The organism is Mesorhizobium sp. B2-1-1 (genome assembly GCF_006442975.2).
Taxonomy (GTDB): Bacteria; Pseudomonadota; Alphaproteobacteria; order Rhizobiales; family Rhizobiaceae; genus Mesorhizobium.
Genome location: NZ_CP083954.1, coordinates 5,676,111 through 5,723,266, shown reverse-complemented (window position 1 = coordinate 5,723,266; position 47,156 = coordinate 5,676,111). Strand labels below are relative to the sequence as shown.

The 47,156-nt window shown below is 63.4% G+C and carries 40 protein-coding genes (1 of these 40 only partly in view); 24 read left to right on the top strand and 16 right to left on the bottom strand.

The features are described from left to right. Positions 1-920: 920 nt before the first annotated feature. From rpsT to FJ972_RS27695, 4 genes are all read right to left on the bottom strand, one after another. Entirely contained in the window at positions 921-1,187 is a 267-nt protein-coding gene (gene rpsT, locus FJ972_RS27710; RefSeq protein WP_140496747.1) for a 30S ribosomal protein S20, read from the bottom strand. Between the two features lie 207 nt (positions 1,188-1,394). Continuing rightward, positions 1,395-2,168: an enoyl-CoA hydratase gene (locus FJ972_RS27705; RefSeq protein ID WP_140513192.1), complete on the bottom strand. Its 774-nt coding sequence runs from the start codon at positions 2,166-2,168 to the stop codon at positions 1,395-1,397. Positions 2,169-2,209: 41 nt separating this feature from the next. Continuing rightward, positions 2,210-3,100 (bottom strand): bifunctional DNA-formamidopyrimidine glycosylase/DNA-(apurinic or apyrimidinic site) lyase, encoded by an 891-nt coding sequence (gene mutM / locus FJ972_RS27700; protein ID WP_140496743.1) that lies wholly within the window; start codon positions 3,098-3,100, stop codon positions 2,210-2,212. Beyond that, the gene (locus FJ972_RS27695; RefSeq protein WP_140523893.1) at positions 3,093-4,334 is read right to left on the bottom strand and encodes a phosphopentomutase; all 1,242 of its coding nucleotides are present in this window, start codon (positions 4,332-4,334) and stop codon (positions 3,093-3,095) included. Before FJ972_RS27695 ends, mutM begins: the two co-directional genes overlap by 8 nt. A gap of 135 nt (positions 4,335-4,469) precedes the next feature. Between FJ972_RS27695 and FJ972_RS27690 the strand changes: the two genes are divergently transcribed. Then, positions 4,470-5,387, top strand: coding sequence for a phosphate/phosphite/phosphonate ABC transporter substrate-binding protein (locus FJ972_RS27690; protein ID WP_140523896.1), 918 nt, complete (start codon positions 4,470-4,472; stop codon positions 5,385-5,387). Positions 5,388-5,392: 5 nt separating this feature from the next. Here FJ972_RS27690 and FJ972_RS27685 read toward each other — a convergent pair whose 3' ends face one another. The 3 genes from FJ972_RS27685 to FJ972_RS27675 all read right to left on the bottom strand — a co-directional run bounded on the left by FJ972_RS27685 (position 5,393) and on the right by FJ972_RS27675 (position 7,183). Next, positions 5,393-6,013 carry a TadE/TadG family type IV pilus assembly protein gene (locus FJ972_RS27685; RefSeq protein WP_140523898.1) on the bottom strand — a complete coding sequence of 207 codons (621 nt, stop codon included), beginning with the start codon at positions 6,011-6,013 and terminating at the stop codon, positions 5,393-5,395. A gap of 38 nt (positions 6,014-6,051) precedes the next feature. After that, positions 6,052-6,633 (bottom strand): TadE/TadG family type IV pilus assembly protein, encoded by a 582-nt coding sequence (locus tag FJ972_RS27680; RefSeq protein WP_140513202.1) that lies wholly within the window; start codon positions 6,631-6,633, stop codon positions 6,052-6,054. Between the two features lie 127 nt (positions 6,634-6,760). Beyond that, a complete protein-coding gene (locus FJ972_RS27675; RefSeq protein WP_140496732.1) occupies positions 6,761-7,183 on the bottom strand; it encodes a pilus assembly protein N-terminal domain-containing protein in 423 nt (140 codons plus the stop codon). Between the two features lie 320 nt (positions 7,184-7,503). Here FJ972_RS27675 and FJ972_RS27670 point away from each other — a divergent pair, with 320 nt between their 5' ends. From FJ972_RS27670 to FJ972_RS27630, 9 genes are all read left to right on the top strand, one after another. Further along, the gene (locus FJ972_RS27670) at positions 7,504-7,683 is read left to right on the top strand and encodes a Flp family type IVb pilin (protein WP_140496730.1); all 180 of its coding nucleotides are present in this window, start codon (positions 7,504-7,506) and stop codon (positions 7,681-7,683) included. 161 nt (positions 7,684-7,844) lie between these two features. After that, positions 7,845-8,363: a prepilin peptidase gene (locus tag FJ972_RS27665; protein ID WP_140513204.1), complete on the top strand. Its 519-nt coding sequence runs from the start codon at positions 7,845-7,847 to the stop codon at positions 8,361-8,363. 201 nt (positions 8,364-8,564) lie between these two features. Beyond that, complete coding sequence (cpaB, locus tag FJ972_RS27660) at positions 8,565-9,377, top strand: Flp pilus assembly protein CpaB (protein ID WP_140523901.1); 813 nt, start codon at positions 8,565-8,567, stop codon at positions 9,375-9,377. Beyond that, positions 9,374-10,894: a type II and III secretion system protein family protein gene (locus tag FJ972_RS27655; protein WP_140513208.1), complete on the top strand. Its 1,521-nt coding sequence runs from the start codon at positions 9,374-9,376 to the stop codon at positions 10,892-10,894. Before cpaB ends, FJ972_RS27655 begins: the two co-directional genes overlap by 4 nt. 14 nt (positions 10,895-10,908) lie before the next feature. After that, positions 10,909-11,646, top strand: a complete 738-nt coding sequence (locus FJ972_RS27650; RefSeq protein ID WP_140513210.1) for a CpaD family pilus assembly protein — start codon at positions 10,909-10,911, stop codon at positions 11,644-11,646. A gap of 40 nt (positions 11,647-11,686) precedes the next feature. Next, positions 11,687-12,970, top strand: coding sequence for an AAA family ATPase (locus FJ972_RS27645; protein ID WP_404926147.1), 1,284 nt, complete (start codon positions 11,687-11,689; stop codon positions 12,968-12,970). 29 nt (positions 12,971-12,999) lie between these two features. Then, the gene (locus tag FJ972_RS27640; RefSeq protein WP_140496710.1) at positions 13,000-14,508 is read left to right on the top strand and encodes a CpaF family protein; all 1,509 of its coding nucleotides are present in this window, start codon (positions 13,000-13,002) and stop codon (positions 14,506-14,508) included. Between the two features lie 29 nt (positions 14,509-14,537). After that, on the top strand, positions 14,538-15,551 hold the full coding sequence (locus FJ972_RS27635; protein WP_140496708.1) for a type II secretion system F family protein: 1,014 nt from the start codon (positions 14,538-14,540) through the stop codon (positions 15,549-15,551). Positions 15,552-15,560: 9 nt separating this feature from the next. Further along, the gene (locus tag FJ972_RS27630) at positions 15,561-16,577 is read left to right on the top strand and encodes a type II secretion system F family protein (RefSeq protein ID WP_140496706.1); all 1,017 of its coding nucleotides are present in this window, start codon (positions 15,561-15,563) and stop codon (positions 16,575-16,577) included. Positions 16,578-16,659: 82 nt separating this feature from the next. Here FJ972_RS27630 and FJ972_RS27625 read toward each other — a convergent pair whose 3' ends face one another. Next, positions 16,660-17,481, bottom strand: a complete 822-nt coding sequence (locus FJ972_RS27625) for a tetratricopeptide repeat protein (RefSeq protein ID WP_140523904.1) — start codon at positions 17,479-17,481, stop codon at positions 16,660-16,662. 130 nt (positions 17,482-17,611) lie between these two features. Between FJ972_RS27625 and FJ972_RS27620 the strand changes: the two genes are divergently transcribed. From FJ972_RS27620 to pdeM, 5 genes are all read left to right on the top strand, one after another. Continuing rightward, the gene (locus FJ972_RS27620; RefSeq protein ID WP_140523907.1) at positions 17,612-18,976 is read left to right on the top strand and encodes a leucyl aminopeptidase family protein; all 1,365 of its coding nucleotides are present in this window, start codon (positions 17,612-17,614) and stop codon (positions 18,974-18,976) included. A 77-nt stretch (positions 18,977-19,053) separates the two neighbouring features. Beyond that, positions 19,054-19,404, top strand: a complete 351-nt coding sequence (locus FJ972_RS27615; RefSeq protein WP_140513216.1) for a MarR family winged helix-turn-helix transcriptional regulator — start codon at positions 19,054-19,056, stop codon at positions 19,402-19,404. 29 nt (positions 19,405-19,433) lie between these two features. Beyond that, complete coding sequence (locus FJ972_RS27610) at positions 19,434-20,294, top strand: NlpC/P60 family protein (protein WP_140523910.1); 861 nt, start codon at positions 19,434-19,436, stop codon at positions 20,292-20,294. 99 nt (positions 20,295-20,393) lie between these two features. Further along, positions 20,394-22,928: a ligase-associated DNA damage response DEXH box helicase gene (locus FJ972_RS27605; protein WP_140523913.1), complete on the top strand. Its 2,535-nt coding sequence runs from the start codon at positions 20,394-20,396 to the stop codon at positions 22,926-22,928. Next, entirely contained in the window at positions 22,925-23,641 is a 717-nt protein-coding gene (gene pdeM, locus FJ972_RS27600) for a ligase-associated DNA damage response endonuclease PdeM (RefSeq protein WP_140523916.1), read from the top strand. The genes FJ972_RS27605 and pdeM overlap by 4 nt, the downstream gene beginning before the upstream one ends. A gap of 5 nt (positions 23,642-23,646) precedes the next feature. Here pdeM and FJ972_RS27595 read toward each other — a convergent pair whose 3' ends face one another. From FJ972_RS27595 to FJ972_RS27585, 3 genes are read right to left on the bottom strand one after another with little or no spacing between them, the layout of a single operon-like run. Further along, positions 23,647-24,582, bottom strand: a complete 936-nt coding sequence (locus FJ972_RS27595) for a dimethyl sulfoxide reductase anchor subunit family protein (protein ID WP_140523919.1) — start codon at positions 24,580-24,582, stop codon at positions 23,647-23,649. Positions 24,583-24,587: 5 nt separating this feature from the next. After that, positions 24,588-25,322 carry a 4Fe-4S dicluster domain-containing protein gene (locus FJ972_RS27590; RefSeq protein WP_140496689.1) on the bottom strand — a complete coding sequence of 245 codons (735 nt, stop codon included), beginning with the start codon at positions 25,320-25,322 and terminating at the stop codon, positions 24,588-24,590. Next, a complete protein-coding gene (locus FJ972_RS27585; RefSeq protein ID WP_140523922.1) occupies positions 25,319-28,249 on the bottom strand; it encodes a molybdopterin oxidoreductase family protein in 2,931 nt (976 codons plus the stop codon). The genes FJ972_RS27590 and FJ972_RS27585 overlap by 4 nt, the downstream gene beginning before the upstream one ends. Before the next feature lie 277 nt (positions 28,250-28,526). Here FJ972_RS27585 and FJ972_RS27580 point away from each other — a divergent pair, with 277 nt between their 5' ends. Further along, positions 28,527-29,429: a LysR family transcriptional regulator gene (locus tag FJ972_RS27580; protein WP_140496685.1), complete on the top strand. Its 903-nt coding sequence runs from the start codon at positions 28,527-28,529 to the stop codon at positions 29,427-29,429. Between the two features lie 12 nt (positions 29,430-29,441). Here the strand turns inward: FJ972_RS27580 and FJ972_RS27575 are convergent, their stop codons facing one another. From FJ972_RS27575 to FJ972_RS27560, 4 genes are all read right to left on the bottom strand, one after another. Next, positions 29,442-30,698 carry an Hsp70 family protein gene (locus FJ972_RS27575; protein ID WP_140523925.1) on the bottom strand — a complete coding sequence of 419 codons (1,257 nt, stop codon included), beginning with the start codon at positions 30,696-30,698 and terminating at the stop codon, positions 29,442-29,444. Between the two features lie 179 nt (positions 30,699-30,877). Further along, entirely contained in the window at positions 30,878-31,666 is a 789-nt protein-coding gene (locus FJ972_RS27570) for a TIGR02186 family protein (protein ID WP_140523928.1), read from the bottom strand. Beyond that, positions 31,666-32,589, bottom strand: coding sequence for a sulfite exporter TauE/SafE family protein (locus FJ972_RS27565; RefSeq protein ID WP_140496679.1), 924 nt, complete (start codon positions 32,587-32,589; stop codon positions 31,666-31,668). The genes FJ972_RS27570 and FJ972_RS27565 overlap by 1 nt, the downstream gene beginning before the upstream one ends. A gap of 192 nt (positions 32,590-32,781) precedes the next feature. Next, positions 32,782-36,792, bottom strand: coding sequence for a peptidoglycan-binding protein (locus tag FJ972_RS27560; RefSeq protein WP_140523931.1), 4,011 nt, complete (start codon positions 36,790-36,792; stop codon positions 32,782-32,784). 445 nt (positions 36,793-37,237) lie between these two features. Between FJ972_RS27560 and FJ972_RS27555 the strand changes: the two genes are divergently transcribed. The 8 genes from FJ972_RS27555 (at position 37,238) to FJ972_RS27520 (ending at position 46,744) form a co-directional block, all read left to right on the top strand. Continuing rightward, positions 37,238-37,699, top strand: coding sequence for a MerR family transcriptional regulator (locus tag FJ972_RS27555; RefSeq protein WP_140497287.1), 462 nt, complete (start codon positions 37,238-37,240; stop codon positions 37,697-37,699). Positions 37,700-37,959: 260 nt separating this feature from the next. Beyond that, entirely contained in the window at positions 37,960-39,750 is a 1,791-nt protein-coding gene (locus FJ972_RS27550; protein ID WP_140523933.1) for an acyl-CoA dehydrogenase, read from the top strand. 109 nt (positions 39,751-39,859) lie between these two features. Next, positions 39,860-41,029, top strand: a complete 1,170-nt coding sequence (locus FJ972_RS27545; RefSeq protein WP_140523936.1) for an acyl-CoA dehydrogenase family protein — start codon at positions 39,860-39,862, stop codon at positions 41,027-41,029. Between the two features lie 31 nt (positions 41,030-41,060). After that, on the top strand, positions 41,061-42,269 hold the full coding sequence (locus tag FJ972_RS27540) for an acetyl-CoA C-acetyltransferase (protein WP_140523939.1): 1,209 nt from the start codon (positions 41,061-41,063) through the stop codon (positions 42,267-42,269). 14 nt (positions 42,270-42,283) lie between these two features. Then, positions 42,284-44,503, top strand: coding sequence for a 3-hydroxyacyl-CoA dehydrogenase NAD-binding domain-containing protein (locus FJ972_RS27535; protein WP_140523942.1), 2,220 nt, complete (start codon positions 42,284-42,286; stop codon positions 44,501-44,503). 64 nt (positions 44,504-44,567) lie between these two features. Beyond that, positions 44,568-45,113: a thioesterase family protein gene (locus tag FJ972_RS27530; protein WP_140523944.1), complete on the top strand. Its 546-nt coding sequence runs from the start codon at positions 44,568-44,570 to the stop codon at positions 45,111-45,113. A gap of 123 nt (positions 45,114-45,236) precedes the next feature. Then, on the top strand, positions 45,237-45,881 hold the full coding sequence (locus FJ972_RS27525; RefSeq protein ID WP_140496665.1) for a helix-turn-helix transcriptional regulator: 645 nt from the start codon (positions 45,237-45,239) through the stop codon (positions 45,879-45,881). A gap of 11 nt (positions 45,882-45,892) precedes the next feature. Beyond that, positions 45,893-46,744, top strand: coding sequence for a thermonuclease family protein (locus FJ972_RS27520; protein WP_348640298.1), 852 nt, complete (start codon positions 45,893-45,895; stop codon positions 46,742-46,744). Here the strand turns inward: FJ972_RS27520 and FJ972_RS27515 are convergent. Beyond that, positions 46,710-47,156, bottom strand: partial view of a lysine--tRNA ligase gene (locus FJ972_RS27515; protein ID WP_140523947.1) — the final stretch only. Its footprint extends 1,200 nt past the window's final position; only the last 447 of its 1,647 coding nucleotides appear in the window; its start codon lies beyond the right edge, outside the window; the stop codon is at positions 46,710-46,712. The genes FJ972_RS27520 and FJ972_RS27515 overlap by 35 nt on opposite strands.

Here is a 47,156-nt window from a genome sequence, read left to right as displayed (position 1 = left end):
CTCATCAGCTCCGATCAGATTTCCTGAAAATGGGATGTCATTGGTAAGCTCCCTTTCGACGCCGCTCTGCATGATCGAGTTCCTTGTCTCTGTACCTGTTTTTCCGCCGGGGATGCGCCTCCTGCATCCGTGTTCCAGCGACTGCGCTTTGCTGCGACGCCCGCTGCCGCCGCCGGCAGATGAACGTCGCCCATTATCCAGGGAACCGGTGCCGGCCCATGGAAGCCAGTCCGTGTTGGGTATGTCAGGGCAATGCAACACCGTCCGGCGAAAATCGCCGGCGCTGTCGACCTGCCATGTATAGTTACGCCAGTCCCCTACCGTATCGAAAAAGAGCAAACCAACCCTGTCCGCGGACTTGATCCGCGCCACAAACCCCGCCAATTTAAGCTGGCCCATTCAGGCTGGGTCAGGGCCACCCGGCCCATCCCTTTCGATGGACCGACATTACCGAAATCGCTGTGGATAGGGCAAGGCCACGTCTAACGGATTTTTAAGGAATCTGGTTAGGTCCGGCGCGCCGAAGCGCCATGCGGCAGCACTATACTTTGACAAAGCCATTGTGATTCAAACCCTTTTCCGGCGAATATGAAAAAGCCGGGCTGGCGCGAAATTTTGTGAAATAAATCGCTTGACAGCCAGTTGTTCTCCTGGCGCTTCGCCGCGCTGTGGACAACGTGTGGATGACTATCTGTAACTAGCTGGGAAATATTGATTATTTCTGCGGAGGGAGAATTTTTTAGCCGACACTTTTCAAGTATCTGGACCATCAGCCGGCACGCATATGCCGGCAAAGCATTTCGGACCGCAAACTCCGCTTTCGACGCCGTTTCCGAGTATTCTTTTTAAGTGCTTGCCGGCAAACGAAAAAACCCGGCACTATCGGCCGGGTTCTCAGAAGATCAGTCCGGAAAGGGACGTCAGGCCGACAGCACCTTGAGGCGCTGGGCCAGCCGTGAAACCTTGCGGGCCGCGGTGTTCTTGTGGATCACGCCCTTTGTCGCGGCACGCATCAATTCCGGCTCGGCGGCCTTGAACGCCGCCTGCGCGGCGGCCTTGTCGCCGGAGGCGAGCGCCTCCTCGACCTGGCGCACATAAGTGCGGACGCGCGAGCGGCGGTTTTTATTGATCGCCGCGCGGCGGACGATCTTGCGCGTTGCCTTTTTGGCCGAGGATGTATTGGCCATGATGCCTCTCTTCTGATCTGGTCGGCGCATGCGGCATGCCGCAGGGCACAAAAAACAAACGGGCAGCCACAGGGCCGCCTCGGTTGGTGCGGCTTATAGTTCAGCTTTCCCGGCGCGTCAACGCTGGCTGGCGTTCTTTTTGGCTGTCGTCGCGCCGGAGCATTTTTTCAGCCACGCCGAAGCATTTCGCGCCCCGGAGGTGCGCTGTCAGCGATTGGTGAAATTCGGCTTGCGCTTCTCGGCGAAGGCCGCCATGCCTTCCTTCTGGTCGTCGAGCGCAAACAGCGAATGGAACAGTCGACGTTCGAACCGCAGCCCCTCGGCGAGCGTCGTTTCATAGGCTCGGTTGACGGCTTCCTTTGCCATCATCACCGACGGCAGCGAAAAATCGGCGATCCTGGCCGCCGCCTTGACGGCCTCCTCGACAAGCTCGCCGGCAGGCACGACGCGCGAGACCAGCCCGGAACGCTCGGCCTCCGCGGCATCCATCATCCGCCCGGTCAGGCACATGTCCATCGCCTTCGACTTGCCGACGAACCGGGTCAGGCGTTGTGAGCCGCCCATGCCGGGAATGACGCCGAGCGTGATTTCGGGCTGGCCGAATTTTGCCGTGTCGGCGGCGATGATGAAGTCGCACATCATCGCCAGTTCGCAGCCGCCGCCCAGCGCATAGCCCGCCACCGCCGCGATGATCGGCTTGCGCGCCCGGGTCAATTCTTCCCAGCCGACGAAAAAGTCTTTGATGTAGGCATCGACGTAGGAAATCGACTGCATTTCCTTGATGTCGGCGCCTGCGGCGAAGGCCTTCTCGGAACCGGTGACGACCATCGCGCCGATGCCGTCATCTGCCCCGAACACGTTTACCGCGGCCACCAATTCCGCCATGACCTGGGAATTCAGCGCATTGAGCGCCTTCGGCCGGTTCAAGGTGATCAGCCCGACCTTGCCCCTGGTTTCAACGACGATCGTTTCATAGGCCATGGCTTCGGCTCCTCTTCCAGGCAATTGAAGATCGATCTAGCTCACCGCTGACAGGTCCGGCAATAGAAGGTCGAGCGGCCGCTCTGCGTGATGCGCTCGATATGGCCGCCGCAGCCAGGCTTGGAGCAGGGTTCGCCCTCCCGGTCATACACCGCGAAGGAGTGCTGGAAATAGCCCAGCGAACCGTCGGTCTGCATGTAGTCGCGCAGCGACGATCCGCCGGCCGCAATGGCATCTGCGATGACCGAGCGGACCGCCACGGCAAGCCCCCGGCTTTGCTCACCCGCTTTCTTGCCGGCTTTGGCTATCGTGCCCGCCTCGCGCAGCGGCGACAGCCCGGCGCGCCATAGCGCCTCCGAGACATAGATGTTGCCGAGCCCGGCTATCAATCTCTGGTCGAGAAGAGCGGCCTTCAGCGGCGATTTCCGGCCCTTCAGCAGTGAGGCCAGCAGCACTCCGTCAAGCGCATTGCCGGTGGGTTCGACGCCGAGCCCCGCCAGCATCGGATGGGTGTCCGGCGGCCCTTCGCAAAACAGCATGAAGCCGAAGCGACGCGGATCGTTGAAAACCACGCGCGAGCGGGTGCCGTCCCGAGAGGCGACGTCGAAGATGACATGGTCGTGCGTCGAACTCTTCGACCGCTCGTGATGGAACACGCCGGGCATTTCGGCAGCGTCGGCCGTCTCGATGCGAAACGAGCCCGACATGCCGAGATGGCAGATCAGGGCGGGACCGCCTTCGAGATCCATCGTCAGATATTTGGCCCGGCGTCCGAGCGCCGTGATCGTCTTGCCGGTCAGCCGCTCGGCGAATTTTTCGGGGAATGGAAAACGCAGGTCCGGCCGGCGTGCCTCGGCGCGGATGATGCGGGCACCCTCCAGAACCGGCTCCAGCCCGCGCCGGACCGTCTCGACCTCGGGCAATTCAGGCATGGCCGCCCATATCCGGGTAAAAGGAAGTGCCGTAGCGGCCGTGCGCCAACCCGAGATGTTCGGCCACGGTTTCACCAATGTCGCAGAATGTCGTTCTCAGCCCGATGTCGCCGCCCGTCAGACCTGGTCCGATGCCGATCACCGGAATGCGTTCGCGTGTGTGGTCGGTGCCGCGCCAGGTCGGGTCGTTGCCATGGTCGGCCGTCAGGATCAGCAGATCGCCCTGTCGCAATCTCGCGAATGCTTCCGGCAGTCGCCGGTCGAAGGCCTCGAGCGCGGCGGCATAACCTGCAACATCGCGGCGATGGCCGAACTCGGTGTCGAAATCGACGAAATTGGCGAAGACGAGATCGCCGTCGCGGGCCGCATCCATTGCATCAAGCGCCTGGTCGAACATGGCCATGTTGCCCGCGGCCTTGCGCACTTCCGAAATCCCCCGATGGGCAAAGATGTCGCCGATCTTGCCGACGGCGATGACGCGGCTGCCACGCGCCGTCAGCCGGTCGAGCAATGTCGGCTCGGGTGGCGGCACGGCGTAGTCGTGTCGATTGTAGGTCCGCTCGAAAGTGGCTGCCGTCTCGCCGACGAACGGTCGCGCGATCACCCTTCCGATCCTCAACGGATCAACCAGGCGACGCACCACCTTGCAGAATTCGTAGAGCCGCTCCAGGCCGAAATGGACCTCGTGCGCGGCGACTTGCAGGACTGAGTCCACGGAGGTGTAGCAGATTGGCTTGCCCGTGCGGACGTGCTCCTCACCGAACCGTTCGATGATCTCGGTGCCAGGCGCGTGGCAGTTGCCGAGAATGCCCGGCACCTTGCCTTCGCGGATGATGGCCTCGGTCAGTTCGGAGGGAAAGGCCGGGACCGCGTCGGGAAAGTAGCCCCAGTCGAAACGTACCGGCAGGCCGGCTATCTCCCAATGGCCGGATGGCGTGTCCTTGCCGCTCGAAACCTCCTGGGCGGCACCGTGGAAGGCATTGGCGACGAGATCCGTCCCGAAAGAGGCAAAGCCCAGCCCCGTCGCGGTCTCGGCAGCCTTGCCAAGTCCGAGCGACGCCATGTTGGGAACAAACAACGGTCCCTGGCGAAGTCCTTCACGATCGGCGCGGCCTTCCGCACAGGCCTCGGTGATATGGGCGAAGGTGTTGGCACCGGCATCGCCGTAGCGTTCGGCGTCGGCGGCGCCGCCTATGCCGAAGGAATCCAGGACGAAGAGGAAAGCACGCGCCATGAGAACATTGTTGCCGGTTTGAGCATCCAGACATAGGGTTCCACGGCGGCATTGGCAATTCGGAAACCAAACGGCAACCGCTCGGCGCGATAGTCCGGAACCAATTCACTGACGGATCGCAGGACCGGGTCTCCCATGAAAGCTGCCCTGAAGGCATGCGCCGCTCTCATGATCGCGCAAGGCGCGGTCTGGTCCGGCTCGGCGCGCGCCGACTGGCGTGACGATATCGGCACGTTTCGCATCGGCATCGTCGCCGAACCCGGCGCCGCCAACACCGTTCCAGGCCTGGCGCGGTTGACCGAGGCCTTTACCAACGCGCTGGGCATGAAGGTGGAGTTCGTCGTTGCCCGTGACTATGCCGCGCTGATCGATGCGCAGGCCAATGCCCGCATCGAATATGCCGTCTACTCGGCGACCGCCTATGCAACGGCGTCAAGACGCTGCGAGTGCGTCGAACCGCTCGTGGCTCCGGTCGATTCCGATGGCGCGGTCGGCATCCGCGCCGTGCTGCTGACGAAGGATGGCAAGGTGCCCAGCCTGGCCGCGATGGAAACCCACCGGATCGCCATGCCGCCGGCGGACAGCATTGGTTCTCTTTTGCCATTGGCCGGACTGGCCGCCGAGCACGTCAAGATCGCAGAGGATGCATCGTTTCTGGTTCGCGCCGATTCCGCCTCGGCCGCGGAAGGAATGCTGGTCGATGGCCAGGCCGATGCCTTGTTCGGCTGGGCGACGGCGGCGGCCGACGGCGAGCCAAGACTATCGGGCACGCAGGCAAGGCTCGAAGCCGCCGGGCTTTCGGCGACCGCCCTTCAAGTCGCATGGACGTCGGGTTTGCTGAGATACGGTCCTCACGCGGTGCGTAGCGATCTCGACCCGGAAGCCAAGCGCCGGTTGGCGGTTTTCCTGACCAATCTCAAATCGACGACGCCCGACATCTACGACCTGCTGGAATCGAGGCATTCCGGCGGTTTCGCCACCGTGGTTCCCAAGGATTACGAGATGGCGCACGCCATCGTGCGTCTGGTGTCGGACGGTGGCGTGCGGCGATAGGGTCGTCAGCAGTCGCCGCAGGGGATCGTCAGGCTTCTGCGCGGACGCAGATAATAGGTCTCGCCCATCGATATGTTGTTGAAGACCGTCGTCAATCCGGCCGTCTGTGAGCTGTCTGCGGACCAGGTGATGATCGGTTTGTAACCAAGTTTGCTTTCGACACGAATGAGAAAGGTGCCTGCGACCCTGAGCGTTGCCGGAACCGTAGTGGTTGCGGGCAGGGCGGTGCCGATACTGTAAGCACCATTGACCACCTTGCGCGACCACACCACGTTCACCCTGGGCGGCGTGTCGGTTGTGACCTGTATTGCCGTGATGGTGATATCCGGCTTCGAGCGATTGTACGGCTGCAAGGTGGAGGTGCCGATCTTCATGATGGCATCCAGATCCGCCTTGACGATGGTCGGCTGCTGCGTGACCAGATCCGCGACCATGCTGCCGATGCGGCTGACCTTCTTGCTGGTCTCGATGGCCTGCGAAGCCTCCATGGTGATGAAATACATGATCAGCAGGATTGGCACGATGAGAGCGAACTCGACCGCCGCGATGCCACGGCGATCGCGTATGAAACCGACCCACTTCCCCCAGCGTCCTGCAATTTCTGGATGTGCCCCCGCACGCATCATGCCCGTCCCTTTTTCTTGGCTTTGCTTTCGCCGCGAACTCAGTTGTCGAATGGCTCGTTCTGCCAGGTCACCGATGCAAAATGCAGTGTCTTGTTACCGCCCATCGACTGAGCCAGAAGATCGGTCATGACGGGCCATTTGTAGAAGACCCGCAGCATGTTCTTCGATTCTGCCAGGCCCGGCGTGGTCGCGAAGGGCTGCGAGTTGGCGCCTTGCATCAAGATGATCTCGCCATTCTCGATCTTGAAGCTGGCCGTGGCCGCGTCGGCGAACGTGGTATATGCGCGAAGGTCCACGTCCAGCTGATTTGGGCAATCCTGCGAGACGATGATCTTCAGTTTGTCGCAGATCATGGTCTTCAACTTGTCCCCGGCGACGTCGGCCGGTCTCAACTGCCCGGTGCGCAATTTGCGCGCGATGTCGTCGGTGATGTTGGCCATAACTTCCTGGCCGGCAAATGAGATGCAGCTTTCCAGGATGGCGAAGACAAGAACCGCGAACGGCAATGCGAGCAGCGCGAATTCCAGTGCCGTACTGCCGCGGCGGTCGCCGGCGAAGCGTGCGAAAAGCCGTGCCCGTCTTGCCTTGCGGTCGCTTGTCGAGACGAATTCGATGCTCATGCTCTGATCCTGCCCATCCCCAGACGGTCTCGGCAGGTGTACTAGTGCAAACCAGTTGAAGTCCGGTTTGAATGATCGTTAAAGTCGCCGCGGGCGCCTTAACCACCCGCTAACCTGGACCGCGTGCCTACCGGCTGACGCTCATCTCGGCTTCTGAGGATTTTTCGGCTTCGCTCTTGTAGGAGCTTTCGCAATAGGGCGTGCAGGACATGGTCTGAACTTCAGCGCGCCGGTAGATGCGCACCGACGAGGCCGCCTGCCGCACGACGGTGATCTGTTCATCGATGATCGGGCTGCCATCCTGGTCGAGGACGACGAGGTTGGTGACGCCGAAGCCCTTGCCAGTCAGCACGATCGTCGAGGCGTCCTGCACGGACGCGTCGGCGATTGCCGGGTTGCCGACCACGATCGTGTCGGCGGGGCGCGACAGTTTGACGATCTTGGCCTGGTTCATGGTGACCTCGATGCCGGTGTCGGCCCTGGCGGGCATGACAAAGCTCACGGCGGCAAGAAGCACGGCAATCAGGATCGACGATTTCGGCTCGGCCATTGACGCGCTCCAGGCGGGCGGACTGTTCAACGGAACATGAACGAGATTGGTGAACCAACGGTTAAGCAGGCCCGGGCGCCATATGCCGCGATCGTCATACGCGCCGCGGAGCTGTTTCTTTTGCGGCTGCTTGCCTGGGAATTGCGCCTCGGCCGGCGCTTAGCCCATAGTTAACCACGCAATATGTTCCAACCGGGAAAGGAATCGGTAAGGCTGTTTATTAAGTCGATCGAAAGAGCTTCTCCCTAGATTGGCAGCATCCGATCAACCATCACAGAAGTTGACGGAAGTGCTGTAACACGTGGAGTAGGAGCTCTCGAATGTCTAATCTCATTGCACGTTTCGTAAAGGACGAATCCGGCGCGACCGCTATCGAATATGGTCTGATCGCCGCCCTCATCGCGCTCGCCATCATCGTCGGCGCCGGCGCGCTTGGCAACGCCATCAACGCCAAGTTCGAAGCTATCGGAACGTCCCTGAACAACGTCCCGACGCCCTGAACGACGTCAAGTATATTGAGCGCTCGGATTGCGTTCTGGACAAGGGCCGCCACCTGGCGGCCCTTGTTCTATTCAATGTCTTTTTGCCCTGGGCCTCATCAATCGTTAATCGAACATGCTTAGATTGAGTGCGGCTTAATCCGATAATAGGCATAGCGCCGATGCTTGAAGCCCTGATCTTCGTCGTCTTCCCGTTCTGCATGCTGTTCGCCGCGATCTCCGACATGCTGTCGATGACGATCGCCAATCGCGTGCCGGTGCTGCTCGTCGTCGTCTTCGCGCTGGTTGCGCCGCTGACCGGCATGGAATGGGCGGCCTATGGCTGGCATTTCGCCGCCGGCGCGCTGGTTCTTGCCGCAACGTTCGGCCTCTTTGCAATGGGCGGCATGGGCGGCGGTGATGCCAAGCTGCTGGCCGCGACCGCCGTGTGGATGGGACTCAACATCCAGCTCGTCGAGTATCTCGTGGTCTCGACCTTCATAGGCGGCTTGCTGACGCTTGCCATTCTCGTCTACCGGAAGTCGCCGCTTGCGGTTTTTACCGGCCGCAATCCGTTCCTGCGTCACTTCGCGGACGAGACGACCGGGGTTCCCTACGGCATCGCGCTCGGTTTGGGCGGATTGCTGACCTACCCGGATTCGCCCCTGATGGTCTGGGCGCTGGCCAGGCTGGCGGCCTGACCTTACCGATCATTCCTTGGCTGTGTTGCGGCTGGCTCCGCGGAGCGGGGCTGGCTGTTTGTCCGTGGCTGCGCAATACAGCTAATTTATGTAAACCTTAAATTAATCACGATCGTAAGCATTACATTAACCTTGTTTTGACGATTGCCGCTGCAAAGTCCGGCCTGGCTAGGTGGTTTGCCAAGGCGAGGGTTCGGACAGATGCCAGCATCCCGATTGATTATTCTGAGCGTGGCGGTCGCCGCGGCGGGTGGTGCTGGCTATGTCGCGAAGAACATGGTCGCCGCGCCGCCACCGCAGATCGTCGAGTCCGGTCCAGCGGCTCCCGCCGTGGCATTGCAGGACGTGCTTGTCCTGTCGGGTGATGTCACCATGGGCAGCCAGCTCGAGAACAACATTGCCTGGCAATCCTGGCCGGTCGACGGCATCAACGCCAATTTCATCACCAAGGCCACTGCTCCCGACGCCCTGGAGAAACTGAAGGGGTCCATAGCCCGTGTGCCGATGTACGCGGGCGAGCCGGTGCGGCGTTCCAAGCTGATCGGCGAGGGGCAAAGCTTCATGTCGTCGATCCTGCCTTCCGGCATGCGGGCGGTCGCCACGACGATATCGGCCGACACCTCTGCCGGCGGCTTCATCCTTCCGAATGATTTCGTCGACGTCATCATGACCCGCCGGGCCGATGCCAACAGCGGCGGCTCCGGCTTCAACACCGAAACCATCCTCAAGAACATCCGCGTCCTGGCGATCGACCAGACCATCCAGGAGGACGAGGAAGGCAAGAAGACCAGGGTGGGCCAGACCGCCACGCTGGAACTGACGCCCAAGCAGGCGGAGATCATCACCGTCGCCCAGCAGATGGCGGATCGCCTGACGCTCGCGCTGCGCGCGATCACGGACACCCAGGAAAAGAATTTGGATGAGGCCGACTATCTCGTTTCCGGCAATGGCCGCAAGGGAACGGTCAGGCTGATCAAGTCGGGCGAAGTTTCCGAAGTGGGGGCAAGGAAATGAGGCTAAGCGGTAAACTGCCGGCGATCATGGCAGCGGCTTTCGGCCTGCTGCTCATTGGGACAAACGTGCAGAGCGTTGTCGAGGCCAAGAGTGCACAGGTTTCGGCTTCGGCGGCCACCCAGCGCGTCAAGCTCGGCCTCAACAAGTCGGTTGTCATCGACCTGCCGAGTGATGCCTACGACATTCTTGTCGCCAATCCGACCGTCGCCGATGCGGTGACCCGCACCGCGAGGCGCATCTACCTGTTCGGCAAGGCGGTTGGCGAGACCAACATCTTTGTGTTCGGGCCGAATGGCGAACAGATCGTCAGCCTCGATCTGGCCGTCGAACGCGACGTCGCAGGCCTGGAGGATTATATCAAGCGCTTCATCCCGACATCGTCCATCAAGGTCGAACTGCTGAACGACAACGTCGTCCTGACGGGAACCGTCGACACGCCGCTGGACGCCAAACGCGCCGTCGACCTGGCAACGATCTTCGTCTCGGGCGGTGAAGCGACGACGGGACAATATTCGCAGACCGCGGCCGGCGGCTCGGCCCAGAGTGGTGTCGACATCAACAATCCGGACCAGGAACGCCGCGTCTCGAAAATCGTCAATCTTTTGCAGATCATCGGCGACGACCAGGTCACGCTCAAGGTGACGGTCGCCGAAGTCAGCCGCTCCGTGATGAAGCAGCTTGGCGTCAACATGGTGGGCAGCGGCGGTAGCAACGGCATCAGCTATGACGCGATGAGCACCCCGGCATACGGGCTTGGGAAACCGCTGTCGCAATTCTCGGGAGCTTCGATCGGCACCTCGGCGCTTCAGGCGTATCTAAACGCAATGGAGCAAGGTGGCGTCATGAAGACGCTGGCGGAGCCGACCCTCACCGCCGTGTCGGGTGAGAAGGCGACATTCAGGGTCGGTGGCGAGTTCAATCTCATCACCAGCCGTACGAACAATGTTTCAGACGAGAACAAGACAGGGCAGGTCACATACACCAACGACAAACTCGAATACGGCATCGGCCTGGAGTTCCAACCGGTTGTGCTGTCGGCCGGTCGGATCAGCCTCAAGGTCCGGACGTCCGTGTCGGAGCCTACTGCCGAAGGCGCCACCACGCTGGAAGCTGCAGGCAGGTTGCCCGGAACCACGTTGTTGTCCATCCGCAAGAGACTTGCCGACACGACCGTCGAATTGCCGTCAGGTGGTTCGATGATGATCGCCGGCCTCGTCCGCGATGACGTCAGGCAGGCTGTCGCCGGCCTGCCCGGGCTGACAAAGATCCCGGTGCTCGGCACACTGTTCCGAAGCAGAGACTTCGTGCGCAACGAGACCGAACTGGTGATCATCATCACGCCCTATCTGGTGAAACCGGTGGCACGAAACGACCTCGCCAAACCTGACGACAATTTCAACGCCGCCAGCGATGGCGCCGGTATGTTCCTGGGCCGAGTCAATCGTGTCTACGGCACAATGCAGACGGACAAGCCCAGCGGCCGTTATCACGGCGTCGTCGGCTTCATCTACAAGTGAACGGGGAAGCGGACATGTCTCAGTCAGCATTGCAGGCAAGGACCATCGCCATGACCACGCGCTCCGGCCGTTCGGGAATTCTCCGGCGCGCCATTCCTGCCCTGGCGGTGGCGATGGCGGCATTGCTGGCCGGCTGCGCCCAGCGCGACAGTGTCACCGTCGGCGCCATTCCAGACGACTACCGCACCAACCATCCGATCGTGATCGCCGAGAAGAACCAAAAGATAGATCTACCTGTCGGTGCAGGTGACCGCGGCATGACCGGCTCGCAGCGCGATACGCTCCTGGGTTTCCTCGACGGCTATGACAAGAGTGCTGCCCCGACGCTGACGATCCAGGTTCCGAGCGGCTCGGCCAACGAGGTCGCCGCCGCCGCAGCAGCGCGCGATTTCGCCCGGCTCGCGATTGCCGCGGGCGTCAAGCGCAACCGGATCGTGGTCGTCTCCTATCAGGCTGCCTCGAGTGAGACATCCGCCCCGATCCGGGTCGCCTATATCGCCGTGAAGGCCCAGACCGACAAATGCGGACGATGGCCAGATGACCTGCTGGAGACGTCTGAGAACAAACACTATGCCGATTTCGGCTGCTCCTATCAAAACAATCTCGCCGCCCAGATGGCCAATCCGGCCGACCTGATCGGGCCGCGCAAGCAGACCACCATCGACGCGGAAAATCGTGGCGCGGTGATCGACGTCTACCGCAGCAGGGGTATTTCGGACGAGTTCCTCGGCAATTCTGAAGTGACATACTGAGCCGCGCCCTAAGGAAAAGAGAAGTCACGGAAAGATGACCATGAGCAATCTTGCCTATGACACCCCCGTGGACGGCGGTGAGACCTCGCCGCAGGACATCGCCGCGATGCAGGCGCTGCGGCCGGTTCCCCGCATCTCGATCCAGGCATTCTGCGAGACCGAGGGTGTCGCCAATCCGGTCGAGCGCGCCGGCGAGGACCGCCGCATGACCAAGGCCCATCTCAAGGTCCATATGGGCGGCGTCCCCACGGCCATCGAATTCTACCAGTCGGCGCCGACGCCGAACCTGATCCTGCTGGAGTCGCGCAGCGAACCCAAACAGCTGCTGGAACAGCTCGCGCAGCTCTCGGAATATTGCGACCCGTCTTCCAAAGTGGTGGTAATCGGCCACTACAACGATGTCGGCCTCTATCGCGAGCTCATCCGCTCCGGCATTTCCGAATATGTCATCGCGCCGGTGTCGATGGCCGACATCGTCAGCGTCATATCGTCGATCTTTGTGGATCCGGAAGCCGAGCCGCTCGGCCGCTCGATCGCCTTCGTCGGCGCCAAGGGTGGCGTCGGCTCTTCCACCATCGCCCATAACGTGGCTTGGGCGATGTCCTCCCTGTTCAAATCCGAGGTGGTCGTCGCAGACCTCGACCTCGCTTTCGGCACGGCCAACATCAATTTCGACCAGGATCCCGCGCAAGGCATCGCCGAAGCGGTGTTTTCGCCCGAGCGCATCGATGAAGTCTATCTCGACCGGCTGCTGACCCAGTGCGCCGAACACCTTTCGCTGCTCGCCGCGCCCTCGACGCTCGAACGCGTCTATGATTTCGATCCCGACGCCTTTACGCAGCTTGTCGACACCGCGCAGCGCACCGTGCCGCTCCTGGTGCTCGACGTTCCCCATGTCTGGACGGGTTGGACCAAGAACACCCTGATCAAGGCCGATGAAATCGTCATCACGGCGACGCCGGAACTGGCCAATTTGCGCAATACCAAGAATTTGGTCGACATGCTCAAACGGCTTCGTCCCAACGACTCGCCGCCCAAACTCATCATCAATCAGGCCGGCGTGCCCAAACGTCCGGAGATTTCCCCGTCCGATTTCGCCGAGCCGCTCGGCCTGGCCGCGATGGCGATCATCGGCTTTGACCCGCTGCTGTTCGGCAATGCCGCCAACAACGGACGTATGCTTGGTGAAATGGACGCCAAGAACCCGGTTGTCGCCACGATCAACGAAATTGCCCATGTGCTGACCGGTCGCAGCGAAATCCGGGTGAAGAAAAAAGCGGGTCTCGGAAATCTGCTCGGCAAGCTTTCGCGCAACAAGAAATGATGCTTCTTCAGTGGAATCGGTAGTCGATCATGTTTGGTAAGAGAGGCAGCGACGACGGCAACCGGTTCAAGCCGGAATTCCGCCAGCCGGCACCGGCGCCGACCGCGCCAGCCGTCGCGGATTCGGCCGATACGGCGGTTCTTGCGAGGCCGGCGGCCGCACCTGCGTCGAGCGCTCCTGTTGCACCGCCGGCCCGCCGCGCGGTCGAGGCGCCGCCGATAGCTCCGGAGCCGAAGCGGGCGGCGCGCGAAAAGAGCGAAACCTATTACGACACCAAGAGCCAGGTCTTCGCCGCCCTGATCGACACGATCGACCTGTCGCAACTCGCCAAGCTCGATCCCGAAAGCGCGCGCGAGGAAATCCGCGACATCGTCAACGACATCATCGCGATCAAGAATTTCGCGATGTCGATCGCCGAACAGGAAGAACTGCTCGAGGATATCTGCAACGACGTGCTTGGCTATGGGCCGCTCGAGCCATTGCTCGCCCGCGACGACATCGCCGACATCATGGTCAACGGCTCCAAGAACGTCTACATCGAAGTCAACGGCAAGGTCGAACAGACCGGCATTCGTTTTCGTGACAACCAGCAGCTTCTCAACATCTGCCAGCGCATCGTCAGCCAGGTCGGCCGCCGCGTCGATGAATCCAGCCCGATCTGCGATGCGCGTCTTCCCGACGGCTCCCGCGTCAACGTCATCGCGCCGCCGCTCGCCATCGACGGCACCGCGCTCACCATCCGCAAATTCAAGAAGGACAAGCTGACGCTCGATCAGCTGGTGAAGTTCGGCGCCATCTCGCCGCAAGGAGCCGAGGTTCTCAAGATCATCGGCCGTGTTCGCTGCAACATCGTCATCTCCGGCGGCACCGGCTCGGGCAAGACGACGCTGCTCAACTGCCTGACCAACTACATCGATCGCGAGGAACGCGTCATCACCTGCGAGGACTCGGCCGAACTGCAACTACAGCAGCCGCATGTTGTCCGTCTGGAAACCCGCCCGCCCAACCTCGAAGGGGAAGGCGAGGTGACGATGCGGGATCTGGTCAAGAACTGCCTGCGCATGCGGCCCGAGCGCATCATCGTCGGCGAAGTGCGCGGACCCGAAGTGTTCGACCTTCTGCAGGCGATGAACACCGGCCATGACGGCTCGATGGGAACGATCCACTCGAACAGCCCGCGCGAATGCCTGAATCGTATCGAATCCATGATCGCAATGGGCGGTTTTTCGCTGCCGCAGAAGACCGTGCGCGAAATCGTCGTCGGCTCCATCGACGTGATTATCCAGGCGGCACGCCTGCGCGACGGGTCGCGCCGCATCACTCACATCACCGAGGTGATCGGAATGGAAGGCGACGTCATCATCACGCAGGACATCGTCCTCTACAACATCAAGGGCGAGGACGCGAATGGGCGGCTGCTGGGAGAGCATGTATCGACCGGCATCGGTCGCCCCCATTTCTGGGACCGCGCCCGTTACTATGGCGAGGAGCAGCGCCTCGCAATAGCGCTTGAGGCGATGGAGAAACGCGCTGACTGACGCTGCTGCAGGCGTAAGGGTTCTGATCGATGTTTGGAATTGACGGCACCGTATTGGCGTTTGTCGTGCTCGCCGGCTTCAGCGCCGGCGCGGTCGCCTATGCATTCCTGTTCACCCGGATCAGCAACGAAAAGCAGGCCGGTAAGCGGCTGGAAACGATCAAGACCGCGGAGACGGATCGCTCCGTCGTCAAGGCCTCGCGCGATCGCGTGGCGGAGGCGGCCAAAAGACGCAAGTCGGTCCAGGATTCCTTGAAGGAACTCGACGAGAAGCAGAAATCCAAGGACAGCGCGGTCAAGAAACCGCCGCTGAAGGCCCAACTGCGCCAAGCCGGCCTGAAGGTTTCCATCGAACGCTTCTATATCTATTCCGCCATTTGCGGCCTTGCCCTGACGATCATCGCCTTCGTGGTGGGGGCGCCGCTTTTTGTTTTGCCTGGCGTGCTGCTGGCCGGTGCGCTCGGCCTGCCGCGCTGGTTCGTCTCATTTCGCCGCGCGCGGCGGGTCAAGGCATTCCTCAACGAATTTCCCAACGCGCTCGACATCATCGTGCGCGCGGTCAAATCCGGCCTGCCGCTGAACGATGCGGTGCGCCTGATCGCCAATGAATCTCCCGAGCCCGTCAAGGCCGAGTTTCGCCGCATCGTCGATTCGCAGCAGATGGGCCTGTCGATCCCGGATGCCACCTTGCGCATGCCCGAAACCATGCCATGCACCGAGGCGAGCTTTTTCGGCATCGTCATTCAGATCCAGTCGCAGGCCGGCGGCAATCTCTCCGAGGCGCTGGGCAATCTTTCGCGCGTGCTTCGCGACCGCAAGAAGATGAAGGCCAAGGTCCAGGCGCTGTCGATGGAAGCCAAGGCGTCCGCCGCCATCATCGGCGCGCTGCCTTTCATCGTCGCGTTTCTCGTCTATCTCTCCAGCCCCAACTACCTGATGCCGCTGTTCACCACGAGCATCGGTAACCTGATCCTGGGGGTTTCGGCCGTCTGGATGTCGATCGGCATCTTCGTGATGCGCAAGATGATGAACTTCGAAGTCTAGGGCCGCGGCATGACCGAACAAGTCGTCAAATCACTGACGGATCCCGGCCTCCTGATCGCGCTGCTGGTCGGCATTGCCGTGTTCGCGACGGTCTTCACCTTGCTGCCGGCATTTGGCGGAAACCAGCTCAAGGCGCGCATGAAGTCGGTCGCGCTGGAACGCGACGAATTGCGCGCCAAGCAGCGCGCGCGGCTTGCAAGCGAGGCGGATCGCCGCCGCAAGGGCCTGCGCGAAGAACAGTCGATCGGCATGCGCAACATCGTCGACAGGCTCGACCTGCGGCGCGCCCTCGCCGACGAGGGTACCTTGCAGAAGCTCAAGGTTGCCGGTTTCCGTGGACAGAACCCGCTGACGCGGTTTCTCTTCTTCCGCCTCGTGCTTCCGTTTGTCGGCTTCGCACTGGGCGTGATCTACATATTCGTGCTCGGAGGACTGCCGCAGCAGCCATTGTTCATCCGGCTGTTCGTCTGCGTCCTCGTTGCCTATGGCGGCTTCTACGCACCGGTCGTCTATGTCAACAACCGCGCCACCAAGCGCAAGCAATCGATCCAGATGGCATGGCCGGACGCGCTTGACCTGATGCTGATTTGCGTCGAATCTGGCATGTCGGTGGAAGCGGCATTGCGCAAGGTCGCCGACGAGATCGGCGCCCAATCGGTGGCCCTTGCGGAAGAATTCATCCTGACGAACGCCGAGCTCTCTTATCTGCAGGAGCGCAAGCAGGCCTATGAGAACCTCGCCAGCCGCACCGGCCTGGAATCCGTCAAGTCGGTGTCGCAGGCACTCGTCCAGGCCGAGCGTTACGGCACCCCTGTGGCGCATGCGTTGCGCGTGCTCGCGGGTGAAAGCCGGGACCAACGCATGAACGCTGCCGAGAAGAAGGCCGCCGCCTTGCCGCCCAAGCTCACCGTGCCGATGATCCTGTTTTTCCTGCCGGTGCTGTTCGCCATCATCCTCGGCCCTGCCGGCATCCAGGTCAGCCAGCGCGGCATCTTCGGCCAGGCGCACGAAACCAGCAGCCAGTAGGTGAATCTGACCGATCCAAAGAAAAACCGCGCGGCTGACGCAGCGCGGTTCTCTTATGCAGGGTTCGGTGGCCGCGTGCCGCTCAGTTGGTTGCGGCTTTCGCCTTGTCCTGATCCTTGAGCTGGCTCCAGGCATTTTGCTGAGCCAGCATCTGCCTGAGATAAGCGACATTGGCCTGCGCCTGTTCGGGTGACAGCTCCTGCGAGGCGATCTTCTCGGCTTCGTCGAAGCGGCCCTGCAGGCCGACGACCAGCGCCAGGTTCTGGCGCACGCGGCTGTCGGCATTCGGCTGCTGTGCGGCCGAGCGCATATAGGTTTCGGCGGTGCGCAGGTCGCCTCCCAGCACATAGGACATGCCAAGGTTGGAAAGCACCGAAGGTTCGTTCGGCTTGAGCTCCAGCGCCTTGCGGTAGAGCTGGCGCGCGTCGTCCTTCTGGCTGAGCTGGTCGAGAATGGCCGCTTCCGCCGACACCAGCCTCCAGTCGGGATATTCCGGCGTCTGCGCCCGGCGCACGGCATCAAGCGCCGCCTCGAACTGGCCGTTGGCGGCCAGCGCCTTGCCGTAGGCGGCAAGCACGTCGCGATCCTTGGGATAGGCGATCGCCAGCTTGCGCATCACGGCAAGCGACTGGTCGGCATCGCCATCCATCTGCAGCGCCGCAGCGAAGTTGGTCGCTATCCGCTTATCGTTGGGATTCCTGGAATAGGACTGGCCAAGCGCTGCCGTCGCATTGTGCAATTCTCCCGCCGACATCGTCTCCAGCGGCTTGCCGCTGGTGCGTCCGATCGAGCCTGTGCTGATCTTGTCGGTTCCGCAGCCGGCAACGCCTGCGGCCAGCGCGAGCATGAAGGCCGTGGTGATGAGCCGCTTTCCGCTGGCGTTCATCGTGCGGTTCGTCGACATCGGCACCCTGGGCCTCCATTCGTGCGCGTGGCCATTGCGTGACCATCTTCCCTCTCGAAGAAATATTCTGTTAACCCTAACGGACAGTTAAGAAGCGCCGAATCGACGGACGTCGGCAGGAGAACATCGAATGTCAGTGGAACTGGTCGAGAACAAGCTGAACAACCCGCTTCCTGTCCATCTGGTGGCTAAGGACGGTCTGGAGACGGCCGGTCTGACGTCATCAGCCGTGGCGTGGGCCAGGGCCAACGGCTTCTCCGGCGAAGCGGGCAGGACGCTCATCGTGCCTGCGGAAAACGGCGCGCTCGGCGGTGCCTTGTTCGGCATTGGCGACGGCGAGGGCGCGCTGGCCGTCGGCGCGCTGGCGAAAAGCCTGGCGGAGGGCGACTGGCATTTCGCCTCCGCGCCGGCCGAGCCGGAGCTGGCGGCGATCGCGCTGGCCCTCGGCGGCTATGTCTTTACCCGCTATGGCAAGAAACCGGGCAAGGCGCTGCGCTTCGAATTGCCGGCCGGCGTAGAGGCAAAACGCGTTCGCCGCATCGTCGAAGGCGTCTTCCTGACGCGCGATCTTGTCAACACGCCGACCAGCGACATGGGGCCGGACGAGCTGGAGAAGGCGGTTCGAGCCCTGGCCGAAATTCACAAGGCCGAGGTGTCGGTCATCAAGGGCGACGATCTCATCAAGCAGAATTTCCCGATGATCCATGCCGTCGGCCGGGCTTCGTCCAGCGCACCGCGTCTTATCGACATGGGCTGGGGGCCAAGGAGCGCGCCGAAAGTGACGTTAGTCGGCAAGGGCGTCTGTTTCGACACTGGCGGCCTCGATATCAAGCCGTCGTCCGGCATGCTGTTGATGAAGAAGGACATGGGGGGCGCCGCCAATGTGCTGGGTCTGGCCTCGATGATCATGGCCTCCGGATTGAACGTGCGGCTGCGCGTGCTGATCCCGGCCGTCGAGAATTCGATCGCCGGCAACGCCTTCAGGCCTGGCGACGTGTTGGCGAGCCGCAAGGGCATGTCAGTCGAGATTGGCAACACCGATGCCGAGGGAAGACTGGTTCTGGGCGATGCGCTGGCGCTGGCCGACGAGGAGGAGCCGCAATTGCTTGTCGACATGGCGACGCTCACCGGGGCTGCTCGTGTCGCGCTAGGTCCGGACCTGCCGCCCTTCTACACCAGCGACGAGGCACTAGCCTCGGAACTGACGACAGCCTCGCTGGCGGTCGAGGATCCGCTGTGGCGCATGCCGCTGTGGCGGCCCTATGATGCGAAGCTGTCGTCGAAGATCGCCGACATCAACAATGTCACCACGGATGGGTTCGCCGGTTCCATCACCGCGGCGCTGTTTCTCAAGCGCTTTGTCGAGAAGACGCCAAGCTGGGCGCATTTCGACATATTCGCCTGGAACCCCGCCGATCGTCCGCACGGACCTGCCGGCGGCGAGGCGCAAGGCATCCGGGCACTGGAGCGCGTCATCTCGAAGCGTTTTGGCTGAGGTGGCGGCGACTTTCAGGGCCGGCAGGTTGCCGAAACTGAAACGGAACCGAAACAATTTGCCGTCATTCTCGTGCGATGTCGATTTCGATGCGCCCGAGCCAGGCCTTGCGATTGTGGCAGCAAGTGATGCTGTCGCAGGTGCGCGACGACGCGCCCGACCTCACCATGCGCCAGACGGCTATCCTGTTCACCATCTATCTCGATCCGCCGCCGCACACGGTGCGCGGGCTGGCGGCCCGTCTCAACGTCACCAAACCGGTCATCACCCGCGCGTTGGATACAATGGGTGCGCTCAAACTGGTGTCGCGCCATCGCGACGAGCTCGACAAGCGCAACGTGCTGATCAAGCGCACGGTCGAAGGCGCCCTCTTTGTCGAGCGCTTCGGCGATGGTATCATCGCCAAGGCACAAGAGCTGCCCATCTGACGATCAGCCGCTTCAATGGATAAACTGATTTGACCGCCAGGGATGCCCGCCTCCACGCCTTTCGGCCCGATCTTGCCGATGCGAGATTGAAAGGAGAGGTCGCTGCCGACCGCTTTGTCGCCGGCCGGCCGGCGCGGATTTCGATCCCGGTTGCCGATATCCGCAAGGCTCCGCGTCCAGACGCTGGTGTCAACACGCAAGCCCTGTTCGGCGATGACGTGCTCGTTTTCGAGGACAGAGAGGGCTGGGCCTGGATCCAGGCCGAACGGGACGGTTATGTCGGCTATGTCGCCGACGCCATGTTGGGCGGGCGGGATCATGCGCTCACCCATATCGTCTCCGTGCCCCGAACTTTCCTCTATCCCGGCCCGGATCTGCGCCTTCCGATCGCGGGACAGCTGTCGATGGGGTCCACCGTCACGGTGACCGGGTCCGCCGAAACGCGCGGCACCCACTATGCCGTCCTGCCCTCCGGTGAGGCAATCATAGCGGGTCACCTGCGGCCGCTCAGTAATGTGGCCGCCGACTATGTTTCGGTGGCCGAGACGTTCCTTGGCACCCCTTATCTCTGGGGCGGTGTCTCCGGCTTCGGCATCGATTGCTCCGGCCTCGTGCAACTGGCGATGCGCATGGCCGGCGCCGATGTCCTGCGCGATTCCGACATGCAGGCGCAGAGCATCGGCGAGCCGCTCGATCCGGGCCCCGATTATTCCGGCCTGCGCCGCGGCGATCTCGTTTTCTGGAAAGGCCATGTCGCCATCATGACCGATGCCGAGACCATGATCCACGCCAACGGCCACACCATGCTGGTATCGCGCGAAGGTCTGAAGGAAGCCGTCGCCCGCATCGGCTATCTCTACGGCGGGCCGACGGAGTTCCGGCGGCCATAGCGCCGATCCTCCCTTCTTCCGGGGGAGAGAAAAACTGCTCGATCACCTTTTGTTCCGATTGTTCTTGGCGTTCGCACGCCGTCGCGCTACCTCTGACGCGTGACACAGAAGCCGCGCCTTGCCGACCAGAATGCCGCCGTTGTCCTGCCCGAGCCATTCCTGAGATGGTTTGGCGAGAAAGGCTGGTCGCCGCGCGCCCACCAGATCGAATTGCTGGCGAGGGCTCAAGCAGGGCAGTCGGTGCTGCTGATTGCACCGACCGGCGCCGGCAAGACGCTGGCCGGGTTCCTGCCTTCGCTGACCGAACTGGCCGTCAGGGCCAGGCGAAAACCGGGACAGGCCCGCCGCGGCATCCACACGCTCTACATCTCGCCGCTGAAGGCGCTGGCTGTCGACATCGAGCGCAACCTCGGCAAACCGGTGGAGGAGATCGGGCTCTCCCTCACCATCGAGACCCGCACCGGCGACACGCCGGCGCACAAGCGCCAGCGGCAGAAGCTGGTGCCGCCCGACATCCTGCTCACCACGCCCGAGCAGCTTGCGCTGCTGATCGCGGCACCCGATGCCAGGCGTTTCTTCGAAGACCTGCGCTATGTCGTGCTCGACGAGTTGCATTCGCTGGTGATTTCGAAGCGCGGTCATCTCCTAGCGCTTGGTCTGGCGCGGCTGCGCCAGTTCATGCCCGAGGTTCAGACCATCGGACTTTCCGCCACGGTGGCCGAACCGGACGAATTGCGCCGCTGGCTGGTCGGCCAGAATCCACCCGGCGATATGGCCGAACTGATCGTCGTTACCGGCGGCGCAAAGCCCGAAATATCCATCCTTGACTCGGAAGAGCGCGTGCCCTGGGCCGGACATTCGGCCCGCTACGCGACGCCCGAGATCTACCGCGAGATCAAGCGCCACAAGACGACCCTGCTGTTCGTCAATACGCGCAGCCAGGCGGAGTTGCTGTTCCAGGAATTGTGGCGCGTCAACGAAGATACCTTGCCGATCGCGCTGCATCACGGATCGCTCGATGTCGCGCAGCGGCGGCGGGTCGAGAAGGCGATGGGCGACAATGCGCTGCGCGCCATCGTCGCCACCTCGACGCTCGACCTCGGCATCGACTGGGGCGACGTCGACCTCGTCGTGCATGTCGGCGCACCCAAGGGAGCGAGCCGGCTGGCACAGCGCATCGGCCGCGCCAACCACCGCATGGACGAACCGTCCAAAGCCATCCTCATCCCGGCCAACCGCTTCGAGGTGCTCGAATGCCGGGCAGCGCTGGACGCCAACTATCTCGGCGCGCAGGATACGCCTCCACTGGTCGATGGCGGGCTCGACGTGCTGGCGCAACATGTCCTTGGCTGCGCCTGCGGCGCACCGTTCCGCGCGGATGATCTTTACGAGGAGGTGCGGTCGGCGGCCCCCTATGCCGGCCTCGATCGGCCGACATTCGACCGCGTCGTCGATTTCGTCGCCACGGGTGGCTACGCCTTGAAGAGCTATGAGCGATACGCCCGCATCCGCCTCAACAAGGAGGGATTGTGGCGGGTATCCAATCCGCGCGTGGCCCAGCAATACAGGCTGAACGTCGGCACTATCATCGAGGTGCCGGCGCTCAACGTGCGTTATGTCCAGGCCGGCAGCAAGGGTTCCGTGTCGCGCGGCGGCAGGGTTTTAGGCAAGATCGAGGAGGCTTTCCTCGAGACGCTGACGCATGGCGACACCTTCATGTTCGCCGGCAAAGTTCTTCGCTTCGAAGGCATTCGCGAGAATGAGTGCTTCGTCTCGAACGCGCCCGGCAGCGATGCGAAGGTGCCTTACTATGGCGGCGGCAAGTTCCCGCTTTCGACCTATCTCGCCGAACAGGTCCGCGCCATGCTGGACGATCCGCAGCGGTGGAAGAAACTGCCCGAGCAGGTGGCCGACTGGCTGCGCTTCCAGGTCGACAAATCGGTGCTGCCCAAACGCGATGACCTGCTGATCGAGACCTTTCCGCGCGGCAACCGCCACTATCTGGTCGCCTACCCCTTCGAGGGCAGGCTGGCCCACCAGACGCTCGGCATGCTGCTTACCCGCCGTCTGGACAGGACGGGCGCCAGGCCGCTTGGCTTCGTCGCCACCGACTATGCCTTGGCCATTTGGTCGCTGGGCGACATGGGGGCGATGTTCAAAGCCGGAAAACCCTCGCTCGGCGCGCTTTTCGATGAGGACATGCTTGGCGACGATCTCGAGGCCTGGCTGGCAGACAGCTGGCTTCTCAAGCGCACTTTTCGCAATTGCGCGCTGATTTCAGGGCTGATCGAAAAGCGTCATCCCGGCAAGGAGAAGAGTGGCCGTCAGGTGACTGTCTCGACAGACCTTATTTATGACGTCCTGCGCAGCCATGAGCCGGATCACATATTGCTCCAGGCGACGCGCGCGGACGCGGCGGCGGGCCTGCTCGATGTCAGCAGACTTGCGGACATGCTCTCGCGCATTCAAGGTCGAATCATGCATAAGAACCTCGAACAGATATCGCCGCTCGCCGTGCCGATCATGCTCGAGATCGGCAAGATGCCGGTGCACGGCGAAGCCGATGAAACGCTGCTGATGGATGCGGCCACGCTGGTTGAGGAAGCCATGGGGCCGGAGATGGCTGAGGAATGAATTTTTCGCTGGCGCGTGCATCGTTGCTCGCCGACGCCGATCTGGTCGGCATCGCCGGCGAACGTGCGGTCTGCGATCCGCGCGGCGTGCTCTACTTTCCCGAGCTCAAGCTTCTGGCCGTTTCCGATCTGCATCTGGAAAAAGGCTCATCGCTGGCAAGGCGCGGCATGCTGCTCCCGCCCTATGACACCGGCGCGACCTTGCTGCGATTGCAGGCCGTCATCTCAGACTACCAGCCGGCAATCGTCATCAGCCTGGGCGATTCCTTCCATGATGGCGGCGGCGCCGAGCGCATGCATCGAAGTTTCCGCGAACGGCTGGAGGCGCTGATGGCGGGCCGCGACTGGTTCTGGGTGGCCGGCAACCATGACCCGGAGGCGCCGGCCGACCTGCCGGGCGATACGGTGCGCGAACTCGCCATCGGCTCGTTGCTGTTCCGGCACGAGCCGTCGAAGCTGCGCGTCGAGGGCGAGATATCGGGCCATCTCCATCCCTGCGCCCGCATCGTCCAGCAGGGCCGTTCGGTGCGGCGGCGCTGCTTCGCCGGCGATGGCGGCCGCATGATCATGCCCGCCTTCGGCGCCTATACCGGCTCACTCAACGTGCTCGACCGCGCCTATGCCGGCCTGTTCCGCCTGGAATCGCTGATGGCGTATATGCTCGGCACGGACCGCATCTTTGCGATTTCAGGCTCGATGCTGCGACCCGGCTGAAGCCGCTATTTCCCGTAGTAGAGAGTGACCGTGTGCTTCGCTTCGGCGAAGAACAGCCAACGTTCGACCAGCATGCCGACAAACTGTGCGACCGCGGCGAACACCGATGCGAGCGCCGCGAAAGGTGACGGCAAGGCGAAGGCCGTAATCAGCAGCAAGGCGGGCAGCGCGAAACCCAGGAGCTGGGTGATCCGCCGCAGCTTTGCGCTGTGCTTGCGCGCGATGCGAAAACCCATTTCCTTGAGCAAATAATTTTCCTCGGTATGCGGCCATTCCAGCGATCTAACCGTCCCCCCGGCAAGCCCGGTTGCGGTGTTGGCGTTGGTGGGGATTTCCAATTGGTCGTTGTACCGCCAGGTCGCAAGCTTCCAGGCCCAACCGAGCAGGGTCAGCAGTACGCAGGCTGCCAGAAGCATTTTGGAACCGACGGCAAAGCCTTGGCATAGCGCGGCCAGAAGCACACTGCCGCTCATAGCCGAGAAAATGAGATAGCCGGGCAAGGTGTAAGGGCTGTGCCACTGAGCGATGGGTTTCAGCGAGGCATAGATCATGCCGGTCATGCAGACGGTGATGACGGCGCCGATCGTTGCCAGAAGTCCGGCGGCGGCGACCCAGCCATCGGTGCGGCCAAGAATGACCCAGCCAATGCCGAACAGTCCGGCCGGGACGAAGGTGGCGACCGAGGCGACGCCTTCGCGCGACAGCCAGGAACTGCGCCATTGCGAGAACGCACGCCAGGCGCGTTCGGGGCGGCCGAGATGTCCGGTCGAGGACAACAGGCCGGCGGTGATCAGCCCGAGCGCCAGTCCCATGCCGATGAAGCCCAGCCAGAAATCGGGTGCGATGACGCCAAGTGGCGCCAGCACGCCGAGCAGCGCCAGCAGGCCGTAGCCGGCGCCGGCGGCGGTGGTGAAGAAGACGACCGAGAAGGCTGGATGCATGGGGTTTAGTTCGAGAGCATGCGGTCGACCCAGCCGAGGAACCCACCCTCGGCCCTCACCGGCTCCAGGGTTGGCGCAGAAATCTTTGCGGCGCGTTCGGTATGCGCGCGCGGCGGCAGGTATTTGTTGGTCGGGCGGTAGCCGAGTTCCGGCATCAGGTCGACGCCGCCACGCTCCTCAACCAGTTGCGACACCGCCGAGGCGGGGTCGCCGAGATCGCCGAAATGCCGTGCGCTGGTCGGACAGGCCGCGACGCAGGCCGGCACGCGGTCCTCCTCGGCCAGATTGTCATTGTAGATGCGGTCGACGCAGAGCGTGCATTTCTTCATCACGCCGACATCGGTGTCGAATTCGCGCGCGCCATAGGGGCAGGCCCAACTGCATAGCTTGCAGCCGATGCACTTGTCCTCATCGACCAGCACGATGCCGTCCGAGGCTCGTTTGTAGGAGGCGCCGGTCGGACACACAGTGACGCAGGCCGGCGTCTCGCAATGCAGGCACGAGCGCGGGAAGTTCACCGTGCGGCCGCCCATCGCGGTGGTGTGCTCGTAGCTGTGCACGCGATTGAACCAGACGCCGTCGACATGGCCGCCATAGGGGTCGATGTCGGTCAGCGGCGCCATGTGGCCGCCGGTGTTCCATTCCTTGCAGGCGGTGACGCAGGCCTGACAACCGACGCAGGTGTCGAGGTCTATGACCAGGCCTAGTTTTTTGCCCGTGTGGGCGGGGACGCAGGTCATTTGGCGGCTTCCCTGTTCATGCGGAATTCGGCGCCAAAGCGAAGTGTGTCCGGCGATGGCTGGAATTGCGGCGGCTGGTGGAAACGCTCGAATTGCGGCTCGGTGAAACCGGCTTCCTCCGCCGCGCATTTGACGATGCGCACCTTGAGATCGAACCATGCCGCCTGGCCGGTCACCGGATCGGAATTCGAATACCGCCTGCCGTTGGTGTCTGCCGTGGTCTGGTCGCCGATGATGTGGTTGAGCAGGAAGCCGCGATTGCTCTCGGCGGCATCGTCCTTCAGCCCCCAGCTGCCGCGCCTTTTGCCGATGGCGTTCCAGGTCCAGACCGTGCTTTCGTTCACGCCCTCGACCAGCTTGATCTGTCCCTTGACCTTGCCATTGATGCTTTCGATCCACACCCAGTCGTCGTCGGCAAGGCCGAGACCTGCGGCGGTCCTCTCATGCACGAACAGCCGGTTTTGGCTGGTGATCTGCCTCAGCCACGCATTCTGCGAACCCCAGGAATGGTACATGTGCATCGGCCGCTGCGTCAGCGCATGCAACGGATATTTCTGCTGGTCGACGGCCGCTTCCTCGAACGGCACGTACCAGAAGGGTAGCGGGTCCATGTAGGTCTCGATGCGCTGGCGTTCGCTCTCGGGCGGCACGGCCCGACCATGGCCGCGCGCGGCAAGACGAAAGCGCTGCAAGGGTTCGGAATAGAGCTGGAAGACGACTGGTTCGGCCTTCGGGATGAAGCCCATCTGCACCGCGAAATCGAGATAGGACCGGTTGGCCATCTTGTAGTAGCGCTGGTCCTCAGCGAAATCGTGGTGCCAGAAGCCGCCATTGTCGATGTAGCGCTGCAACTGGTCCGGGTTTGGCTCGCCCTTGCCGGTCGAATTGCCGTCCTTGCCGCGCCAGCCGGCAAGCGGGCCGATACCGGGCGTGCGCTCGTGATTGACGATGTAGTCGGCATAGTCGGCATATTTGGCCGCCCCGTCTTCTCTGACGAAACCCGGCAGGCCGAGGCGCGCGCCGAGCTCGATCAGCACCGATTGGAACGGGCGCACGTCCCGGTCCGGCTCGACCACGGGATGGCGTATAGCATCGCCCGGTCCGTCGGCATGGCTGATCGGCCGGTCGAGCAGGCTGATGCAGTCGTGCCGTTCGAGATAGGTTGTGTCGGGCAGCACGAGGTCAGCGAACGGCACGGTCTCGGAATAATAGGCGTCGGAATAGATGATGAAAGGGATCTTGTAATTGCCCGCCTCGTCGAGGTCGGTCAGCATACGAATCGTCTCGACGGTGTTCATCGAGGAATTCCAGGCCATGTTCGACATGTACATCATCAGCGTGTCGATCTTGTATGGATCGCCGGCCCAGGCGTTGCGGATGACGGTGTGCATCAAGCCGTGCGCAGCGAGCGGCGCCTCCCAGGAATAGGCCTTGTCTATGCGGATCGGCACGCCTGTCTCATCGACCAGAAGGTCGTCAGGCCCGCAGACGAAGCCGAGCGGCATGCCGTCCAGTGGCGTCATCGGCCGGACGTTCTTGCCGGCAGGCTTCGGTCCTGGCGGCGCGCAACGCGGATAAGGCGGTTTGAAGCGGAAGCCGCCCGGGACGTCCACCGTTCCGAGCAGCACCTGCAGCAGGTGAATGGCGCGGCAAGAATGAAAACCGTTGGAATGGGCTGAGATGCCGCGCATCGCGTGCATCGACACGGGCCGTCCCCTAATCGTCTCGTGGCGGCGGCCGGCCCAGTCGGTCCACGCCACCGGCAGTTCGATCGTCTGCTCAAAGGCGACATGAGCGAGCTCGGCGGCGATCCTGCGGATCGTATCGGCGGCAATGCCGCAGCGCTCCGCGACCGCATCGGGCGAATAGCTCTCATTGAGGTATCGATCGGCGATCAGCTGGAACACCGGAACGCAGCGACGACCGTCGACGGTGAAGCTGCCGGTCAATGCCGGTTTGGCGCTGGCGTCGGTGGCGCGGACAGGCACCTTCGCCACCCTGTCCCAGGCGAGCGGGTTGCCGGCGCCATCGCGGACAAACAGCCCGTCATCGGCCGCACCCGGATCCTGGATGACGAGCACATGGGCGTTGGTGTAGCGCAGGAGATAGTCGAGATCGACGCGGCCTGCCTTCAAGAGCTCGTGGATGAGGGCGAACACGAACAGGCCGTCGGTGCCCGGCCGGATGCCGATCCAGTCGTCGGCGATGGCGTTGTAGCCAGTGCGACATGGGTTGATCGACACCACCTTGGCGCCGCGCGCCTTCAGCTTGCCGAGGCCGATCTTGATCGGGTTGGAATCATGGTCCTCGGCGACGCCGAAAAGCATGAAATACCGGGTATTGTCCCAGTCGGGTTCGCCGAACTCCCAGAACGAGCCGCCGATCGTATAAAGCCCGCCTGCGGCCATGTTCACCGAACAGAAACCGCCATGCGCGGCGAAGTTCGGCGTGCCGAACTGGCTTGCCCACCAGCCGGTCAGGGATTGCGATTGGTCGCGGCCGGTAAAGAAGGCGAGTTTCTTCGGGTCGCTGCGGCGGATGGACGAAAGCCGCTCCGCGGCGATCGTCAGCGCTTCTTCCCACTCGATCTCGCGGAATTCTCCCGAGCCGCGCGAGCCGGTGCGCAGCAGCGGCTTTTTCAGCCGGGCAGGGCTGTAATGCTGCATGATGCCGGAGCTGCCCTTACCGCAGATCACGCCGCGATTGACCGGATGATCCTTGTTGCCGTTGATGTAGCGGACCTTGCCGTCCTTGATGTGCACGTCGATGCCGCAGCGGCAGGCGCACATATAGCATGTGGTCTTGGCGATGCGGTCGGAGACGGCGGGCGAGGTGTCGACGCCATCGTTCTCGTCGGGTGCGTTCGTGTCGGCGAGCGGGCGTTGGGACGGGGCGGAATTCGCGCCGCGCAGAGATCCTTGGGTCATGATCCCCGAGCGCTTCTGCGGTTCGCGGCTTTGGCCCTGGTTTTCGGCCCGGGACCGCGCATGTAATGCTCTTCCGGAGGATAGCGATCGCCGGCCAGCCGCCGCCGCAGGCCGCGGGTCCAGTGCGCGAACAGGGACTTGAACCGCCCGATCATTTCATTCTCTGTCAATCGGTAGCGAATTTTTTCTAACTTCGATTGAAAACTTAGAATAAGCCTATCAACCCGTCTAATCAGTTGTTCTTGTAAATTCGATCGATATTGGTTCTTAATGCCTTATGACACTTGACCAGTTGCGGATATTTGTCGCCGTCGCCGAGCGCGGCCACATGACCAAGGCGGCGGAGCTGCTGGGCATCTCCCAATCGGCCGCGTCGGCCGCCATCCGCGCGCTTGAGGAGCAGCACGGCGTCCATCTGTTCAACCGCGTCGGCCGCAACATCGAGCTTGCCCAGACCGGTCACCGGTTCCTGCCAGAAGCCAAGGCCGTACTGGAACGAGCCGCCGCCGCACGCAATGTGCTGGAACATGTCTCGCAGACGGTTGCCGGCAGCCTCTCCATCGCCGCCAGCCTGACGATCGCCAGCTATTGGCTGCCGCGCCGGCTGGCGTCCTTCCACGAAGCCTATCCTGCGGTCAGGCTGAGCGTCAGCATAGGCAACACCAGGCAGGTCGAAGCCAGCGTGCTGGATGGAACCGCCGATCTCGGCTTGGTCGAGGGGCGCACCGAGTCCGACATATTGCGCCGCGCCAAGGTCGATATCGACCGGTTGATGCTGGTGGTTGCCGGTTCTCATCCCGAGATCGCCGAAATCGCGCCGGGCCGCCCCGACATAAAAGGGCTGCGCTGGATCATCCGCGAGGGCGGTTCCGGCACGCGGGAGGTGCTGGAGGATCTGGCGCGCCGCGAAGGGATTTCGCTTGACGACCTGCAGATATTTCTGGTGCTGCCGAGCAACGAGGCGGTTCGCCAGGCGGTCGAGGCCGGTGCCGGCGCCACCATCATTTCGGAGCTCGTCGTCGGACGCGCCGTCGCCGAAGGCAGCCTGCGGTCCGTGCCGCTCGAACTGCCGAAACGCGACTTCGCCATGATTACACATCGCGACCGCCAGGCAAGCTTGGCCCAGATGGCGCTCAAGGCGCATTTGGGGGCCGACGAGAAGGCGTCCGCGCGTTCGTGAATTGTCCGGATATCAGCCGAACTTGCGCTGCGCGTCCAGCGCAAGGCCAAGTCCGACCGAGCCGAACATGTCGCCCTCGATGACCGAAGCCTGAGGCACCAGCGACAGGATTTTTTGTCTCGCCAGCGGGATCGCGGTAGATCCTCCGGTCAGGAACACGGCGGTGATGTCGGACGACTTGACCCCGGCGTCGCCGATGGTCTGGCCGACCGTGGCGGCAACGCGCTCGATGTCCCTGGCGATCGTGGCGTCCAGCGCCTTTCGGGTGATCTCGGCGGCGAACTGGACTTCCGGCAGCCTCACCTCGACATCGGCCGAGACCTTGTCGGTCAGCTCGATCTTGGCCCTTTCGACAAGAGCGGCCAGCGCGTGCCCGTACCGGTGCTCGACGATCTGGATGAAGCGGTCGACGAGATCGGCGCGCTCGGCCTCGTAGCGGATCTGGCGCAGATGCGTCATCGCCTTGGCCGTGTAGACCAGGTTGATGCGTTGCCATGTGGCAAGATCGATGAAGTAGCTGGCCGGCAGGTTGCGCTTGCCGTCCTTGGTCGGGCTGAGGTAGCCGAGTTCCGGCATCACATGCGCGATGCTGAGCAATCGGTCGAAGTCGGTGCCGCCGATATGGATGCCGCGGCTGGCCAGGATATCGTCCTTGCGGTCAAGCGAGCGGGCACGCTGCGGCGAGACCCTTACGATCGAGAAGTCCGACGTGCCGCCACCCATGTCGATGATCAGCGCCAGTTCCTCGCGCGTCACCTTCTGCTCGTAGTCGAGGGCCGCCGCGATCGGTTCGAACTGGAAGGCGATATGCTTGAAGCCCTGGGCGCGGGCGGCTCCTTCGAGCTCGCTTTGTGCCCTGGCATCGGCCTCGGCGTCGTCGTCGACGAACTGCACCGGCCGGCCGAGTACCACGCTCTCGACGGCGCCGCCGGCATCGTCCTCCAGTCTTTTTCGCAGATGGCCGAGGAACAGGCCGACGATCTCCATGAAGCCGATCGATCGCGCCTTGATGCGCGTCTTTTCCTGCGCGAGCGCGCTGCCGAGCACGCTCTTCAGCGAGCGCATCAGCCGACCTTCGACGCTGTCGGTGTAATTGGCGATTGCGTGGCGGCCGAAACAGGTACGGTTGTCCTCGAAGTTGAAGAACACGGCGCTTGGCAGCGTGACCTCGCCGCCTTCCAGCGCGACGAGGTGCGGCTGGCCGCTCCTGACCACGCCCACGGTGGAGTTGGAAGTGCCAAAATCGATGCCGGCGAATGCTGGTCGCATCGCAGCCTCCTGTCATCTCTGCTAAAGCAGCGGTTCGGCGCCGTCTGTGAAGCGTGCGCTCTCTGTCGTCCGGGGTGATCGGACCGCTCTGCCGAATTGAATTGTGCGTGTTGCCCGGTAGACCGGGAGGTGGCGGTCTATAGCATGATCCGGGAAAGGAAAACCCCTTTGTAGCCGCTTTAGTCCTTGCGGAAGATCAACCTTCCGAGCCAGCCCGTCACCATGGCCAGCGATATGGCGAAGACGCCGTAGAGGAAGGAATAGTCGTGGGCGACACGGAAGATCGACTGTTCGAAACCGGATTTGCGGATCTCGAGCTGGGCCGAGCTCTCCTTGATGAACAGGCCGCTCTTGAACAGGAACGCGCGCGCCTTGTGGGTGCCGACCGGAACGTTCGGCGCCAGCCGCACCGTGGCGCGGAACAGGTTCTGTGACAGGAACTGCACGCCGCCGACATTCTCGCTGTAGAGACCGGTCGCGGCCTTGCGTTCGCGCAACGCCGCGGTGAATTCCTCGATCGTGGCCGGGCTGTCGCCGGCATCGGCCGGCTGCATGTAGAGATTGGAGGCGCCGAGCGACAATTGCCTGTAGCTGTTCGGCTCGGTGATGTCCTGCAACGGCCGCGTCGTCGCCACCGAATAGGACACCGGCACGTTTTCGAAGGTCTCGGATTCCAGGTTGACCCAGACGCCGAGCACCCGGTCCTTGCGGCGCACCACCACCGGCTTGGGTGGACCTTCGAGCACGACGATGATGTCGTAGCGGCCTTGGCGCGCCACCAGCGGATCGGGATTTTCCAGCGAGCCGAAAATGGTCAGATCGGCGCCGGAAAAGCCGGCAGTGATCGAGACTTTGTCGGTGGAAAGGCCGATCTGGACGCTTTCGGTCGGCGGCGTCTGCGCCTTCGCGGGTGCGGCGGCGATCAATGACAGAAGAGCCGCGGTTGCGAGCGCTTTCAGGCCATTCATCAGTTGAAGCCCGCGCCGGACAGCGAATAAAGGTTGGGCGGCGTGACGAAGAGGTCGATGGCAAGCCTTATCGCCACCGCCAGCACCAGCATCGCCAGCAGCGCTCTCAACTGCTCGCCGCGCAGCCGCTGGCCGGCCTTGGCGCCATATTGCGCGCCGGCGACACCACCGGCCATCAAAAGAAAGGCCAGCATCACGTCGACCGTCTGGTTGGTGGTGGCGTGGACCAGAGTGGTGTAGGCCGAGGTAAAGATGATCTGGAACAGCGAGGTGCCGATGACGACGTTGGTCGGCACTTTCAGGAGATAGATCAGAGCCGGCACCATGATGAAGCCGCCGCCGACACCCATGATAGACGACAGGAAGCCGATGGCCGCGCCCAGCCCAAGCACGGGGATGACGCTGACAAACAGCTTCGAGGCCCTGAATCGCATCTTCAGCGGCAGGCGGTGGATCCAGTTGTGCTGGCCGGATTTCTTCAGCACCGGTGCCGCGCCGCTGCGCGTGGCGCGCAGCGCATTGATGCTTTCGACCAGCATCAGCCCGCCGACGGTGCCCAGAAGCACGACATAGAGCAGCGAGATGAACAGGTCGAGCTGTCCCAGCCTGCGCAGGAAAGCGAAGACGTAGATGCCGCCGGTGGAACCGACGATGCCGCCGGCAAGCAGCACCCCGCCGAGCTTGAAGTCGAGCGTGCCGCGCTTCATATGCGACAGCGCGCCGGAGAAGGATGAGGCGATGACCTGGTTGGCGCCGGTCGCCACCGCGATTGCCGGTGGGATGTTGTAGAAGATCAGGAGCGGCGTGATGAGAAAACCGCCGCCGACGCCGAACATGCCCGACAGAAAGCCCACCGCAGCGCCCATGGCCAGCAGCACGAAGACGTTGACGGAAATTTCCGCAATCGGGAGATAGATGCCCACCCGTCGGTCTCGATCAGTTTGCCAGTCGGCGAATACCGCCGTTGCGGATAGTATCGCACCGAAAAGCCAATTTTTCCTTGCGCCGAAGCGGCGGCGGGGTCAAACCCCGCCGCCGCGCCGAAACAAAAAACATCTCAAGCAGTTAACAGGCAAATGTGTGGCAGGGGCGTCGCGGATACGACGCTCCTGCCGCTATTTGCGCGCCAGCAACGCCTTGACCAGCTTTTCGTCGACCGCACCGGTCGCAGGCAGCTTGTTGTCGGTCTGGAACGCGACGATCGCGTTCTTGGTCTTCGCGCCCATCACGCCGTCGGCGCCGCCGGCGTCGTAGCCGTTCTTGTTGAGGATGAGCTGGATGTTCTTGACCGCCTTCTTCATATCGATGCTGGCCGTGGTCTGCGGTGTGCCATCTTGCCAGGATTCGGGAATGTCGGCCGAATTGGCGGCCTGATCGAGCGGCTTGGCCTTCCACAGTTCGGTGGCGGCGCGGGCGCGCTCGAGTTGCTCGGGACGCAGCGCGTTGGCGATCTCGTCGCGCTTGGCGGCAGCGTCCTTGTCGCCGGTCTTGGCGACGAGCGCGAACCATTTGTAGGACTCCTCCAGGTTCTGCTTCATGCCGACGCCCTTGGCGGCGAGGATGCCGAGATTGAACTGGCTGTCCTTCACGCCGAGATCGGCGGCCTCCTGGAACCAGTGCGCGGCCGATTCATTGTCGGTCACGCCGTCCGCGGCCATGGCGAACAGCACTGCCAGATTGTGCATTGCGCTGGCGTTGCCCTGCTCGGCGGCGAGCTGGTACCAGGTCTTCGACTTCTTGATGTCGCGCGGGACGCCGATGCCCTTCTCGTAGAAATTGCCGATGCGATACTCGGCCGGAGCGAAGCCGAGTTCCGCGGACTTTTCATACCATTTGGCCGCGGCCGCCATGTCTTCCTTGACGCCGCGCGCCTCGGAATAGCGCGAGCCGATCTCGAACAGCGCCTTGGCGTCGCCGGTGGCTGCGGCGTCGCGCAGGGCGACCGGGCCTGCATCGGCGGGAATGTCGAATTTGGCCGGGGCCGCGGGAGCGCCGGCGGGCACGACGGCGCCGGTGCTGTCATTGGCCATGGCCGGTGCAGCCACTGTCGGTTGGATACCGCTGTCCGTCGTTTGCGTTCCGCCGGCAGCAGCGGAAGGTGCCGGAGAAGAAGGAGCCGCTGCGACGGGACCGGCGGAAATGGGTTCTGCCGAAGCCATCGCGTCGGAGCCTGCCGCACCCGCGCCGGCAGGCATGACGGGAGCTATCGCCGCCGGAGCCGGTTCCGCCGTCGGGCCGGCGTTCGTCGGCCCATCGCCGTCCGACGGGATGGCGAGCGCGGTCTGCGCCACCACGTCGTCCTTGACCGCCGGAGCGGAGGGCTCGGCCTGCCTGACCTCACGGGCCGGTTCGCTGTTCGCTGCCGCCAACTGGGTTTCCGGCTTGGGCGGGCTCGCGGCGTCGACGGATGCGGTTTGCAGCGGCTGCGAGGCAACGGCCGGCGCGTCATTGCTTGCCACCTGGGCGGGATCGGCGAGGAACGCCTTGCCAAGCTGCAAGCCGGCAAGCGCCAGCATGATCGCGGCGGCCGCCATCAAAATCGGCTTGCGCCGCGCCTTGAGCAGGTCGCCGATCCTGAGCGCCTTCACCGGTCCCTTCATCGTCGACTGGCGCTTCAAGGCGTCGGCCTCGGCGGCTGCGGCCTGCGCCGCGCGGCGGGCAGCCGCGATGAAGTCCGATTTCGCGGCATCGCTGTCGCTGAGCTTTGCCGGTTGCCCGCGCTCGTCGCGCACGCGCTTCATGATGGCGTTGAGGTCGGGCGCGCCGGAGCCGGGCTCCAGTGGCCGGTTGGCCATTTTCGGGTCGAGCGGCTCGTCGAGATCGACGCTCGGGATTTCCGGGCCCGGCACCGAGCCCGCCAGCGGCGGAACGTCTGCTTCCTTCTTGCCCTTGAAGGCGCGCGCCAAGCCGCCCAGCATCGATTTGCGGCGGCCGGTCGGCTCGCCCTTCCCGGCGATCGGATCGGAACCAAGCGCGGCCATGGCGGCGGCGGCGGCCGCCTCCGCGGGCGAGCGCGCACCCGGCCCGCGTGGCGAAGCAGGCTGGCTGCGCATGATCGCGGCGGCGCGGCCGTCGAGATCGGCCATGTCCCCTGTCAACGGCATGGGCTCGTCGATATCCATCGACGGAGCGTCCACGGCCATCTTGCCGGCTCGCGCACGGCGCTTGCCGATCGCTTCGTCCGGGCGTGCGTCCAGGAGCTCGCTCATCGCCTCGGACGGTTCGCCTGGTTCCAGCGAACCCAGCCTGTCGACGATCTTGAGCAGCGTGTCGTGGATGGCCTCGAACGTTCTCGAGTTACGCTCGTCGGAACGGCGTGTCAGCGTCTCGAGCGTCTTCAGGTCCTGGGCAAGGCCGGAAACCGCCGACGTGTCGGCGCCCGAGCCGGCCAGCGAGCGCACCGCGTTCTCGGCCGCCTCGCGCGCCGCGCCAAGGATGGAGTCGCGCGTTCCCGCCAGCGCCTTCTCGATTTCATTGAGGCGTGGGCTGATGTCCTCGAACTCCGGCAGCGGTGCGCTGGGCCTGGACAGGTGGGCGGACAGGCTGGCGACTTGCGCCTCCAGGCTGCGGATCAGCGCCGGATCGATGCCGGCGACTTGCGCGGCGGACGAGTCCAGGCGGCTCGAAATGTCTTCGAGCCGGCTTTCCAGGCCACGGATCGCGGCTTCGCCGGCGGGGTCGGGAATGCGTGTTTCCATGCGCTTGGCGAGCGCCATGAAGCGGGCATCGATGGCTTCCATGATGCCGGCGCCGTCGACTTGCGGCATGCGCCGGTCGAGCCGGTCGGCAACCTCGTCCAGTCGGCGCTCAAGGTCGCGGAACAGCATGTTGCCCTGTTCGATGGCGTCGCCCTGGCGCCGTTCCATCATCGACGACAGCACGTCGAAGCGTTGCTCAAGCCCGTGGAAGATATAGTCGGCGTCGGGCATGACCGGCGCCCGGTCGATCTTGTCGGCGATGAGCGCGATCTGCTTGGCCAGCCGTTCCATCGCCTGCTCGGGCAGGGCGGCGCGGCCGGCGAGTTCGTCGACCCGGCTTGACAGCGTGTTCAGCCGGTCGACGACGGCGTTGCCGGGGTGGTCCTGCGCCACTTCCTCGATCTGCCGGGCGAGCGAATCGATCCGTTTCTCGATGCGCTCGAAGGCTTCATGGTCGAGCGTATTGGCCTGTGCCGCGACGGTCGAGGCGACGATGGCGCGGGAGATCTCGTCCAGCCGCTCGTCGATCATGGCCAGCGTGCTGCCGCCGCGATTGTCCTGCTGGCTGGCGAAATGATCCACGGCGCTGGCCAGCGTGCGGACCTTTTCCTCCAGCGAGCGCAGGGATAGCGATTCCGGCAGGTTGTTGACGGCGTTGCTGATCTGCTCCAGCCGATCGGTCAGGCCCGAAATGGCGGGGTCCGGTGAGCGGTTGCGCTGGTCGGCGTCGACGCGGTCCTCGAAGGCTGTCCAGCGACGATCGAAATCGTCCCAGCGGCGGTCGACCTTCTGCACGCTCTCCTCGCGCGCCAGCGTGTCGAGCGCGGCTTTGACCTGTTCGAGTTCGAGCCGCAGCATGTTGACGCTTCTGTCGTCGCTTTTTTCCGACAGCGTCTTGATGGCGCCGGAAAGCCGCTCGAATTCGAGGCCGAGTTCGGCGCTGCCCTTGCCCGAAGCGCCTGACTTGGCGTTTGCCAGCAGTGCGCGGTCGATGTCCTTGCGCAGCGCCTCGAATTCGCTCTGCAGCCCGGCAGTCATCTGGTGGCGCAATTCCTCGCGCATGCCGCGCAGCTCGCCGGCGATCTTGCCGACCATGGCAACGCTGTCTTCCTGGCCGCGGATGCGGTCGATATCGCGGGCAAGGTTCTGGTAGTTCTGGCCGACGGCCGGCGCCGGCATCGGGGCCTCCGGATGCGGCGCGGGCTGCGGATCCTGATACCAGCGCGGCCGAGCCGAAGGCTGTGCTGCGGGATAGCGCGGTTCGGCGCCATATTGGCGGGGATCGGGACGTGCCATCGTATCCTCGCGCGTCCTCTCCAGCCGCTGTTCAAGCGTCTCCAGCGAGCGGTTCAACTGCTCGAGCGTGGTCTGAGGCCTGCGCTGCCTGCCGGCGTTGAGTGTGTCGAGGTAGGACCGCTTGCTGTTCATCGGTGCGTCCGTCTTTCAGATTGGCCGGTTTGCGACCAGCTCCCCAAATCCTCGCCGGAACGAAGGCGACCGCACACGGTGGAAGACAAGCTTCCCGGGGTTCACCCGCGCTCCGAAAAACCGTGAAAAAATCGATACAGGATAAACACGGGTAGCCGACATGCGCACAATTCGCCCAACGTGGTAAACAACGCGTTAACCAAGCTTAAGAAGTTGCGACGAAGTTCGCGGTGAACCGGCCGCTGCGGCATAAAGCGCCGCCCGCACAACGCCCTTGCGTCATGAGAAGGCTATCGGTATAGAATTGACGTAAACGTAAAAGGCGCATCAAGCGTGCTGTTTGCGATTTGTTTGTCGAAACCACGGCTGGAAGCACGCCCCCGCTTTCAGTCAGGCATCGCTTGGTCCAGGACCGCGACGCCACAGACGGGGAAAGCCAGTGACCATGAAGCTTATCTCGGCCGGCGAGACCGCGGCCAATACCAACACTATATCCGTTGACTCGGGCGAGGACCTCGTCCGCATCGGCGAAATGGCCAAGAAATACGGCGTGACGCTGCGCACGCTGCGTTTCTACGAAGACAAGGGCCTGCTCAACCCGCAGCGCGACGGTTCAACCCGCCTCTACACGCGCCGCGACAGGGTTCGGCTGAAACTGATCCTGCTCGGCCGCAAGGTCGGGTTCTCGTTGCGCGACGTCAAGCAGATGATGGATCTCTATGATCCCACCGGCTCCAACACCAAGCAGTTGCGGCTGGCATTGGACAAGTCGGAGAAGCAGCTTGCCCGCCTCCAGAAGCAGCGGACGCTTATCGATGACGCCATCAGCGAGTTGAGCACGTCCATGGCTGCCGTCCGGCAGATGCTGGTCGAGCGCTCGGCGCCGCAGGCGAGCGTCGCCGGCTGATTTGGCCCGCCGCCTTGCGGCGCAACATCCATGATCGAAAAAAGCCGTGTGGCGAGTGCCACGCGGCTTTTTTCATTGAGGGTTCCACCACATGCACTGCATCGCCTCCGGTTTGCTGCAGTGCAGGAGAAATTTTGTCGCATCGGCTGAATTGACGTTTACGCAAACGTCAATTTTTGTTATCTCCCGCTGAACACGGGTCCGCATGCCGCCTGACAGAATTCAGGGGTTCGGATCAGGTTCGCAGGGTGGAGAAGAGCATGCCGATCTACAGGGCGCCGGTGCAGGATACGCTGTTCGTGCTCAACGAGGTGCTGGGCTACCAGCGCTATTCCAATCTCCCCGGCTTTTCCGATGCAACGCCCGACGTGCTGGAGGCGATCCTCGTCGAGGGCGCCAAGCTCGCGGAAAACGTCATGCATCCGCTCAACCGTGTCGGCGACATGGAAGGCTGTGTGCGCCATGACGATGGCTCGGTGACGACGCCGAGGGGCTTCAAGGAAGCCTTCGATCAGTATCGCGAGGGCGGCTGGATGGGGCTGGCGGCGCCCGTCGAGTTCGGCGGCCAGGGCCTGCCCTATGCCGTGCATACCGCCGTGGCCGAGTATATGGTGTCGGCCAATATGTCGCTGATGATGTATCCGGGCCTGACGCAGGGCGCGATCGCGGCGATCATCACCCATGGCACCGACGAGCAGAAAGCCAAATGGCTGCCGAAGATGGTCGAGGGCGCCTGGACCGGCACCATGAACCTGACCGAGCCGCATTGCGGTACCGATCTGGGCCTGCTGCGCACCAAGGCCGTGCCGAATGGCGACGGCACTTACAAGATCTCGGGCCAGAAGATATTCATCTCGGCCGGCGAGCACGACATGGCGGACAACATCGTCCACCTGGTGCTGGCCCGCATCGAGGGAGCGCCCGAAGGGGTGAAGGGCATCTCGCTGTTCATCGTGCCGAAGCTCAAGCTCGATGCTTCTGGCAATCCCGATGAGAGGAACACCGTCTCCTGCGGTTCGATCGAGGAGAAGATGGGCATCCACGGCAATTCGACCTGCGTCATGAATTATGACGAGGCGCAAGGCACGCTGCTGGGCGAGGCCAATGGCGGCCTCAAGGCGATGTTCACGATGATGAACGAGGCGCGGCTCGGCGTCGGCCTGCAGGGGCTTTCGCTGTCGGAGATTGCCTACCAGAATGCCGTCGCCTACGCCAAGGACCGCTTGCAGGGCCGCTCGCTGTCGGGACCGAAGGCGCCGGACAAGAAGGCCGATCCGATCATCGTCCATCCCGACATCCGCCGCAGCCTGATGACCATGAGGGCCTTCAACGAGGCCGGCCGTGCGCTGGCGCTGTGGACGGCGATCAAGTCGGACATCGCCCATCGCTCCGCCGACGACAAGGACCGCCAGGCGGCCGACGACTACACCGGGCTGATGACGCCGGTGGTCAAGGGCGTGCTCACCGACAAGGGCTTCGATCACGCCGTGATGGCGCAGCAGGTGTTCGGCGGCCATGGCTACATCGAAGAGCACGGCATGAGCCAGTTCGTGCGCGATGCCCGCATCGCCATGATCTATGAAGGCGCCAACGGCATCCAGGCGCTCGACCTCGTCGGCCGCAAGCTGGGTCTGAACGGCGGCCGCGCGGTGCAGTTGTTCTTCAAGGAAGTCGGCGAGTTCTGCGAAGAGAACCGCGCCGACGAGAAGATGGCCCCCTTCACCAAGGCATTGAAGAAGAGCCTCAACGATCTTCAGGCGGCGACCATGTGGCTGCTGCAGAACGGCATGGCCAAGCCCGACAATGCCGGCGCCGCCTCGACCGACTACATGCATCTCTTCGGCCTCGTGGCGCTCGGCTATATGTGGGCGCAGATGGCCAGGGCCGCCCAAGGCAAGGCGGGCGCCAACGGCGCGTCGTCCTTCTACGACAACAAGCTGGTGACGGCGCGCTTCTTCATGGAGCGGATCATGCCGGAAACCGCGACGCGTCTCGCCCGCATCTCCAGTGGCGCCGATACGTTGATGGCACTGCCGGCGGAAGCGTTCTAGAAATGGTCCCTCTATCTTGAGGGAGGGCGGCCCAAAGGGCCGGCAGGGGTCGCCGCGACAGTGCGCGGATCTCAATTTCGATGGCAGACCTTGGGAGGAAGATCATCGCATGACCAACCCAGCCGAAATCCTTGGCCTGCCGAAGCCCGCCTGGGCGGCGGACGAGGTCGGCATGCTCTACGACATGGCGCACCGCTTCATGTCCGAAGAGATCGCGCCGCGTTACGACGAGTTTGAGAAGAACGAAATGGTCGACTGCGAGAGCTGGCTGAAGGCCGGTGCCGCCGGCCTGCTCTGCGCCTCCATGCCGGAGGAATATGGCGGATCGGGCGGCACCTTCGCCCATGAGAGCGCCATCATCGAGGCCATCGGCCATGTCGGCGTCGACGGCTTCGGCATCGGTCTGCACAATTCGATCGTCGCCCCCTACATCCTCCACTACGGCTCGGAGGAGCAAAAGAAGAAATGGCTGCCGAAGCTCGCCACCGGCGAACTGATCGGCGCCATCGCCATGACGGAGCCCGGCGCCGGCTCCGACCTGCAAGGCGTCAAGACGCGGGCCGAGAGGGACGGCAACCAATACAAGATCAATGGCTCCAAGACCTTCATCACCAATGGCCAGCTCGCCAATTTCATCATCCTCGTCACCAAGACCGATCCGGCCAAGGGCGCCAAGGGGACTTCGCTGATCGTCGTCGAGACCGACGAGGTCGACGGCTTCGAGCGCGGCCGCAACCTCGACAAGATCGGCTTGAAGGCCAATGACACGTCCGAACTGTTCTTCAACGATGCGCGTGTGCCGACCTCCAACCTGCTCGGCCACGAGGAGGGACAAGGCTTCATCCAGCTCATGCAGCAATTGCCGCAGGAGCGTTTGCAGATCGGCACCGGCGCGATTGCCATGGTCGAGCGCGCGCTGGCGCTGACCATCGAATACGTCAAGGAGCGCAAGGCGTTCGGCAAGGCGGTCATCGATTTCCAGAACACCCAGTTCAAGCTGGCCGAACTGAAGACCGAGGCCACGATCGGCCGCGTCTTCTACAATGATTGCGTGGCGCGCCACATCGATGGCGGTCTCGATCCGGTGACGGCGTCGATGGCCAAGTACTGGCTTTCCGACCTGCAGGGCAAAGTCGTCGACGAATGCCTTCAATTGCATGGCGGCTATGGCTACATGAATGAATATCCGATCGCCCGCATGTTCCGCGACGCCCGCGTCCAGCGCATCTATGGCGGCACCAACGAGATCATGAAATTGCTGATCGGCCGCTCGCTCTGAGCATCGATCGGCAAACCCAAGGAGCAGGAAAATGGCCGAAGCTTACGTCTATGACGCCGTTCGCACGCCGCGCGGCAGGGGCAAGAAGGATGGCTCGCTGCACGAAGTGCCGGCAGTGCGGCTCGCCGCCAGGACGCTGGAGGCGCTGCGCGACCGCAACGGGCTCGACACTGCAACTGTCGACGACATCATCTTCGGTTGTGTCGACCCGGTCGGCGAGGCGGGGTCGGTCATTCCGCGCGCCGCGGCCTTCGAGGCCGGCTACGCGACCTCGGCGCCCGGCATGCAGATCTCGCGCTTCTGCGCCTCCGGCCTCGACGCCATCAATTTCGGCGCCGCCAAGATAGCCCAGGGCGCCGATGAGATCGTCATTGCCGGCGGTGTCGAATCGATGTCGCGCGTCGGCATGGGCGCCTCGGGTGGCGCCTGGTTCATGGACCCTTCGGTCGGCCTGCCCGGCTGGTTCGTGCCGCAAGGTATTTCGGCCGACCTGATCGCCACAAAATACGGCTTCAGCCGGGATGATGTCGACGCCTACGCCGTCGAGAGCCAGAAGCGCGCGGCAAAATCCTGGGCCGATGGCCGCTTCAGGAATTCGGTGATCCCGATCAAGGACCAGAATGGTCTCACCATCCTCGACCATGACGAGCATATGCGCCCATCGACCGACATGCAGTCGCTGGCCTCGCTCAATCCCTCCTTCGTCATGCCCGGCGAAATGGGCGGCTTCGACGCCGTCGCGGTGCAGAAGCATCCGGAAGTGGAGGAGGTCAATCACGTCCACCATGCCGGCAATTCGTCGGGCATCGTCGATGGCGCGGCCGCCGTGCTGCTCGGTTCGAAGAAGGCCGGCAAGGCCATGGGCCTGAAACCGCGCGCGCGCATCCGCGCCTTCGCCAACATCGGCTCCGAGCCGGTGCTGATGTTGACCGGCCCCGTTGACGTCACCGAGAAGCTGTTGAAGCGCGCCAAGATGAAGCTGTCGGACATCGATCTGTTCGAGCTCAACGAGGCCTTCGCCTCCGTGGTGCTGCGCTACATGCAGGCCTTCGATATCGAGCACGACAGGATCAACGTCAATGGCGGCGCCATCGCCATGGGCCATCCGCTGGGCGCCACCGGCGCGATGATCTTCGGCACCGTGCTGGACGAGCTCGAGCGCCGCGATTTGAACACCGCGCTGGTGACGCTGTGCATCGGCGCCGGCATGGGCACCGCAACCATCATCGAACGCGTCTGACGGGGAGAGAAACGATGAGCTACACCAATTTCACCCTCGACATCGACGCCGACGGCATTGCGCTGGTCACCTGGAACATGCCGGACCGCTCGATGAACGTCTTCACCGAGGAGGTGATGCGCGAGCTGAACGCCATTGTCGACAGGGTGGCGGGCGACGCCGCCATCAAGGGCGCGGTCATCACCTCCGGCAAGGATACGTTCTCAGGCGGCGCCGACATCACCATGCTCCAGAAGATGCTGACGACCTTCGCGGCTGAAAAGGGCAAGGATCTCGAAAAGGCGACCAGGGCGCTGTTCGAAAACGCCGGCACCATGACCGGTCTGTTCCGGAAGCTGGAAACATCGGGCAAGCCGTGGGTTTCAGCAATCAACGGCACCTGCATGGGCGGTGCATTCGAAATGTCGCTGGCCTGCCATGGCCGCGTCGCCGCCGATTCCGACAAGGTGAAGATGGCGCTCCCCGAGGTGAAGATCGGTATTTTCCCGGGCGCCGGCGGCACCCAGCGGGTGCCGCGTCTCACCGACCAGCAGCAGGCGCTGCAAATGCTGACCTCCGGCCAGAACCTGTCGCCGCAGAAGGCGAAGGCGATGGGCCTGATCCACGAGGTCGCCGAGCCGGCCAAGCTGGTCGAGACTGCGAAGGCCATGATCAGGAACGGCCTCAAGCCGGTAGCGCCGTGGGACGAGAAGGGATTCAAGCTGCCCGGCGGCCCGGTCTATTCGGCGGCGGGCGCTAATCTGTGGCCGCCGGCCATCGCCATCCTGCGCCGCGAGACCTATGGCAATTATCCGGCCGCCGCGGCGATCCTGAAATGCGTCTATGAGGGCCTGTTGGTGCCGTTCGACACCGCCCTCAGGATCGAACAGCGCTATTTCACGGAGATCATGCAGACCAAGGAAGCGGCGGCGATGATCCGCTCGCTGTTCGTATCGTTGCAGGAACTCAACAAGGGCGCGCGCCGCCCGGCCGGCGTGCCGGAAACCAGGTTCAAGAAGATCGGTATTCTCGGCGCGGGCTTCATGGGCGCCGGTATCGCCTATGTCACGGCCAAAGCCGGCATCCCGGTGGTGCTGCTCGACCGCGACATGGAGTCCGCCGAGAAGGGCAAGGCCCATTCGGATGGTCTGATCTCGGATCAGGTGAAGAAGGGGCGTGCCAAGCCCGAGGACAAGGACAGGCTCCTGTCGCTGATCACGCCGACATCGGACTATGCCGACCTTGCCGGCTGCGATCTCGTGGTCGAGGCGGTGTTCGAGGATTCCGCGGTGAAGAAAAGCGCCACCGAACAGGCGGAAGCGGTGCTGAAGTCGTCGGCGATCTTCGCGTCGAACACCTCGACCATTCCGATCACCGCCCTGGCCAAGAATTCGGCGCGGCCGAAGAATTTCATCGGCATCCATTTCTTCTCGCCGGTCGACAGGATGATGCTGGTCGAAATCATCCTTGGCAAGAAGACCGGTGACAAGGCGCTGGCCACCGCGATCGACTTCGTGCGCGCCATCAAGAAAACGCCGATCGTCGTCAACGATACGCGCGGTTTCTACGTCAACCGCTGCGTCCTGCGCTATATGTCGGAAGCCTACAAGATGTTGATCGAGGGCGTTCCGGCACCGATGATCGAGAACGCCGCCAAGGCCGCCGGCATGCCGGTCGGCCCGCTGGCGCTGACCGACGAGACGGCCATCGACCTCGCCCAGAAGATCATGAAGCAGACCATCAGGGATCTCGGCGACAAGGCGATCGACCCGAAGCAGATGGCGCTGATCAACACCATGGTCGACGACCACGGCCGCTTCGGCCGCAAGAACGGCAAGGGCTTCTACGACTATCCGGCCAAGCCGGCCAAGAAGAAGCTGTGGCCGGGCCTTAAGGAGCTCTATCCGCAGCTCAAGCCGGAGAAGGTCGACTATGCGGAATTGCAGCAGCGCCTGCTGGTCACCATCGCGTTGGAAGCGGCCCGGGTGATGGAGGAGGGCATCGTCACCGATCCGCGCGAGGCCGATGTCGGCTCGATCCTGGCCTTCGGCTTCGCGCCCTATACGGGCGGCGCGCTGTCCTACATCGACGGCATCGGCGCCGGGCAGTTCGTCAAGATCGCAAAGGGCTTGCAGAAGAAATACGGCGCCGAGTTCAAGGTGCCCAGGCTGCTGCTCGACATGGCCGAAAAGGGCGAGACTTTTTACCAGCGCTTCGACCCCTACGCGAAGGGCGACGTGAAGCAGGCGGCCTGAGCGTGGTCGGAATCAAAGGTGCCGCGGCGTCCCTTGCGCGTCCGAAAAGACGCGCCGCGCCGTAATGTATGTCTGGGGGCGCCTTGCGCGTATGATGGCCACGGCGGGCAGCCGTGGCTCCTACCAGATGGGTGATGAAAGCCGATTGGCCTTTCGCTGCCTGCCGACGGACATCGATTTTAACCGCCATCTCAACAATGCCCGCTATATGATGCTGGCGGACCTTGGCCGCATCGATATCTTCATCCGCGCCGGCCTCATCACTCTGGCGAGAACGAATGGCTGGGCGCCGATGATCGGCGGGCTGCAATCGGCCTATGTGCGTGAGATCAAACTGTGGCGGCGTTTCGAAGTGGTGTCTTCGATCGAGACCTGGGAAGGCAGCCAGGTCATCGGCAAGCACCGTTTCGTCCTCGACAATGGCGAGACCGCCGCATTGATCATGACGACAGCCGGCGTCTACGACCGCGCCGCCCGGCGCTTTCTCGATATTGACGAGGTCGTCGCCGCGCTTGGCCGCTCCGCCCAGCCGCGTCCGCCCAGCGAAGCCGAGCGGGCGTTCATGGCCTCGCACCGGAACCTGCGCGGGCAGGCCAAGCGGATCGGTTGACCCGGAAACCGGAATTGGCGCGGCCAGCAGGAAGATGTAGTGCCATGGCACAACCGGTGGACAAACCTTCATTCGAAGACTAGAAAGGAAAGGCATTTTTTCCTTTTTGCAAGGAGAGCGGAATTGCTCTCGCATGACCGTGTTTGGGCCGCCATCGACGCTCTGGCCGAGCGGTATTCGCTCTCGGCTTCCGGCCTGGCGAAGCGGGCCGGCCTTGATTCGACTGCCTTCAACAAGTCGAAGCGACTGTCGTCGGACGGCAGGCCGCGCTGGCCCTCGACCGAATCGCTGGCCAAGATCATCGAGGCGACGGGCGCTTCGCTCGACGAATTCACCGGGCTGATAGAAGGTCGGGCCGGCCACGGCGCGATGCCCGCCCGCGGGCGTGCCGTTCCGTTGCTCGGCTTTGCCCAGGCCGGCGCCGGCGGGTTTTTCGACGATGCCGGCTTCCCGGCCGGTCAAGGCTGGGATCTGGTGGAACTGCCGGCGCAATCGACCGAGAGTTCCTATGCGCTTCAGGTGCAAGGCGATTCAATGCTGCCGCTCTACCGCAATGGCGACGTGCTCATCGTCGAGCCGGCAGCCCTCATCCGCAAGGGCGATCGCGTCGTCGTCAAGACGACGGGCGGCGAGGTGATGGCCAAGGTGCTCGATCGCCAGACCGCTAGGTCGATCGCACTGGTTTCGCTCAATCCCGATCATCCGGACCGCGACATTCCCATGCGCGAGGTTGAATGGGTGGCGCGGATCGTCTGGGCAAGCCAATAGGGTGCGGGCTGGTGCGGCTTCCTCATCTTGTCCTTGCGGTTCTGATGGTCCCTGGAATGGCCGCGCTGGTAGTCGCCGGCGGCCGCGCGCTGAAGAGCGGCGAAGCTGCCGTCGCGGTGGAACAGATCGATCCGAGCGCCGATACGGTCTCTCAGCCAGGCACCGACGGCGTGCCGGAGGAGCCGGCCACATCGGCCATTGCCGCTCCGCCGCCCCCCGCCGCTAGCCCGCACTCGCGTGCGATCGATCCCCAAGTCGTGGCGCCGCCGGAGCTTCCCAGCAAGGAGCTGGAGCGGGTGGAGCCGCGCGCGCCGTTGAGCAAGCTGGCGCTGGCCATGCCGCCCAAGCCGAAAATGCCGGACGACTGGAAAGGGACGAAGCTGTTCCAGCCGGTCGCGCCCGCCGCCGGACTGATCGAGGCGAAGGGCTATTCTGTCGCGGTTTCCGGCGTCGACATTGTCGGGCAGGACGAGACCTGCACCTCGGACGGTAAATCCTGGCCCTGCGGCGTCCGCGCGCGCACGGCGTTCCGCGCCTTCCTGCGCGGCCGGGCGGTGGTCTGCGCCGTGCCGCCGGAAGGCGGCCGCGACCTGATCGCCGCCGACTGCCGGATCGGCAAGCAGGATGTCGGCCGATGGCTGGTCGAGAACGGCTGGGCGCGCGCCGCCAAAGGCGGCCCTTACGTCGAAGTCGGGGAAAAAGCGCGCAGCGAAAGGAAAGGCATTTTCGGATCGGCGCCAAGCCTTTCAGGCGTGCCTTCGATGCCGGCCGCGCGCGCCCCGGCGCCGCAAGCGCCGGGCTCGATCTTGGAAGAGGTCGGCGGCATTCTCAAGCCAGCTGACCAGCCAACGCCTTCTGAATGAGCCCGCGCGTCTCGGCGATGCCGTAGAGTGCCGCGAACGAGCCGAAGCGCGGTCCGCGCTCCTGCCCGATCAGCACCTGGTAGATCATCTGGAAGAAGGCGCCCGAAACGCCCGGACCACCTTCGGGGCTCTTCTTGGAATGATCCTGATAGCGTTCCACCTTGCGGGCGACGTTGAGCGCGGCGTTCTGGATCGCCTCGCCGTCCGAGCCCGCCGGCAGGGCGCCAAGCGCCTGATCCAACGCTTCCAGCGCCTCCCGCTCGACGTCGTCGGGCGCGCGGAAGGTCTTCGTCGGCTTCACGAAATCGTCGAAATAGCGGATCGCATAACCCGTCAGCCTGTCGAGCTCAGGGTGGGTCGCCGGCGTCACGCCCCGGACATGGCGCGAGATGAAGCCCCACAGCACGTCCTT

What these genes read in the sequence shown, in the direction of transcription:
- FJ972_RS27575 (WP_140523925.1), bottom strand. Translation starts at nt 30,698, where the DNA reads ATGCGACCAGCATTCGCCGGCATCGATTTTGGCACTTCCAACTCCACC.
- FJ972_RS27535 (WP_140523942.1), top strand. Translation starts at nt 42,284, where the DNA reads ATGAGCTACACCAATTTCACCCTCGACATCGACGCCGACGGCATTGCG.
- FJ972_RS27645 (WP_404926147.1), top strand. Translation starts at nt 11,687, where the DNA reads ATGAGCAATCTTGCCTATGACACCCCCGTGGACGGCGGTGAGACCTCG.
- FJ972_RS27590 (WP_140496689.1), bottom strand. Translation starts at nt 25,322, where the DNA reads ATGACCTGCGTCCCCGCCCACACGGGCAAAAAACTAGGCCTGGTCATA.
- FJ972_RS27595 (WP_140523919.1), bottom strand. Translation starts at nt 24,582, where the DNA reads ATGCATCCAGCCTTCTCGGTCGTCTTCTTCACCACCGCCGCCGGCGCC.
- FJ972_RS27675 (WP_140496732.1), bottom strand. Translation starts at nt 7,183, where the DNA reads ATGGCCGAGCCGAAATCGTCGATCCTGATTGCCGTGCTTCTTGCCGCC.
- FJ972_RS27585 (WP_140523922.1), bottom strand. Translation starts at nt 28,249, where the DNA reads ATGACCCAAGGATCTCTGCGCGGCGCGAATTCCGCCCCGTCCCAACGC.
- FJ972_RS27640 (WP_140496710.1), top strand. Translation starts at nt 13,000, where the DNA reads ATGTTTGGTAAGAGAGGCAGCGACGACGGCAACCGGTTCAAGCCGGAA.
- FJ972_RS27550 (WP_140523933.1), top strand. Translation starts at nt 37,960, where the DNA reads ATGCCGATCTACAGGGCGCCGGTGCAGGATACGCTGTTCGTGCTCAAC.
- FJ972_RS27670 (WP_140496730.1), top strand. Translation starts at nt 7,504, where the DNA reads ATGTCTAATCTCATTGCACGTTTCGTAAAGGACGAATCCGGCGCGACC.
- FJ972_RS27655 (WP_140513208.1), top strand. Translation starts at nt 9,374, where the DNA reads ATGAGGCTAAGCGGTAAACTGCCGGCGATCATGGCAGCGGCTTTCGGC.
- FJ972_RS27620 (WP_140523907.1), top strand. Translation starts at nt 17,612, where the DNA reads ATGTCAGTGGAACTGGTCGAGAACAAGCTGAACAACCCGCTTCCTGTC.
- FJ972_RS27570 (WP_140523928.1), bottom strand. Translation starts at nt 31,666, where the DNA reads ATGAATGGCCTGAAAGCGCTCGCAACCGCGGCTCTTCTGTCATTGATC.
- FJ972_RS27625 (WP_140523904.1), bottom strand. Translation starts at nt 17,481, where the DNA reads ATGTCGACGAACCGCACGATGAACGCCAGCGGAAAGCGGCTCATCACC.
- FJ972_RS27540 (WP_140523939.1), top strand. Translation starts at nt 41,061, where the DNA reads ATGGCCGAAGCTTACGTCTATGACGCCGTTCGCACGCCGCGCGGCAGG.
- pdeM (WP_140523916.1), top strand. Translation starts at nt 22,925, where the DNA reads ATGAATTTTTCGCTGGCGCGTGCATCGTTGCTCGCCGACGCCGATCTG.
- FJ972_RS27560 (WP_140523931.1), bottom strand. Translation starts at nt 36,792, where the DNA reads ATGAACAGCAAGCGGTCCTACCTCGACACACTCAACGCCGGCAGGCAG.
- rpsT (WP_140496747.1), bottom strand. Translation starts at nt 1,187, where the DNA reads ATGGCCAATACATCCTCGGCCAAAAAGGCAACGCGCAAGATCGTCCGC.
- FJ972_RS27545 (WP_140523936.1), top strand. Translation starts at nt 39,860, where the DNA reads ATGACCAACCCAGCCGAAATCCTTGGCCTGCCGAAGCCCGCCTGGGCG.
- FJ972_RS27650 (WP_140513210.1), top strand. Translation starts at nt 10,909, where the DNA reads ATGTCTCAGTCAGCATTGCAGGCAAGGACCATCGCCATGACCACGCGC.
- FJ972_RS27580 (WP_140496685.1), top strand. Translation starts at nt 28,527, where the DNA reads ATGACACTTGACCAGTTGCGGATATTTGTCGCCGTCGCCGAGCGCGGC.
- FJ972_RS27705 (WP_140513192.1), bottom strand. Translation starts at nt 2,168, where the DNA reads ATGGCCTATGAAACGATCGTCGTTGAAACCAGGGGCAAGGTCGGGCTG.
- FJ972_RS27635 (WP_140496708.1), top strand. Translation starts at nt 14,538, where the DNA reads ATGTTTGGAATTGACGGCACCGTATTGGCGTTTGTCGTGCTCGCCGGC.
- FJ972_RS27615 (WP_140513216.1), top strand. Translation starts at nt 19,054, where the DNA reads ATGTCGATTTCGATGCGCCCGAGCCAGGCCTTGCGATTGTGGCAGCAA.
- FJ972_RS27630 (WP_140496706.1), top strand. Translation starts at nt 15,561, where the DNA reads ATGACCGAACAAGTCGTCAAATCACTGACGGATCCCGGCCTCCTGATC.
- FJ972_RS27680 (WP_140513202.1), bottom strand. Translation starts at nt 6,633, where the DNA reads ATGAGCATCGAATTCGTCTCGACAAGCGACCGCAAGGCAAGACGGGCA.
- FJ972_RS27690 (WP_140523896.1), top strand. Translation starts at nt 4,470, where the DNA reads ATGAAAGCTGCCCTGAAGGCATGCGCCGCTCTCATGATCGCGCAAGGC.
- mutM (WP_140496743.1), bottom strand. Translation starts at nt 3,100, where the DNA reads ATGCCTGAATTGCCCGAGGTCGAGACGGTCCGGCGCGGGCTGGAGCCG.
- FJ972_RS27695 (WP_140523893.1), bottom strand. Translation starts at nt 4,334, where the DNA reads ATGGCGCGTGCTTTCCTCTTCGTCCTGGATTCCTTCGGCATAGGCGGC.
- FJ972_RS27555 (WP_140497287.1), top strand. Translation starts at nt 37,238, where the DNA reads ATGAAGCTTATCTCGGCCGGCGAGACCGCGGCCAATACCAACACTATA.
- FJ972_RS27530 (WP_140523944.1), top strand. Translation starts at nt 44,568, where the DNA reads ATGTATGTCTGGGGGCGCCTTGCGCGTATGATGGCCACGGCGGGCAGC.
- FJ972_RS27685 (WP_140523898.1), bottom strand. Translation starts at nt 6,013, where the DNA reads ATGATGCGTGCGGGGGCACATCCAGAAATTGCAGGACGCTGGGGGAAG.
- FJ972_RS27665 (WP_140513204.1), top strand. Translation starts at nt 7,845, where the DNA reads ATGCTTGAAGCCCTGATCTTCGTCGTCTTCCCGTTCTGCATGCTGTTC.
- cpaB (WP_140523901.1), top strand. Translation starts at nt 8,565, where the DNA reads ATGCCAGCATCCCGATTGATTATTCTGAGCGTGGCGGTCGCCGCGGCG.